The sequence below is a fragment of the Candidatus Ruthia endofausta genome, assembly GCF_013342985.1.
GTDB lineage: Bacteria > Pseudomonadota > Gammaproteobacteria > PS1 > Pseudothioglobaceae > Ruthia > Ruthia endofausta.
The window spans coordinates 286,383-344,053 of sequence record NZ_CP054490.1; the positions used below are offsets into that span (position 1 = coordinate 286,383).

Here is a 57,671-nt window from a genome sequence, read left to right on the forward strand (position 1 = left end):
AGCAATATGAATAGAAAAACGAGAATAGGTTGTATCTCCATACACATTCAAAGCATTATCTAAAAACCTCATTTCCTCTTTCTATCCATCCCTAGTAAATTTTGTATCGTTCTCCTTGTGAAATTCTTTCATCTCATCAATACTCAAACTAGCCGACATATCTAAATAACCTGGATTAACTTCATATTCTTTAAATCTTTTATCACTTATCAAATAGAAACCACTTATCCAGTTTGCATCAATGCGAAATATTACAATCAAAGGTTTCTACTTGAGAAGGAGTAGTCATTTGATTTGGTTGTTTCGGTTTTGATTGATTTCCAGTCGCAGGATGGGCCTGGAAAGGAATTAAAAGGAGAATAGAAAAAGTAAAAACTTATAAAACATATTTATTTTCCATTTAAATAATTAAGCCATCCAGTTAACTCAGCATCAGTATCAATATGCCCATCTGCATCATAACTAGCAACCTGCATGCCTTTATTAAATACGGCTGAATTTCCATTTACCCCCCCCATTTCTTCAAAAATATCTACAGTTTCAAATGTGACTATTTTGTAAATAAACTAATAGAAGAAACAACTAATGAGATTATTATCTTTCAGCCACACTTAACTTGTATATGCGCTTTGCAACAGTGTTTGAAACTTCATATACATAATCCATTGACTACTCATCTAGTAATAAATCACTATCTTCAAATCCATTCAGTTGTTTTCTTACGGAATTTATTAATTTATTCCTTAGATTTGTTTTACTAGGTGGTTTTTGAACTTTAGGTTTTGTTTTGGTTTCTGATACATCGCTCTTATTCTGTATTCTATCCAATTTTCTGTTAAGCTTTTCGATTTTATCCTCAAGAGCTTCTTTATTTTTTCTGTTGGAATACTTCTCACTTTCTCTATCGCTGTTGTTTAATTCTATCTCATTCGATATCCAAATGTAGATAGCTATTACAGCTACTAATTAATATGACGGCATATTTATCCTGCTTAGAAGTTTGTGCTATGATCCACTAAATCAGTTATTTCCAGATGTGTAGAGCACTTCTCATCACTAAGCACAACAAAAGTTTGACTAGTCCTATTCTCAACTCGGGAGATATTTTGCTAAAGTTATCAAATCCTAGAAGATGATACCCATTTGAAATCACCCTTAGTTCCGATGGTTTTGGTTGTGACAACAAAGGTGCTTTATTAGGGTCTATCAATGCCTTAATCATACGACAGGTTGTTGATTTACCAGAACCAGCCATATCCTACAGATAGTAAGGCGTAAACTTCTTTCCCTGCTTGTATCGCCATTCTTATCCACCCTACAAGCAGAGACAGGCTTAGCTCGTCAATATTTAATATGTTTTAACAAGCCTCTAATCTCTCCACCACTTTCTGGAATTGGTAAAGGAGCATATCGTTTGTTCTTGTAAAGAAAATACTGAAGTTACGTGTTAAGCTCCACCCGTGTTTATTGATTTTTATTACATAAGTCAATATATATGGCTTCGTTAATTTAAGCATACATTTTGGTAGGTTTCTATAGTCTCACCTTCAAATTCAGCTACAGCTTCAAGAGTTGAAATTACTGTTTCAAATATATTTTTACTTAATCCCTTTCCTGTCTTCTCATAGTTCCACATACGCACGGTCACCAAAACTTTCAGAATTAACTTGCATTAACTCTTTGTAGCCTTTGGTTTCCACATGTACGAATACCCCTCTATCCTTATTATTAAATAATTTGTATTTTTTCTTTGCAATGTCAATCAATATTGTTGAAGCTTTATCCTTGTCACTAGAATATTTTGTCTTCTTTATAACTCTCTAAGGCATTCAGTTCTATGTGAAGGTTATCCCAAAAATCTTTGATAGCAACATCCTTACAGGACTTAATTTGAACTTAAAAGTATAACAAAAATGTCAGTGGGTAGGAAATACCCATTTAGAGCAACTTACTCTATTTCGATTCTTTAGCTGCTTTAAATAGAAGAGCTCTCTCATCCTTAGAAGTATCCGATACGAGCACTATTCTCTGGTCTAGAGGGTATGCTTTTAACAGGGTTGTCTAATAAATTATAGTATCTACAGGCATATGTGGATACTACTAAAATAGCAGCCTTGTAGTGATTAACAGTAACATTTGATAAGTGAGAAGGGAGGTTGGATAGTGAGCTTGATATGTCCACTTTTCTAACTCCTGAAATTTGCTTTCTCCTTAGTTTGAGACCTCCAATAGTTAAGCCTATATTCCTCTTCTTTAGGTCTTTGACTTTTGTATCCATTAACTAGGTAGTCATCAATTATTTTAGACAGTAGCGTCTTGTGTTTATTCTCTTGAAAGGCTTGTATTTTCCTCTTGTCATCGTCTAGTCTTCTAACAAATCGGACAGCTTCACGTTTAGTAGTAAAGGTTTTGGTTATTGGTTTGAATTCAGGTGGGCGGATATATACACGATAAGTAACACCTTTCTTACGTTGAGCCTTTTGTATGTAAGCCATAGCAATCTCCATAAACTGCACGCAAAGAGGATTTATCGACTTTGAATTTAGTTAAGAAGGGGTTAAACCTTTATAGGATATGGGGCGAGAAACGGGTCTTGAACCCGCGACAACCGGAATCACAATCCGGGGCTCTACCAACTGAGCTATTCCCGCCATAAAAACTACTACCTCAGGTATTTTACCTTGAAGTGGTACGCCCAACACGATTCGAACGTGTGACCTACGGCTTAGAAGGCCGTTGCTCTATCCAGCTGAGCTATGGGCGCATACCAAAAAGGTTATTGTTAAAGCGCTCTAAAATGTAAAGTATTTTTTTTGTTGGTCGGAGTGGAGGGATTTGAACCCCCGACCACCTGGTCCCAAACCAGGTACGCTACCAAACTGCGCTACACTCCGAAAAAACGATAATTATACTTTGTTAAATTGAGATGTAAATAGTTAAATTACTGATGGCTTGCAATTAATCAATCCCTAGTTCATGCCAAATAGCATCAATTTTTTGTACAACGTCTTTATCCATTTCAATCGGCTCTCCCCACTCACGATTAGTTTCGCCAGCCAGTTTATTGGTGGCATCAATGCCCATTTTTGAGCCAAGACCAGAGACTGGTGAAGCAAAATCAAGATAATCAATAGGGGTGTTGTCTATTAAAGTGATATCACGACTTGGGTCAACACGTGTACTTAATGCCCAAATCACTTCTTTCCAATTCTTAACATCAATGTCATCATCAACAACAATCACAAATTTGGTATACATAAATTGACGTAAGAACGACCAAATGCCCATCATTACACGCTTGGCATGCCCTGAGTATTGCTTTTTAATGCTAACAGTTGCCATTCTATATGAGCAAGCTTCAGGTGGTAAGTAAAAATCTATAATCTCTGGAAATTGTTGTTGTAAAAGTGGTACAAACACCTCGTTTAATGCTACACCTAATATAGCAGATTCATCAATGGGCTTGCCTGTATAGGTGGAGTGATAAATGGGATTAATTCTAGTGGTTATTCTTTCTATTGTAAAGACAGGGAACTTTTCTACTTCGTTATAATAACCAGTGTGATCACCAAAAGGACCTTCATTTGCTATCTCATTTGGATGGATAACACCTTCTAGAATAATCTCAGCATTTTCAGGGACTTGTAAATCATTACCTAAACAAGTACAAACCTTGGTTTTTTTGCCTCGTAGAAGTCCAGCAAAGCCGTATTCACTTAATGCATCAGGAATAGGGGTGACTGCTGCCAGTGTTGTGGCGGGGTCAGCCCCAAGTGCCACAGCAATTGGAAAAGGCTCGTTGGGATTTTCTCCACACCAGTCTTTAAAATCGAGCGCACCGCCACGATGCGACAGCCAACGCATAATGAGTTTATTTTTTCCAAGAACTTGCTGGCGATAAATGCCTAAATTTTGCCGTTTTTTATATGGTCCTTTGGTGATGGTTACTCCCCAAGTAAGTAGTGGTGCAGCGTCTTTAGGCCAACAAGTTTGAATGGGTAATTTAGATAAATCAACTTCATCTCCCTCAATAACCACCGCTTGGCACTGGCCTTTTTTAACCAATTTAACAGGCATATTAAGTACTTTTTTTAGCGTGGGTAATTTTTTAATGGCATCTTTAAACCCCTTAGGCGGTTCAGGTTGTTTCAATTTAGCTAGTAGTTTTCCCAATTTTCTTAATGCAGTTAAGTCTTTTTGCCCCATAGCGGCAGCAACACGTTTTGTCGTGCCAAATAAATTTACCAATACTGGCATGTTTGAATTTTTAACATTTTCAAACAAAAGTGCAGGACCTTGTTTATCCAGTGTTCGGCGACAAATCTCAGTAATTTCTAAATGGGCATCAACTTGTATTTGAATGCGTTTGAGCTGCCCTTGTTTTTCTAATTCAGTGATAAATTCTCGTAAATCTTGATATTGCATTGATGATTGCCTTAAATTAGTTAAATTTTTTCAAAGTAATTTGTGTGCGCTGCCAGTTCTTGTTCATTTGCATAAACAACTTTGATTTTGCCAATGGCACGTTCTACTCGAATAATGTTATTAGTACTATTGGCTTGCTCGTTGGCGGTTTCCTCATTGCCAAATAAAGTAGATTGTCCACCAGTCATTGCCAGATAAACTTGTGCTAAAATTTTCGCATCTAGTAGTGCGCCATGTACAGTTCTTGCACTTGAGTCGATTTTAAATCGTCGGCATAAGGAGTCGAGATTGTGCAATGTGCCAGGTCGTTGTTGTTTAGAAAGTTCTAATGAGTCAATAATGCTACATTTATCCTCAATGCGCTCATTAATGTCTATAAGTTTAAGTTCATGGTTTAGAAAAGCAAGGTCAAATGGGGCGTTGTGAATGATGAGTGTTGCACCTTCAATATAAGTTAAAAACGTTTTAACAATAGCTTCAAATTTAGGCTTATCTGTTAAGAATTTATCAGTAATGCCATGAATTCGTACCGAATCGCCAACATTACGACTGGGCTGTATGTACTTATGATATTCATTATTTTCAGTGATTTGTCTGTCTACAATTTCTGTACAACCAATTTCAATGATGCGATGACCTTCAGAAGGTTCAATGCCCGTGGTCTCAGTATCTAGTACAATTACTCTTTCCATCGAATATTCCTTGAACTTATTTTATCGTGTAAAATTATTCGATTTTATCATAAATAAAATTGTAAATATTATGGCAAGAGTAACAGTTGAAGAATGTTTAGAACATGTAGAAAATCGCTTTGAGTTGGTATTGGTTGCGGCAAAGCGTGCACATCAATTAAGTTCTGGTGGTTATAAATCACTATTAGATGCAGGCAAAGACAAGCCAACAGTAGTGGCATTAAGAGAGATTGAGGCAGGGCTTATTGATGCTTCAATTTTAAGTGAAACTTATGAAATAGAAGAGCAATTATCAGCACAGCAAAAAGTAGCGGATAGCGCAAAGATGTCTGAAATTGAAGATGAATTATCAACAACAGTGGTTGATAAAGTTGCTGATAAGATGACAGAAATTAAACAGTAATTAACGTTTAGGATTTTTTTCGTCACTTTATTTTAGATAAAAATGGGCTCAATCATAAAGCATTCAATTTGAAAACAAAAGGCGTTGTGCCGATGATTGATTTTGCTCGGGTTTATGTTTTGTCATCAGCGGTATCTGCAGTTAATACGCAGGATAGGCTTAGAGAACTAATTGACCAAAAAGGCTTGAGTGGTTTAGGCGGTTGAGATTCAATTGAGGCGTATAAATTTATTAATTCTGTACGTATTAAAACACCAGGTACGTCAAAAATTAAAGAGGGGCGTGATGTGGATAATTATGCACTGCCTGAAGAGATATCTTCACTGGATATAAAGCATTTGAAATATGTCTTCCATATTGTGGGACAAATGCAAAGCGCGATGGTTTCTCAATATAAAACTGCTTTACTATGATTGAAAAGATTCATCGTCTTTTTCCAGAAAGATATCGCCAATATTTGCTCAATAATGATGAATTGCCTAATGCACTAAAACATTATTTGTCTTACCCTCTTATTAGTAAGCAAACACTGATTAAAGATATTGAATTTTTAGTGCTTGATTTCGAAACCACAGGGCTGAGTGCTAAATAAGATAGAATTGTTAGTGGGATATATACACTTTGATTAAGGGTTTGTATTTATCTTTAAAAGACAGTGCTCATGTTTTGGTCAGAGCCTAAACGTTTATTAACGAAGCGTGTTGGCAACTATATCATTTTGACAACTTACCAATGAGAATAGTAGATACTTTAAAAATTAAAACCAGAAAACGTATCATTAATCAAACCCGTATTAATGCCGAGAGTTTAAGATTGTTTTCACCTAGAAATCAATACAACTTGCCTTATTATAAAGCCCATAATACCATGCAAAATACCATTTCAACAGCAGAGTTGTTTTCTAGCCCAAGTGGCTTATATGAGTAATATTGACACCAATTGGGCGAATTGATTATCTAGAGATGATGTGTCTGAACGTAATTCTCTAGGTATGATTAACTTTTTTTATTTCTTAAAGCAACCACTATGTATCCAATTATCAAACCTAGTAAGCCACCCATATGTGATGAAGCAACTTATGAATTAATGTATCAAAATTCAATTGATGATAGTGATTCATTTTGGGCGCAACAAGCCAAAGCATTCCTAGACTGGGATAAGGATTGGACGCAAGTCTCCAATGTTGATTATACAAAAGGTCAAATTGAATGGTTTAAGGGTGGCGAGTTAAATGTTGCTTACAACTGCATTGATAGACACTTACCAAAGCGTGCAAACCAAACAACCATTATTTGGGAAAGTGATGACCCTGAGGTGAGTCAATATATTACTTATCAACAACTTCATGACGAAGTGGCAAAACTTAGCAATGGTCTTAAAGCATTAGGAGTTGAAAAAGGCGATCGAATTTGTATTTATATGCCGATGATTTTACAAACAAGTTACGCTATGTTGGCTTGTGCTCGTATTGGTGCTATTCACTCTGTGGTATTTGCTGGCTTTTCACCAGAAGCATTAAAAGATAGAATTTTAGACTCTGAGTGTAAGATTGTTATCACCGCTGATGAAGGCATGCGCGGCGGTAAAGCCACTGCACTAAAGACAAATGTTGATCAAGCAGTTAGTGAGTGCGATTGTGTTGATAAAGTGATTGTGGTAAAGCGTACAGGTGGTGATGTTAATTGGAACGATAGAGATGTTTGGTACCATGATTTAGTTGCTGATGTTTCAGCCGAATGTCCATGTGAGTCATTTGATGCTGAAACACCGCTGTTCATTCTTTACACTTCTGGTTCCACTGGGAAGCCCAAAGGCGTGTTGCATACCTCAGGTGGTTATTTGCTTTATGCTGCGATGACGTATCAATATGTTTTTGATTATCAAGGAGGTGATGTGTATTGGTGCACAGCAGATGTTGGTTGGATAACAGGGCATTCCTACATTGTTTATGGGCCACTTGCAAATGGCGCAACTACATTAATGTTTGAAGGCATTCCAACCTATCCTGACGCCTCACGTTTTTGGCAAGTTATTGATAAACATCAAGTCAATAGTTTTTACACTGCACCGACAGCAATTCGCGCACTAATGGGTGCTGGTGATAGACATGTTACTAATACCTCACGTTCAAGTTTACGTATTTTGGGTACAGTTGGCGAGCCTATTAATCCTAAAGTGTGGGAGTGGTATTATCACACTATTGGAAAAGGCAAGTGCCCTATTGTTGATACTTGGTGGCAAACAGAAACAGGTGGTCATATGATTACACCTTTGCCTTATGCAACCGCACTTAAGCCTGGGTCAGCCAGCAAGCCATTTTTTGGTATCGAGCCACAAGTTGTGAATGAGAAAGGTGAAATATTAACAGGTGAAGCCGAGGGTATTTTAGTACTAGCAAGGTCTTGGCCAGGGCAAATGCGCACTTTGTATAACAATCATCAGCGTTTTATGGAGGCTTATTTTTTCACTTTCCCAGGCAAGTACTTTGCAGGTGATGGTGTTAGGCGCGATGCTGATGGTTATTATTGGATTACTGGACGCGTAGATGATGTACTTAATATTTCCGGACATCGCCTAGGTACAGCAGAGATTGAATCTGCACTGGTTTTACATGATGGTGTTTCAGAGGCTGCAGTGGTAGGCTATCCTCACGATATTAAAGGCCAGGGTATTTATGCTTATGTATCAATTATGAATGACGTTGAACTAACAGATGAGTTTAAAGCTGAATTGGTCAAATTAGTACGCCGTGAAATTGGACCTATTGCTACGGTGGATAAAATTCAATTTGCATCAGGTTTGCCAAAAACGCGCAGTGGTAAAATTATGCGTAGAATTTTAAGAAAAATTGCACAAAATGATTATGATAATTTGGGCGATATTTCAACCTTGACAGAACCAAAAGTTGTTGAAGATTTGATTAAAAATAGAGTCATTTAAGGTTTAAAAATAACAACACTAAGTTATTAGTGCTACTTAGTGTTGTTATTTTTTTATGAATGGCATTACTTAGCAGTTAATACTTCCTGAAAACCTTGCTTAATTTTATCTTTAAGACTTAACATGCATTGTTGATGATAACTCGTTTGCATATTGTTATCTAATGAAATAACTTTGCCAAATACTTTGTATTCTAAGTCTATGATATTTTTAATATTATCACAGTAGTTTTGTATTTCTTCAGCAGTGTAAGAGATTAAGGTTGCCACACCAATAGCAGGCACAATAAGCCCTGTTATAGCAATGCCTGCTGAGGTTTCTTTTAATTTTTTAATGCGGGTAATGTTTTTTGTGACTGTGTTTTTATTTTGCTCTTCAAAGATATTTTTTAAATATTTAAGCCTTTCATCAGAGATTCGTAATTTTTCTTGAGTTGAAGTTAGTGAACTTTTTAAGGTTTTTACCTTGCTTCTTGTATCATTTATTTGTAAAATTTCATCATTTAAAACATGGCCTTTACTGGTTGCTAATGCAAGTTTATCTTGTATTTTTTTTAATTCTGAACGCGTTTTGATTAGTTGGTTATTGAGACTTTCCAGTGCATCTGTACTACCTGTGGTGGTAAAAGATTCTACAACTTGCTTAGTATTGTTAGGTTGAAGTGCTGTCAGTTTGGTGTTGTATTCTTGTACAAGATTGCTGATTTCATTGTTAAGTTTAATAACTTGGTTATTGTGAATAAAATAACCAACAAGTAGAGCGATTGTTAAAAAAATTGAGCTAAATAATGATTTATTTTCCATAATAACTTCTCAAAAAATTAAGGCATGTAAATATTCTTACTTTAGCCACTTAGCAGCTTGCTTGGCATAATAAGTTAAAATACCATCAGCGCCAGCACGCTTGAACGCCAACAAAGTTTCTAATACCACTTGTTCTTCCTTGAGCCAATTGTTTTGTACAGCCGCTTTTAACATAGCATATTCACCACTCACATGATAAGCAAAGGTGGGCATGCCAAAGGTTTGCTTGACTCGATAAATAATATCCAAGTAGGGCAATCCAGGTTTAATCATGACCATATCCGCACCTTCATCAATATCTAAACCCACTTCACGAATAGCTTCATTAGAATTAGCAGGATCCATTTGGTAAGTTTCTTTGTTAGATGCACCTAAATTAGCCAGAGAGCCAACGACGTCCCTAAATGGAGCATAATAATGGGAGGCATATTTTGCAGAATAAGCCAAAATATTCGTATGAATAAACCCATTGTCTTCAAGTGCTTTGCGAATGGCACCTATGCGCCCATCCATCATGTCACTTGGTGCCACGATATCACTACCAGCTTGTGTATGGGATAAGGCTTGTCTTACTAAGACTTCAATGGTTTCATCGTTAAGCACGTAGCCATCATTATTAGTCAAGCCATCTTGACCATGCGTGGTAAATGGATCAAGTGCTATATCAGTAATCACCGCTAAGTTTGAATATTTTTGTTTGATGGCGCGTATAGCGCGTTGTGCCAAACCGTCTGAATTAAATGCTTCTTGTGCATCTAATGATTTTTTTTCTGTCGAAACAACAGGGAAAAGTGCGATGGCTTGAATGCCCAATTCAATCAATTCAGCCGCTTCAATTAATAATTGATCAATGCTCAAACGTTCAATATCTGGCATTGAATCAATACTTTGTCGTTTATTTTTACCTTCAATGATAAAAATTGGAAAGATCAAATCACTGCTTGTTAGGCTGTTTTCACGCATTAATTTACGGGTATGTGCGTGTTTTCTCATACGGCGCGGTCTATGGGTTAAAATTGTCATTTTTGAATTTCAATTTATAATATTTCCATCAATTATACCTCAATGAGCCAATCAAGCAAAACCTTAAAAAATATGTCAAACGTTAATGAAGCGTTTATCAAGCCATTTCCTAACTCCAATAAGATTTATGTGCAAGGATCGCGCAAAGATATTCAAGTGTCTATGCGTGAAATTATACTCACAGATACCATTGGCGAGTTGGCAGAAAAGAATGCCCCCATTCATGTTTATGACACCTCAGGTGTTTACACCGACCCTAATGTTAAAATTAATTTGCGCAAAGGTCTTGGTAATATTAGAGCTACTTGGATTGAACAGCGAAACGACACTGAAATATTAACCAAATTGAGCTCTAATTTTTCTAATGAACGCCGAGAGGATGCACAATTAGATGTGTTACGCTTCGAGCACCTGCAAGTGCCACGTCGCGCTAAAAATACTAAAAACGTATCACAAATGCGTTATGCTAAACAAGGTATTATCACCCCTGAAATGGAATACATTGCCATTCGTGAAAATTGTAAATGGCAAGAATACAAAGATCAAATTGGCCAGCACGAAGGTGAGAGTTTTGGTGCTAATATTCCTGATGTAATCACACCTGGGTTTGTGCGCGATGAAGTCGCCAGAGGACGTGCGGTAATTCCTGCTAATATCAATCATCCAGAAACAGAGCCGATGATTATTGGTCGTAATTTTATGGTTAAAATTAATGGTAATATCGGCAATTCTGCACTGGGTTCAAGTATTGAACAAGAAGTTGATAAAATGGTGTGGGGTATTCGTTGGGGTGCAGATACCATTATGGACCTCTCAACTGGTAAAAATATCCATGAAACTCGTGAATGGATTATTCGAAATTCACCTGTACCTATCGGCACTGTGCCTATTTATCAAGCATTAGAAAAAGTTAATGGTATCGCTGAGGATTTAACTTGGGAAGTGTTTCGTGACACCTTAATTGAGCAAGCTGAGCAGGGGGTAGATTATTTCACCATTCATGCAGGCGTGCGCTTGCAACATGTGCCACTGACTATTAATCGTATCACAGGTATTGTATCTCGTGGTGGCTCAATTATGGCAAAGTGGTGTTTAGCACACCACACAGAGAATTTCATTTATACACATTTTGAAGATATTTGTGAGATTATGAAACAATACGATGTTACTTTTTCATTAGGCGATGGTCTGCGTCCAGGTTGTATTGCTGATGCCAATGATGCGGCTCAATTCGGTGAGTTAGAAACCTTAGGGGAGCTTACCAAGATTGCTTGGAAGCACGATGTACAAACTTTTATTGAGGGTCCTGGCCACGTACCAATGCAAATGATTAAAAATAATATGGATAAACAATTGCATGAGTGTAGTGAAGCACCATTTTATACACTTGGCCCACTAACAACTGATATTGCACCAGGTTATGATCACATTACCAGTGCCATAGGTGCGGCACAAATTGGTTGGTATGGCTGTGCCATGTTATGCTACGTTACCCCAAAAGAACATTTGGGCTTGCCCAATCAAGACGATGTTAAACAAGGCATTATCGCTTACAAAATTGCAGCCCATGCGGCTGATTTAGCTAAAGGGCATCCAGGTGCACAAATTCGCGATAATGCCCTTTCTAAAGCACGTTTTGAATTCAGATGGGAAGATCAGTTTAATTTAGGTCTAGATCCAGATACAGCGCGTAAATACCATGATGAAACCATGCCCAAACAAGCAGCAAAAACTTCACATTTTTGTTCTATGTGTGGTCCTAAATTCTGCTCCATGAAAATTACTCAAGAGATTAAAACCATGGACGTAGAAGAAATTGCTAAGATTAATGCCATTCAAGTAGAAATGGATAAAAAATCGGTAGAATTTTTAAATAACGACAGTGAAATTTATATGAAAAAAGGTGCTTAAATTTTTTGTCAATTTAATTAAAAAGTGACTCTTAATTTGTTTGAATGCTGTTTAAAAGATTTTAAGATTTAAAACAGCATTAGCCTTAAGAATTTAGGTTTTTGCAATGACAGCGGTTGTGCTTAGTTTGAAACACAAAAAATCCTTTTAAGACATTTGCTTTTCCTTGTTTTATAGCTTGTATGTAGGCACTTTCAGTAATGTTAAAAATAGTAACATTACTGCTTTTCACTGTCTTCGGTATTGTAACAACTTATTTTTTATATTGTAAATTTAAAATCACAAGGTAAAAGGTTTCTTGATTAATTGCAATGTGTTTTCAACTGCACCCTGCTTACTATAAAGGTATTGTTGAGCGTTGTTGCCCAATACTTTGCATTGTTTTTTATCATTTAATAGCGCCATTATTTTTTTAAATAAACCCTCTACATTTTGAATTTGAATAGCAGCGTTTTGTTTTAATAAATCTGATGATATTTCGGTAAAGTTAAATACATTAGGACCAAATATAATAGGCTTGGCAAAGGCAGCGGGTTCAAGCATATTATGTCCACCAGTATTGCTTAAACTGCCCCCCATGAAAACAATATCAGCAATATCAAAGTAAGACATCATTTCACCCATAGAATCGCCTAAAAGAATTTGAGCATTTTGGGCAAGTTGGTTTTCTGAGCGACGAACAACATTGAGATTGGCGTTCTTAGCTGATTTATAAACTGCATTGAAACGTTCTGGATGCCTTGGAATAATAACAAGCAAGGCATCAATAGTGTGCTTATGTTTTGAATATTCATTAATAATTTGCGCCTCTTCATTTTCATGAGTGCTGGCAAAAATAACAATTTTACGTCTACCAATTATCGCTTGTAATGCATTACTTATTGTTGTGTCGGGCTTTGTATTTTGATCAAATTTAATATTACCAGTTATGATTACATTATTATTCTTGGCGCCTAATTCAATAAAACGATTAGCAGAATTTTGATTTTGAGCAACAATCAAAGTGAGCTTGTTTAAGGTTGGTTTAATTAAATTGGCGGTAAATCTTTGATATTTTTCTTTTGATTGTTGTGATAATCTGGCATTGATAAGCAGTGTTGGAATGTTATTTTTGTTGAGTTCATGAATTAGATTAGGCCAAATTTCTGTTTCTAGTAATAGGCATATTTTTGGGTTAATTTTTTTAATATAATATTTAACAATTAGTGGTAGGTCATAAGGAAAATAAAGGTGAAATACCTTATTTTGATAATGACTAATCACTGCATCAGAGCCTGTAGGTGTGGTTGTGGTAATTAATAATCGATGATTAGGGTATTGTTTAATAAGTTGGTCGATAATAACAATGGCTGCTTTAAATTCACCCATGGAAACACAATGTACCCAAATAACAGGTACTTGGATTTTAGCAATTAAGCCGAGTCGCTCGTTAATCCTTTGCCTAAATTTAGGTGTTCTTATGCCTTTAATCATTAACCTTAAAATTATAAAGGGCAATAAAAGATATCCTATGATGTTGTAGAAGCTTTGGTTCATTTTGGCAGTGGTATAATACAGTCCATTGTATTTTAGCGGTTTTGAAGTCCTTTATGAAATTTGTTGATTCTGCCAGTATTCGTATTGAGGCTGGCAAAGGTGGGGCGGGGTGTTTGGGCTTTCGTAGAGAGAAATATATTCCTGATGGTGGTCCTGACGGCGGTGACGGCGGTGACGGTGGCCATGTGTATTTTCAAGGAGAAGAAGGGTTAAACACGCTTAGTGAATTTCGTTTTAAGCGTTTATTTAGGGCGAAAAATGGACAATCTGGGTCGGGTCAAAACAAGCGTGGAAAGTCAGCACAACATCTAACAGTTGAAATTCCATTGGGCACTAAAGTTTATGACCTTGAAACCGATGAGTTAATTGGTGAGATGGTTGAACATGAGCAAATCATGCTAGTTGCTAAAGGCGGCTTTCATGGTTTGGGCAATGCACGGTTTAAATCTAGCATTAATCGTGCACCACGTAAAACCACATCAGGTTCGCCAGGTGAAGTGCGTGAGATTGGCTTAGAATTAAGCATCATGGCTGATATTGGTCTTTTGGGTATGCCTAATGCGGGTAAATCAAGTCTAATTAGGCAAATTTCAAGTGCAAGGCCTAAGGTGGCTGATTATCCATTTACCACGTTACATCCTTCGCTAGGTGTGGTGTCTTATTGTAATGAGCATATTGTCATGGCAGACATTCCAGGGCTGATTGAAAATGCCAGCGAGGGTCTGGGTTTGGGGTTTAAATTTTTAAAGCACTTATCGCGTGCAAAAGTATTGTTGCATGTTGTGGATATCTTGCCAGCTGATGGGTCTGATCCAGTTGAGAATTTTTTAACCATTGAAAAAGAGTTAAAAAAATATGATCAAGGACTGTCCAGCAAGCCAAGATTATTAGCGATTAACAAAATGGATTTGTTGCCAGAGGGGGATAGAGATACTATGGTTCAAAGTTTATTAAAGAGCACTCGTCACAAGGGAAAGGTTTATGGCATCTCAGCTTTAAACGGCTTGGGTTGTAAAGATTTAGTAGTTGGATTGTTTAAATTGGTGAAAGAAAAATGAGTAAGCAGAGGTGGATAATTAAAATTGGGTCTGCGCTTTTAACCAATAATGGTACAGGTTTAGATAAAGTTTTTATTGCTTCCTGGGTAAAGCAAATCAAAGAATTAGCCCAACAAAAAATTGATATTATTTTGGTTTCAAGTGGTGCAATTGCTGAGGGTATGAAGCGTTTAGGTTGGAATAAACGTCCTGAAAATATACACAAATTACAAGCAGCGGCGGCGGTAGGTCAGATGGGCTTAGTACAAACTTATGAAACTTTATTTGCCCAGTATAATATTCATACCGCACAAGTGCTGTTAACACATGACAATTTAGCTAATACTGATCAAAGAGATAATATTTCTGCCACTTTAAACACATTACTAAGTCTTGGCACAGTACCAATTGTAAATGAGAATGACACGGTTGCTACAGATGAAATTAAATTCGGTGATAATGACACTTTAGCGGCATTGATAGCAAACTTGGTAGGTGCAACCCAATTGGTTATTTTGACAGACCAAGGTGGTGTTTATGATGCTGATCCACGCCAAAATACTAATGCCAAGTTGATTGACAAAATCCATGTGAACGACAAAAGATTAACACAAGTCGCCAGTAGGGCAGGTGGCTCGCTGGGTTCTGGTGGTATGTATACCAAAGTATTAGCCTCTAAAACAGCCGCTAAATCAAATGTGACTACTATTATTGCCTCAGGCAGACAAGCCAATGTTTTGTCTAAATTGGGTGCGGGTGAACGTATTGGAACATTGATTCATTGTTAGCATATATTGGATTAGGGTCGAATCTTAACCACCCTAAAAAACAAATTAAAAATGCGCTGATTGCGCTCAATTCTACTAAAGATGTTAAGGTGGTGAGTTTATCAAGTTTATATCAATCCAAGCCGATTGACAATTCAAAGCAACCTGATTATATTAATGCCATGTGTCAAGTTGATACGTATTTAACTGCATTAGAATTGTTGTATATTTGTCAAGATATTGAGATTAAACAGCATCGCGTACGCGAGAAAAAATGGAGCGCAAGAACGATTGACTTGGATATTATTATTTATGGTGTGCAAGTGATTGCTTCTAAACAATTGATTGTTCCACATCCGCAAATGATGAATAGAGCGTTTGTATTAGTGCCACTAGCAGAATTAGAGCCTCATTTGAAGGTGCCAGTTTTAGGAGCTATTCAGGATTTGATTGCTAAACTAGACATCAGTAAATTGGTTAAATTATGAACATTAAAGCGCTAAAGACTTTTAAACAATCTGGCGAGAAAATTGCTTGTTTAACTGCTTATGACGCTTCATTTGCATCAGTTTTTGATATGTGTGGTATTGATATTGTTTTAATAGGAGACTCGCTCGGTAATGTTATCCAAGGTGGTGAAAATACATTAGGTGTAAGTATGGATGACATGATTTACCATACGCAAGCGGTTGCCAAGGGTGCAAAAAATACATTAAGAATTGTAGACATGCCTTATCAAAGCTATACCAATACTAAACAAACCTTAACAAACGCCAAGCGTTTAATAATGGCAGGTGCACAAATGGTAAAACTTGAAGGCGGATGTGAACATGAAGCGTCTTTTAAAATTTTGCAAGATAACGACATTTCTGTTTGTGGGCACTTAGGTTTGCAACCACAATCGGTAATAGAAATGGGTGGCTATAAAGTGCAAGGTAGAGAGAAGCAAAGCGCTGATAAAATTACTAAAGATGCTTTGGCTTTGGCATCTTGGGATGTTAAAGCAATCGTACTAGAATGCATCCCTGCTGAACTGGCTAAACAAGTGTCACAATCTTTAAGTATTCCTACTATTGGTATTGGTGCTGGTGTAAATTGTGATGGGCAAGTATTGGTGAGCCATGATATGTTGGGTATTCATGTAGGACACGTGCCAAAATTTGTTAAAAATTTCTTGACTAATAATGATGATGTAAAGTCTGCTGTGAGTGCTTTTATCAAGGCGGTAAAAGACAAGTCCTTTCCAAGTAGACAACACAGTTATTAATGCAACTGTGTCATCAAAATACTCAAATAACTGAACTAGTTAACGACTGGCACGCGCAAGGGAGAGTTGTTGCATTTGTTCCTACGATGGGCGGTTTGCACCAAGGGCATTTATCATTAATTGATATTGCTAAACAAAAAGCAGATAAAGTTATTGTTAGTATTTTTGTTAATCCAGCCCAATTTGGTAAGAATGAAGATTTAGATAGTTATCCACGCACGCTTAATACTGATTTAGTAGTATTAGAGACAAATGTTGATGGTATTTTTATTCCAGATGTTAAACAAATTTATCCCAATGGCATCGGTAAACATATTGATGTTGGTAAGATTGGAAAAATTTTATGTGGTAAAACACGCCCGCATTTTTTTAATGGGGTGGCGCAGGTTGTGGAAATATTATTTGGGATTGTACGCCCTGATGTTGCAGTCTTTGGTCAAAAAGATTATCAGCAGTTATTGGTCATTAAACAAATGGTCAAGAGTTTGTCATTGGATATATGTATAAAATCTGGTGAAATTATTAGAGAAAAAAGCGGCTTGGCAATGAGTACTCGAAATCAATATTTATCTGAAAATGAGGCTAAGATTGCCACTAATTTGTACAAAATTTTATTTTATCTTAAGTGTGAAATTTTACAAAATAAAAAAATTGATGCGTTAAAGCAATTGGCAGAATTTGACTTAAAGAAACACTTTAAATTGGACTATCTTGAGGTGTTAGATGCAAATACCCTTAGGCAAATTACTGATAATACACATCAAATTATTATATTATCTGCAGTGTTGTTAGGTTCTGTGCGACTCATTGACAATATAATTTTTAAAAAAGGATAACCATGTTTAGTATTACCGACGAAGCAAAAGTTTATGTGGCTGATTTATTTGCCCAACAAGATGAAAAAGACCTTGGCTTAAAGGTGGATGTTGAAAAAGCTGGCACATCTACCGCCGCCGTCACTTTTAATTTTTGCTTTCCTAAAGAGTTAAGTAAAACGTATCAAAAATTTGAATATGAAGGATTTTATGCTTATATTGATGAGCTAAATTTTGAATATTTGAAAGACTCAGAAGTGGCATTAAAAGATGCAGGCACTGGCAAGAAATTAACAATCACTGCGCCTAATGCTAAAGGTGAAGAGCCAAAAGAAGACGCGCCTCTTGAAGAGAAAATCAAATACGTTATTGCTGCTAATATCAGCCCCGGACTTGCCTCTCATGGTGGTTTTGTTGAACTGGTTGAGATTACTAAGCAGATGGATGTTATTCTTAATTTTGGTGGCGGTTGTCGGGGCTGTTCATCGGTTAAATCTACTTTAGAACAAGGTGTTGGAACACAGCTTAAAGCGCGCTTTCCAGAGATTAAATCAGTGCGTGATGTAACAGACCACTCTAATACTGATAACGCTTATATGTAAGTAACACTCTGCTGGGTTTTAGATAATATGGTGTAAACTTAGCGGTTATGATTATTACTATTGATGCTAGCGCTAAAGAGCGTAGAGACGCTAAAGTAGCGCACGAATTGTTCACCATTAATACAGTTATTGTCCATTTGTTTCTTACCTTAGGTTTGATTAAATTGCTAAATACTGATATGAATAGTGCAATTAGTTTGTCTATTTTAATTTCCTTCATAATCATCATCTATACTTATTTTCGGACTAAAAAAGCCAAAAGCAACGACCCGTATCTAGTTTATTTACACTGGCAGCTTTCACTTAATCGTTACAAATTACTGATTGGTGCTTATATTTTTTATTTTTTAGTTACTTCGCTAACGTTGATTATTTTAAACGATGCACCTGCAAGCATGGATGGTACAAGAATTATTGATTCAATTTTGAGTTTGTTAGGTGTGGTGCCATTATTTTTTTGTATTTTAGTATCTGTTGTGTTGGGCTCTGGCTCAATGTTTAATGCGGGTCGTGGTGAAGTTGATCAAAAACTGGCGCAAAAATATCCACAAAGTTAGTGAATGAGTTTTCTTTAATTGAAGCCTATTTTAATTGGGGTGGTTCAAATTTAGCTAATTTGGGTATCGGTGATGATTGTGCCGTTATTAACATAGATGCTAATTACCAATTAGTAACCAGTGTTGATACTTTGATTGAAGGTGTGCATTTTCCTTTAAATACCAGTGCTAGTGATATTGCTTACAAATCCCTAGCAGTTAATTTAAGTGATTTAGCAGCAATGGGTGCACGTGCAAAATACTTCACACTTGCGTTAACATTACCAAATATCAACAAAAAATGGCTTAGTCAGTTCTCTATCTCGCTTAAATCTTTAGCAGATGAATTTGACATTGCACTGATTGGCGGTGATACCACAAAAGGTGCACTTAGCATCACCATCAATGTTACTGGTGTGGTTGAAAAGAACAAAGCTTTATTGCGCTCATCTGCCCAAATGAGGGATTTGATTTTTGTGTCTAATACGATTGGTAACGCAGCTTACGCTTGGAAACAATTAAAAAACAACCAAATACCTTCTGAGTACGTTATTAACCAATTTAATCGACCAAAACCACAACTATTTTTAGGGCAGCAACTATCAGACATTGCCAATGCCTGTATTGATATTTCTGATGGTTTGGAACAAGATTTAACACATATTTTGACTCGTTCTAACGTAGGCGCAAGTATCAATCTTGATGATATTCCATTGATTAATGAAGTTAAAATTTATATTAAAAAGACTAATGATTGGTGTTTGGTACTTGCAGGTGGTGATGATTATGAATTGTGTTTTACCGTGCCAGCTAAAAATATGGATTTATTAAAAGCATTACAAAGTAAAAACGATATTAAAGTTACCCAAATTGGTATTATTAACGACTCTATGGTGTTAACTAAGATTGGATCTTTTGATAAGCAGTGTTGTTCTTATCAACATTTCTAATTGGCAAACAGATATTTTCTGCTCGTGTAATATAGTTTAAACTTCTTTTTTCTCTGCAATGGTTTTGCAATCAATGCATTCGTCAGCAGTAGGGCGCGCCTCTAGTCGTACTAAGGAAATTTCAGCACCACAGGTTTTACAAAAACCATAATCACCCAGTTCAATAATGTGCAAAGTTTTGTCAATCTTGCCAATTAGTTTTCTTTCACGATCGCGTGTTCTTAGCTCTAAAGCAAATTCCTCTTCAAGGGTGGCTCTGTCGTTAATATCAGCAACTTGGTTTGAATCTTCTTGGATATGATTGATGGTTGATTCAGCATCATCAACCAATTGATTTCTCAATGAATTTAATTTTTTTTTAAAATGTTCAAGTTGAGTATCATTCATAAATTCTTCATTTTTTTAAGTTGATAATCAGGAATTTCTTGGTAGGTTGGTTGTGACATAATAACTAGATTAATTTTAAAAAGTATGTTTATACCTAAATTGCCTTAAAATAGCAATTTATTTTTTACATTTTTCAATTATAAATTTTTTATGGCATTAGAAGCATTAATTTTTGACGTTGACGGAACTTTGGCAAATACTGAGCGTGATGGGCATTTAAAGGCCTTTAATTTGGCATTTAAAGAATTGGGTTTAGATTGGCATTGGTCAAACGAGGTTTATCACGAACTACTCAATGTGACAGGAGGACAACTGCGAATTAAATATTATTTTAAAAAACACAACCTAATGTTTGAACATCAATATTTGGATGATTTTGTTGCCTCTATCCATCAGTTAAAAACTAAAATTTATGTGCGTTTGATGGAGGAAGGTGCAGTGCCTTTGCGAATAGGTGTTAAGCGTTTTTTAAATGAGGTAAGACAAGCTAATCTTAGATTGGCAATTGCCACAACAACAACCTCTGCTAATGTTGATGCCTTGATTGCAAATACATTAGGAGCTGAAGCGCTAGACTGGTTTGAAGTAATTGGTGCTGGTAATATTGTGCCAAAGTTAAAGCCAGCTGGTGATATTTATACCTATGTATTAAAGAAAATGAACTTAGATCCCATTAAATGCTTAGCTTTTGAAGATTCACATAATGGTATTATTTCAGCAACACAAGCTGGACTTAAAACTATTATTACGGTTAACGAATATACAGACAAGCATGAATTTGATGGTGCGCTGGTCGTGCTTGACCATTTGGGTGATAAAGACAAGCCTTTTAGTTTAATCAAAGGCAATACAACTAATGCAACTTGTGTTGATGTGGCATATTTACGAGAATTGTATGCAACGTATTGTTGATTTGGCAAACGATACATGTGTTTATGAGGTGGCAAGTATTACGCCATTGTTTTTTGCGCCTCCATTCTCTAAGCGCACTTGTAACAGAATTCATCTTAAAAGAGAAGATAAACTAGCCATTCACATCTTTTAACTTCGAGGCGCGTATCAGAAAATTTCAAACCTGTCGTCTGCCAAGCAAGTCTCTAAAGGAGGTGTTGTAGCGTCGAGTGCAGGTAATCATGCATAAGGTATTGCCCTATCTGCTAAAAAATTAGGCATTAGTGCAATTATTGTTATGCCACTTTCAACGCCTAGGATTGAAGTTAATGCTGTTGAGCCAGAAGATTCACCCACAACTTTGCCAAGCATTAAAAAATAACAAGCGTGTGGTATTAAAAGATGTAGGACGTTTTGCTGATGGTGTAACAGTTGAACAAATCGGTAAGCAAACTTACCCTATTGCCAAGCAAGTGGTTGATGAGGTAATTTTGATTAGTAACGATGAGATTTGCGCTGCCATTAAAGATATTTATGAAGATGTGCGTTTAATTGCTAACCTGCAGGCGCGTTGACAACTACCGGGATGAAAAAAAAATATTGAAAATAACAATATAAAAAATGAGAACATTGTCTCAATCGTATCAGGTGTAAATGTCAATTTTGACCGTTTACGTTATATTTTAGAACGTGCTGATTTGAGTGAGCATAATGAAACCATTATTGCCGTTACTATTGATGAAAAATCAGGGAGTTTTTTAACATTCTGTCAGATGCTAGACAATCACCTAATCACTGAGTTTAATTATTGTTTTGGATCTGATACTCAAGCACGTATTTTTGTTGGCGTGACTTTGAATAAAGGATTAAGCGAAAAGAAAGCCTTATTGACAAGCTATCAAAATCATTTGATGTGTTAGAGATGAGTGATAGTTCAATTGCAAAAAATACACATTCGTTATATGGTAGGAGTCGTGGCACAGAGTCTGCTGTACATTTGGCAATTAATACCACTCAACAACTTAATAGTTTGGTTTTAACCTCAAGCATGTTAGAGCCGAATGATAAAGAAGTACCCGTTCCAGAAATGAAACTTGGAAAAATTACGATATCTACTTTGATTGTGGCTCATAGAAACGATGGTTGTTACGTCACCTTTTCCTAAAAGCGCCAAGGAAATTGTTAAATTATTAACTCATGTAAAAAAGGTTGAAGTGAAAATGTTTAGTGGCAGTGCAGAGAAATCATTTAACCCTTGTCGAGTAAAAATCCATCATGGGTTTTTAGGGATAGAAAGTAAAGTTATTAATTATATTGCTCAATTTATTAAAGCAAATTAGAAGGGGGTGGGAAAATTATCATTGGAAGTTATCTTTTTTAATTGTCGAGATTTAGTAGAATTGCAATAATTGCCAATTAAGTTGTTGGCTTTGTGGTGTATCAAACGACTAATATAGTTGAAATCTTTCGCATTACAACACGCCATGATTTTAAAAACCAAGATGTGGCAACTGCGTTAATTGAAGCTCTAAAACAATTAAATAAATCAATTATTTTAGAGCTTCGAGAGGATAATTTTAAAGCTTTTCAGTTGTATCAAAAAATTTGATTTAAACAAATTTCCAAGCAAGAAAAATACTATTCAAATGGGGAAGATGCTAAAATAATGTAGTTTGTAACTGCAAACTATAAAGTATGAGTTATCAACACATTCAAGTGCCCAAAAATGGTGAAAAAATTAGCTTTGAAAAGGGTGTTATCAAAGTGCCAAATTATCCAATTATTACTTATATTGAAGGGGATGGTATCGGTGTAGATGTGTCGCCAGTGATGAAAAAAGTGATTAATGCTATTGTTGCTAAAGCCTACAATGGTTCAAGAGCAATTCAATGGATGGATGTTTATGCGGGTGAGAGGGCAAATAATATTTATGGCGAATATTTACCACAAGAAACCTTGGATGCCATAGAAGAGTTCTCAGTGTCTATTAAAGGCCCATTAACTACGCCAGTAGGCGGTGGTATGCGTTCTTTGAATGTGGCTATTCGCCAAACGTTGGATTTGTTTATTTGCCAGCGTCCAGTTAAGTATTTTGAAGGCACGCCTTCGCCAGTCAAAGTGCCTGAAAAGATTGATATGGTTATTTTTAGAGAAAATTCTGAAGATATTTATGCAGGCATTGAATATCAGGAAGGCACTGCTGAGGTAAGAAAAATCATTGATTTTTTACGAAATGAAATGGGCACGACAAAAATTCGTTTTCCCGACACTTCAGGAATTGGTATTAAACCAGTATCAAAAGAAGGTACAAATCGTTTGGTACGCGCAGCCATTCAATACGCTATTGATAACGATAAAGATTCAGTAACCTTAGTACATAAAGGTAATATTATGAAATTCACTGAAGGTGGGTTTAGAGATTGGGGCTATCAGTTGGTAAGTGATGAATTTGGCGCAACTATCGTTGATGATGGACCGTGGAAATCATTTAAAAATCCAAATACAGGGAGAATAATTACGATCAAAGATGTCATTGCAGATGCTTTTTTGCAACAAATTCTTTTGCGTCCCGAAGAGTATTCAGTCATTGCTACGCTTAACTTAAATGGTGATTATATTTCGGACGCATTGGCTGCTCAAGTGGGCGGTATTGGTATTGCGCCAGGTGCGAACCTTTCAGATACAACAGCCGTATTTGAAGCAACACATGGTACAGCACCAAAGTATGCAGGACTTAATAAAGTTAATCCAGGTTCAATTATCCTTTCAGCAGAAATGATGCTTAGACACATGGGTTGGCTTGAGGCGGCTGATATGATTCTAGAGGCGATGTCTAATGTTATTCAAAATAAAACTGTCACCTATGATTTAGAAAGACTAATGGATAATGCGACATTACTGTCATGTTCTGAGTTTGGCGATGCAATTATTGATTCTATATTATAAAATTATTGTCTACTAATAGTGTTGCACTCTATCCTCTAGTTGTGTACTATTCATCTGGGTAGATATTAATTTTCTTACTTATACTATATAATTTTAATTAGGAGATAAAATGAAAAACGCAATAAAATTAGTGGCAATTGCTACAGTCGTAGCCACATCATCTGTATCAGCATTTTGGAACAACAACGGCTATGGTAATAATAATAATGGCTGGGGTACTGGTAATGGTGGTTCCAACTGGGGTCCTTTTGACGGTGGTTCTAACTTTGGTCCAATGAATGGCGGTTCTAACTGGGGTCCAATGAATAGCGGTTCTAACTGGGGTCCATTTAACGGTGGTTCAAACATGGGTCCATTTAACGGCGCTAACAACTGGGGTCCTTTTTCAAATAACAACGACATGAACAACGATTCTGACTGGGGTTTCCATTACAACAACAAAAATAAAACTAAGAACGTTTCTAACGCAACTGCTGATGGTAAATATGTAGGCACTGCCGATGCTAATGCTAAAGGCGTTGCTAACGCTTATGCCAAAGGTCAAGCCGATGCATTCGCTAAAGCACAAGCTAACGCTTATGCTAAAGGTTATGCAGATGCTAAAGCTAATGCAATAGTTGACAGTCGTGATCAAGTGATTGCTAAGTAAAGCTTCTCAATTGACTGCTGGGTTAATCTAGCAGTTTAAGGTTAAATAAAAACCACCCCAAAGGGTGGTTTTTATTTATGTTTGAATAAATTTTCGGTAATGCTAATTAAAATATTACTGTATTTTTTTACGAGACTTTTACATAATTATGAAAATATTAGTACAAGCATTAATAATTGTAACAGTAGTTGTAGCAACTTCAGTATCAGCTAACTAGGGTTCTTTTTTCAGATGGTAACAATTAATGGCATGTTCTAATATGGACTCATTTTTAAATAACAACGATATGAATAATGATTCTGATTGGGATCTTTATTACAACAATAAAAATTCTACTAAAAATATTTCTAATACTTCAGGAGGGCTAATGCTTATGCCAAAGGTTATGAGGATGAAAAATCTAATGCTATGCTAGGTTTTAGAGAGTAACATTATGCTTCTCCAGTTTCAACATCTGCGATAAAATAATTATTCATCATGATTAATTAAGAACGCAATTGTGCCTTTTTTTGTTTAATGCAAATTAGCGTATAATGCGTATTAGTGTAGTTTCTGGCATATCTAAAGATATGAGTTTAAAAAAAACAATGATAAGAATATTTTTGAGTTTAATTTTATTGATTTCAACTCTTGTAAATGCCACTTCTTGGACACTTTGGAATGCTGGTAGTAACAGTTCAGCCAACTCTTGGACGCCCTTTAGTTCTGGTTATAATAATAAGAGCTTAAGTGATAATAAGGGCTACGCTAGAGCAAATGGACAATATGCAGGCGAGTTAAGAAAACGCATTATGGGGCGTATGAATGGCTACACTGAGAGCAATGCAAACACTTATTACAAAGGTCAATTTGAGAATTATGGCAAGGCCAGAGGTAAGGGGTATTATGAAAATTATGGCAAAAAGGGCCACTTAGGTTATACCCCTAGCAATAACTTTTTTACTAATTTAAAAAAACTATAAAAATAACTAATTTTTAGATTGCTTTAACATACGTATATCATTATAATTTCACTTTCATTCCTCGATAGCTCAGTTGGTAGAGCAATGGACTGTTAATCCATTTGTCGCTGGTTCGAGCCCAGCTCGAGGAGCCAAGTTTCTAAAACATTAATCTGATCGTCTTTTTGATGAATTCTTAAAAATGTTTTTAGCGATGTTACTACTCATCACCCACTCATCAAATTTATCAGCTGGAATTCTATCAAAATGCTTACCCTTTTTCCCAGATTTTTAAGAACTAAAAATATAATACTTGTAGCATTTTTTCCTCTACCAATTGCGGTTTCAGTTATAATTACCGCGCCACACACTCACTTTAACAATCCGGTAAATAGACATTCGCTTTTTCTTGACAACTGATTGTCATTCGTTTTGGTCTTTTCTCATTTTAATCACTTTGTTAAACTGCTCTTGGGTCACAATAGATTTGTGACTTCTTGTCCTAACCCAATCAGATTCAGGGTTGTGGACCCCCCATTCTATTTTTTCGATTAAATACTGTTACACCAATATAGCTTTCATTTGCAAACAGATATAGTATCGTGCTTTTAGCCTATTTTTTACCTCTATTGGTTAGGCTGATTTCATTAATCAACAACACTCGTCACTCTCAGGGTCGATATCAACTATTACGTAACCATCCTAGTGCCGCATCTTAAGCCTTGCTTTGTACAGTGTTACATCAAGTTTATTGCGTGCAAACCTTGAAGTGGAGCATGTGATAAAAAATCAACATCACTTGCTTCGCACATTGCAGTAGCACGCTGAAAAGTAGGACGTTTATCGCTCTTTTAGGATACACTCCATCTAAAAACTCATCAAGCACTGCAATACCTAGTTTGTCCGCCTTTGCGCGACAAACATCTAACTGGCTTTGAATAGGTAGTTCATCTTCAGCTCGTTAAGCTGAAGAAACTCTACAATAAATTACCGCTAACGATTTTATCGAATTTAAATTACTTAGTTGAAGTGTATCAATAATGTTATACTTTATATATTGCTACACTTAAATATGGTTACGACGCAACAATGGAGCCATTAAAAACTTGTATCTTTCACCTGTCTAAACAAGCACTACTTTGAGTCCATTGTTGAACGCATTAAGGATGACGAAATCAAGTCTCTCCATCCGTATGATTGACTTTATACAACGAAACTTACTCACGCTTGACGAGAGAGACGTATGGGCATGACCTAAAAAGCGCAAGAAAAGATAAGGCTAAGCGGACAGTTAATAGAACAACAACAATTAGGATCGCAGTCTGTTGTCGAATTTCAACAAAAACAACAACCTCAAAACCAACAATTAATCAATCTTATTAACAACGGCAGAGTTAAAAGTCCAGTAATTACTATTGAGGCAGAATAATGACACTTAAACAATGGGTAAAAATCCTTCTAGAAAAAGAAAAACCCACCAGCATTTTAGTTTTTAAAGACGATTTAATGTGCGAATTGCTCATGCCTGGTAGGCGCTTAATGTTGATTTTTGTGAAAAAGCCAAATGTAAAAACCCAGAAATTGAATCATGGCAACATAGTGTTTTTGATTACAACAAGCTTGCTTTATTGTCTGGATTTCCAGTTGGTGAGTGTCGAGCTGGTTTAAAAAGACTATGGGGGTTGCGATTACTTTACCCTGATGGCACAATTAATAAATTCGCAAGCTAATACCTTAATGCCAAGACTAAAAAACTACTAAAGGAGATGAATAAATGATTGAGCAGGTAGCTATATCACAACTCAATGCAGCTAAATATAATTCTCGTAGTATCTTAAACGAGGAATTGGATAAACTAGTCGCAGGGATTAAAGAATTTGGTTTTGTGCAAAATGTTGTTGCTAATCGTCAAGGAAATATTGTTAAACGGTGAACGTGCTGACATGTGTGTTTCACTGACCCGCCTTATCTAATGAGTTTCATAAGTGCTTAAGATGCATGAGATGGATGAGCATACTAACACCATTGATTTTGCCTCCAGGAGAACAGGTAAAATATTTAATAAAAAGATGTGGCTTATGGAGTTTCTTGCGACCAATTTAGATTAGGAGCTAGACAGCGTTGCGCTTAAAGAAGGCCAGGTAATTGTTAATCTTAATTATCATTTGGACGCCATTCGTCGTAGTCCAATCCTAAACGTCTGGCTTAATTATAAATCAGGTCGTAAGCAATTAATCAGATACAAGTTATCAGTCTGTCAACCGCTCTCAAGCCAGCGCTTCCCAAGTGAGTGGTGGTGATTTGACCTGTGTATTGCTTAAGGAGGTAGATGATATGCCGGTAGATTGCCTCTATTCACGCTTTTTACTAATGATGGACTCATCGCCGTAGGTGCTGATTTAGGTGTAAAAAATGACCCACGCATTTTTTGCGCCATAACGGCGGGCGTATTCAAGGGTGCAGATACGCTTACTGACATGCTCGATAGTGGCAAGTATTACTCAGTCGGGTGTTGCCATGGTCAGCGAGAGCTACTGATGAAATCAATCAATTTGTGCTCGAGGAGTAGCTTAATCCGTCGCAAGTAGATATCTCAGGTTACAATTACCCTATACCTATTTTGCTAATGTTGTTAATGGAGTATACTTAATGGTGCCTATATTGAGGATATGCGTGCCCAGCTATCAATTGATGAATATGCACGTCAATTGCTTTGTATTAATACTAATACTAGTACGAGAAATCTTATCTGGGAGAAATGGCTACGCTCAGCCCTTTAACGCGGACTCAAAGCAAACACAGGATGGTTTGAACCAAGCATTGAGCAAACTTATAAAAAGCGAAGATTGTTATCATTCGAATACGACGTATCGGATCATGGTGGAAGTACTAACGCATCGAAGTCAAGCTTGGTAGTTGCTGAAACCATTGGCAACTTCACAGTATTTATCTGGGTAAAGCTCTGGCCTGTAAGCACAGATGAGGTGGTTATCATACGTGATTTGGTTGAGTTTTGGCGTTTTTTCAACCCTGATTATGCTCAAGGTGATGCTTTTGGCATGGCATACTTTTCGCTTTAAATGATCGTCTTTTTAGCGAGAAACTAACGCCAATTAGTAGGCATTTTATCAACGATTGGAAATCTATCCAAAGTGCTTGGAAGTCTTGGGCATTTGCACCAATGCGTATGAGTCATGTGCTTGAAGGGTTGTTTGGTTATGCCGATGGGCTTAGCCGTGATATTTTAGAAGGCCTTAAGCAAAGATTTCTTTGACGAGCTAGATTCACTGCAAGAGATAATAGCTGAAGCTTATCAACAAGCTTTTGCGACCGAATTACTACTTACTGGTATTGATCTCCTGATGCATTTGATTTTCGTGTTATATGCGTGGCATTAATTACGAAAACACTAGGCATGTATTTCGAACCGAGCTTAATTGGTCAAGATATTGCAATTGATGTTGCACACAATCCAGACAATGGTGCTGCCAGCAAAATTGTTAACTTAAACGGTTGTGAGGGTAAGCCGCTTTGCGTGCACTGGTTGAGTGGACAGCTTACGGCACTCAGGCCATTAATGGCAAAGGGTTTAACTACCTTTCAGCCGAATATTCTGAGGATTTCACAGATAACGAACAAAGCAAGGCGCACGGATGTGTGCTGATAAGTGCGGGATTGACTATGCGATCAGTCTAAACACTTAGAGAGGGTTGAATAGTCAACATCAAATGGCGCAGAAGTAAACTTTGCGCTAGAAATTAACTTTTTAAAAAAACTAAAACAGGAAGCAATCCTGAAAAAACATTTAACCAGATTATTAGCGCCTGCATCTTATACATTGTTATTCGAAGCAGTGTAAACCAAAATCAAAATATTAAGCGAAAATATTGGCAGCCAAGTGGTGAAGCTTAGTCTTGATACAATTATTGATAATAATCCCATTAAAAATAAAACACTTAGCGAAGACGACATTGCTAAGATTATTGCTAAACAACTAACGCAAGTCAGTGCAGATAAAGACAAGAAACTGGCTGAATCTAACGCGGCATTGGGCTGGGGGCGGGTACAGGCAACCCTCATGTTAACAATGAGGGCGTACTATCACTAGAAAAAATTATTATCTGAACACCCGTTTGTTCAAGAGGTTCTTAATGTTTTTGATGTACAAAATGCCAGCGCTTTAGAATCTAAGTTTAAACAACTCGCCGAAGGAATAACAACTACGAATACTAACTTACCAGTTGATTCTCAGCGTACAGTTGTTCGTGAAGCATTAAGTGATTTAAATGTATTAATGCTGGTCAATACAATGACTGATGCTAATGGCCACCATGACGGTTGAAATTCCATTTGAGAAAGGTGACTCAATTGATGGTGACGGTCGGATTTTGAAGGTCAAGGCATTGGTAATGCTGGCGTTACTCGAAAAATGGACACAACTTTTTTAGAACTAATCAAATTAGCATTGCAAATTAGCAACGAAGTCATGCATTTCTTTCGCGCGTCCCAAATTAACTGGGATGTGTTGTACGCTCGGAATGTTACCTCGAATGTTCGATTAGTGTGTGTACTTTTTGCATGATGCTTTGGCTCACGAGGGTGAGATTATGCAAGTTTATCAAGATAAGTACATTATTTACCGTGATTATCTACTATGCAAAGAGATAATTAATGAAGTGCGTAGTATTGCTGAGACCTATGCTCAAATTATGGCGCTTGAAAAAGCTTTGCAATTAATCGTGCCACAACTGAGTGACGAGGTGCTAAAAAACTGGGGCAGTTTTATTGTTGAACGCGTAGTTAAACGTCAGCGTGATTGTAGCTCAGACACTTTGGTTGTTCAGCAATTTTGGAATTTTTACGAAAGTTACAACGAGAATGTTATTAATTCTAACAGTATGGTCGAATTTGCCAGATCTAATCTTAATCATTTTACTCTAAAGAGAAGATTGCCATTAATCTCAACTACTTTAAAGACTTTGCTAATAAGCGCAGACAGCAAATAGACATTGTTGCGTTGCAACGAAGTCTACGTGACAGTAAGCGCCATAAGTTTATTGCAATAAAAGAGGTAAATTCAAAAATTGAAAATAAGGTTTTATACTGCTAGGTTTTTGAATTAACACTATTGCATGAGCGGTTACCACAGGCGTTTTTACGTAAAAAATCCACTATTTATTTTGTGAATTCAATGAGTGATCTGTTTTATCCTAATGTGCCGTTTGATTTTATTGAGAAGGTATTTGATATCATGATGGCAGAAACACCACAACATATTTATCAAATTTTAACTAAAAATCACCAAAGAATGTCATCGTTCTTTTTTTAATGTGGCGCGTATTTATCAAACTCAAACAATGTATGAATGGATGTTAGCGTTGAGAGCATTAAACACGGTACTGAAAGAATTGGCTAGCTTGGTGCAATTAAAGATGCTATCTACCAACCAAGATTGTTTTTGTCAATCGAGTCCTTGCTTGAGGATTTGGGCGATATTGCACTTAAATGTAATCATATAGAGTGGGTGATTGTTGGCGGCAAAAGTGGCAAAGTTTTTCTGACGACTGAACTAAGTTTGGTGCTGAGGGCGAAGAGATTAGCGATAGCCAAAGATACAAGTGTTGTGATAATGCGATTATTGTTAATATTGTGGCTGCGATATTCTTACAGCTGTTCAAAAAATTCACTATTTGAACAGATTAACCTTTATATGTTCACAAACATATAAATCTAAACATTAGACACAATATCTAGCTGGTAATCAAACTCCTAAACTAACACTCTATAAAGATAAATCAAGCATTAGTCCGCCGTTAGTATTTACCAAATCTTGAAGCGTGAAAATATTGGCGTTTCTGAGTCTTTTGTTTTTAAATGTGTCAGGGACATAAAAAACTACGGTTCGTAGTAAGAGTAGTTCAGAGAGTCATTAATATAAAAAAATCCTATCTAATATGATAGGATTTTTTTTGAATACTAATATTTTTAGACCTTACTGAGTTTTTCAATAGCTTGCTTTATGTTGTCCATACTTGTGGCAAACGAAAAACGCACATAGTCTGGCGCACCAAAGGCTGAACCTGGGACTAATGCAATGTTTAACACTTCTAGACAGTAAGTAGAGAGTTCAATATCGTTTTTTAAACCAAGGCGACTAATTAATCCTTTAACTCTTGGGAAGGCATAAAAGGCACCTTGTGATTTAGGGCATTCAACGCCATCAATTGCATTTAATGCGTCAACAATAAAGTCATGCCTTTTCTCAAAAGCGCAAACCATTGTGTTGATAATGCTTTGATCGCCATTTAAAGCTTCTAAAGCAGCAGCCTGAGCAATTGAACAAGGGTTGGAGGTGGATTGACCTTGGATTTTTTTCATGGCTTTAATAATGTTTTCTGGACCTGCGCCATAGCCAATGCGCCAACCAGTCATCGCATAAGCTTTGGAGACGCCGTTAAGAATAATAGTGCGGTCTTTCAATGTTTTATCAGCCATCACAATATTAACAAAATCATCATCACCCCAACGAATATGCTCGTAAATGTCATCGGTGATGATTAATATTTTTGGGTGTTTTTTTAATACATTTGCCAGTGCTTGCAACTCGGCTTGAGAATAAACGACACCTGTAGGGTTAGAGGGGCTGTTAATAACAAATAATTTAGTATTACTGGTAATATTTGCCTCTAGTTGCTCTGGCGTAATTTTAAAACCTTGTTCTAATCCTGTTTCAATAATGACTAATGTTGCATCAGCTAAAAGAGCCATATCTGGATAGCTTACCCAAAAAGGTGCGGGAATAATCACTTCATCGTCTTGATTGAGTACAGCTTGGCACAGATTATAAAACACTTGTTTGCCACCTGATGAAACTATCACCTCAGCACTGGTGTAAGTTAAGTTATTTTTTTGTCTAAATTTATCAATAATCGCTTGTTTTAATATAGGCGTGCCATCTACTGCTGTGTAGCGAGTTTGACCGTTTTTAATTGCTTGTATGGCTGCTTTTTGAATATTTTCAGGTGTATCAAAGTCTGGTTCGCCTGAACCCATGGATACAATTTCAACTCCTTGAGATTTTAATTCATTGGCTTTTGCAGTGACTGCAAGTGTGGCTGAAGGCTTAACTTTTTGAACTCTATCGGAAAGATATACTGACATGGTTATTAATAAGGAAATAGATTAAAATTGAGTGTTTATGTTAATGAAAAAATCTTACGTGTGGATAATAAATTTCAATTGATATCGAAATTTTTCCCTAGTGGCGATCAGCCAGAAGCGATTAAAACTTTGGTTGATGGCGTGAATGCTGGTGCTAAGTTTCAAACCTTGCTTGGCGTAACTGGCTCGGGTAAAACCTTTACACTAGCTAATGTTATTCAACAGACCAAACGCCCCAGTTTGATTATGGCACCCAACAAAACATTAGCAGCACAATTGTATAGTGAGATGAAAGAGTTTTTTCCACACAATTCGGTGGAATATTTTGTTTCTTATTATGATTATTACCAACCAGAGGCTTATGTACCTGCGTCTGATACTTATATCGAAAAAGATTCTTCTATTAATGAGCAAATTGAGCAAATGCGCCTATCTGCCACCAAAGCACTATTAGAGCGTGATGATGTTATTATTATTGCCAGTGTATCTGCTATTTATGGCTTGGGTAATCCTGAAAGTTATATGGCTATGTTGCTACATTTAAGCATTGGAGAAGTTACTAATCAGCGTGAGATACTTTCACGCTTGTCACAAATGCAATACTCGCGCAATGATATTACTTTGATGCGTGGCCATTTTCGAGTTAAGGGCGAAGTGATTGATATTTTCCCTGCTGATTCTGAAGAGCAAGCCATACGCATTGAAATGTTTGATGAAGAAATTGAACAACTTTATTGGTTTGATCCTTTAACAGGGGAAAAACTAAAATCTTTACAAAGAGTTACCATCTATCCACAAACGCACTACGTTACCCCAAAATCTAAAATTTTGAATATGTTGGATGATATTAAAGCAGAGCTAAAAGATTGTAGAAGTGAGTTGCTATCCGTTAATAAATTGGTTGAGGAGCAACGTTTAACACAACGCGTACACATGGATATTGAAATGATGCGAGAGTTAGGGTATTGCACAGGTATTGAGAATTACTCACGCTATTTATCCAGTCAAAATCCTGGCGAGCCACCCTCAACATTGTTGGATTATTTGCCAGATAATGCATTGGTAATTCTAGATGAATCACATGTGACTGTTAGCCAAATTGGTAGCATGTATAAAGGCGATAGGGCGCGTAAAAAAACGCTTGTTGAGTTTGGTTTTCGCCTACCAAGTGCTTTGGATAATCGACCGCTTAGATTTTCAGAATTTGAAGACAGAGTTCATCAATGTATTTTGGTATCTGCCACGCCTGCACAATATGAGTTGGAAGTTTCTAGTGTGATTGCTGAACAAGTAGTAAGACCGACAGGATTGTTAGACCCTGAGATTGACATTCGCCCTGTGGATACGCAGGTGGATGATTTACTTAGTGAAATACGAATGCGCGTTAAAGCGAATGAGCGTGTATTGGTGACAACTTTGACTAAAAAAATGAGTGAACAGTTAAGTGATTATTTAAACGACCATCATGTTAAAGTTCGTTACTTACATTCTGATATTGATACGGTTGAAAGGGTGGAAATTATTCGTGATTTGCGCTTAGGTATGTTTGATGTGCTTGTTGGTATCAACCTATTACGCGAAGGTTTGGATATTCCCGAAGTGTCTTTAGTGGCTATTTTAGATGCAGATAAAGAAGGATTTTTACGTTCTGAACGCTCTCTGATTCAAACCATGGGGCGAGCGGCTAGGAATATAAATGGGCACGTAATTTTATACGCTGCTCGCATAACCAAATCGATGCAAAAGGCGATGGATGAAACCAAAAGACGTCGGGTTAAGCAGCAGGCCTATAATCTGAAAAACAATATCACACCCAAAGGTATTGCCAAACCTATTATCAATATCCTTAATACGGATTTAACCAGTAGCCAGACAGAAGAGAATGGTGCTCAGAAAGTGTTTACTCAACTTTCACCAGTACAATTAGCAAAAGAAATTAAGATACTAGAAAAGAAAATGTATAGTTTTGCTAGCGATTTAGCGTTTGAACGTGCAGCAGATATGCGTAATCAGATTAAACAACTCAAGGACACTCAATTTAAAAAAGCATTATGATTAGCGCTAAATTAAATATTAGTGAAATATCCTATCACTTCAGGCGTATTATTTTTTTACCTATATTTGATGATATTATACCAACGTAATTGGCAGATTGGATTTTAGATCAATAACTAAATGTATGAATGCAATTACAATTGCATAAATTGTTTTTGGGTGATGAAAAGGCAAATAATTATTGAGCGGTGTTTGTATTTGGTTCATTCTATAATTGAATTGCCGGAACTCTTGTTCGAAATCGCGTCAAACATTATGATTAAAATCATTACCAAAGAGGTCGTTATTGGCATTAATTGCGCTGGAAATTAGTAATATGGACAATAGTAATTTGTTCATCATTAAGTAATTACTATTAAATGCATTGTACTAATTAATAGCCATGTTTTCAAGACCTAAATTAAGCCAATTTGTCATCAGCAACATGGTATTTTGGATCTTCTAATACGTTAACTTCAACTAAGCCTTTATAAGCAATAATTTACATTTAGCACTTAGGTGTTTTAAATGCAATACTTTTCCTGTTTTTTTTATAGCTATCTGTCAACTTTCAATGGCTTGAATGGCTGACATTAGTACAGCAACGATAACTGCAATAACCAAATCAGGAAAGACTGTAATTACTGCAACAGAAATACCCACAAAGCTATCAGCAAACAGGCACACGAGAAATCAGCCTAAAACTACACCATTGCACAAAACTACCCATGCCACCGAAAAATCCCGTGACTATATTAGCAATACCTTGAGCAACACTTTCTTTATTAGGTTTGCCAGTTGTCTCAGTCAATTCATCAACCAAATTTAAGGTAAGCAAACTTTCAATTAAACCAATGAGTACCAAAATTACGCTATAAGGTAAAACAATGTACAAAGTCTTTAATGTCCATGGCATGTCAGGAATGGAAAAACTGGGCAAACTGCCAGAAATAGACGCTATGTCACCCACTTGTTTTGGTATCAAGATTGAAAATAATCACCATTGCCAAGCTATTGACAAAGCCTAAAAAAACAGGATGTGGCACTAGGCGGATAAATTTACCCAATTTAAATAAACCAAATGCAATTTTCAAAAACTCCATCAATACCACACTTGCAAACAAGTATTGTACACCGTGTTCTATAACTAATGCAAAAGCCACTGTCTCTGGTACTAAGGCAAGTGCGACGGTTAGATCTGATAAAAAATCATTTTTGACATTATTAGGGGCGTATTTATTAATCAATGAAAACATGTAATCCTTATTTTGAGTTTGGGTAAACGAATCTATATTGAGGCTGGAATAATGGGCGTGGTTGATGCAACATTTAAGTTTTGAGCTCGGTGGCGCATAACATGATCCATAATAGTCATTGCCAACATGGCTTCAGCAATAGGTGTTGCACGAATACCTACGCAAGGGTCATGACGACCTTTGCTAACTACTTCAACAGGACTTCCTTCCTTATCAATACTATCAATTGGCAGGCGCAAACTTGAAGTTGGCTTTAGTGCAATAGACACTAAAATATCTTGACCTGAACTAATCCCGCCTAAAACGCCACCAGTATGATTTGACTTAAAACCTGCTGGAGTAATGGCATCACGATGCTCCGTGCCTTTTTGGGTGACTGCTTTAAATCCAGCACCAATTTCAACGCCTTTTACGGCATTAATACTCATCATACCATGAGCAATATCTGCCTCTAATCGGTCAAAAATTGGCTCCCCTAGTCCGACAGGCATGTTATTTGCCATAATGTTAATTCTAGCACCCACCGAATCACCCGATTTTCGCAAGGCATCCATATATTCTTCTAATTCCTCAACTTTACTAGCATCAGGGCAGAAAAATGGGTTGTTGTACACCTCAAGCCAATCAAAATTTTCAGCCTTAATAGGGCCTAGTTGAGATAAATAGCCTTTAATTTCAATGCCGTATTCTTGTTTTAAATATTTTTTAGCAATACCACCACAAGCAACGCGCATGGCAGTTTCTCTAGCGGAGGAGCGTCCACCGCCACGATAATCTCTAAAGCCGTATTTTTGATCATAGGTGTAATCAGCATGACCAGGGCGAAAAGTGTCTTTAATATTGCTATAGTCTTTAGAGCGTTGGTCGGTATTTTGAATGATGAGTGCAATTGGTGTGCCCATTGTTTTGCTTTCAAACGTGCCAGATAATATTTTCACTAAATCCTTTTCACGGCGTTGGGTGGTATGGCGAGAAGTGCCTGGTTTTCTAAGGTCTAAATCACCTTGTAAATCAGCCTCAGTAAGTGCTAATCCTGGCGGGCAACCATCTACAATGCCAATTAATGCTTCGCCATGAGATTCACCTGCTGTGGTGATTGTGAATAATTTTCCAATCGTATTGCCACTCATTTACCATTCCTTATATTGGACAATAGTGTTACAAATATTATCCCAGTTTGCTTTTGAGTCTGTGAAAAATATGTTTTTCAATAGGCTCTTTGATGTCACTTGTAATTGTGCCTAGTCTAATTCTTGTATGGTCCGGATTATTTTTTAGCTTTGTCACAATGGGTGAGTCACAAGTTTTACAAAAAATCGGCTTTTATTGGCATTTTCTTTAAATTCAGTTAAATTATTCTCACCACTTATAAACTCAAAGTTTTCATTTTTTACATTCCATTCCTTGCAAACGCTGTACCTTGAACTTTTCGACATTCAGAACAATGACACATGGTATATCGGTAATTTTTTGATACAAACCCATACAAGCATTGATCCTTGATGCATAATAATCTCAGCAAAAATTCTAATTATACCTGGTCTATTTAGCCAGTTTGTTATACAACCAAGCAATCACAAAGCCAGCAATGGCTGCGTCGAAAAATGTCCAAACCATGCCAATGATAATATCCATAAAGTCCAACCCATAGCCAAGATAAATGCTCATTAAAAATTCAACAACATTATGCAAATAATAATCAGTTAAATTTGCCACAATTGAAACTAATAACAACCCAATGGGCATAGTGCCTAGTGCTATTGCCAGAGCTTTAGTGTTAGTTTTGTTGCATTTTTTATTCCTTTGATGGTGCCCTCGACGCGATTTGAACGCATGACCTGTCGCTTAGGAGGCGGCCGCTCTATCCAGCTGAGCTACGAAGGCAATGTGATTATTATCCACGATATGATTATCTATTGAAATTTTTGCATCATTTTTATCCATACTTGTTAATTATGGATATTTCTTTAGATGGGCTCATGTTTTACAAATTTGTATAATTTAAATCACAGTATAATTTAGGTATTTTTTTACGTCTTATTTATTTCAAAATTACATGAAAGATATTAAAATTAAAGATAGGCTTATTTTTGCCCTAGATGTGCCAGAAGTTGAACAAGCTAAGGACTTAGTCACTCAACTAGATGACAGTGTTAATTTTTATAAAATTGGCATGGAACTATTAATGACAGGACAATACTTTAACCTGCTTGATTGGCTATTAGAAAAAAACAAGAAAGTCTTTGTGGATTTAAAGTTTTTTGATGTACCAGAAACTGTCGGCAGAACCATTAAGCGTTTAAGTCAATATGGTGCTACTTTTGCTACCATCCATGGCAATCAAGCGCTTATGGAAAAAGCCGTTGAAAACAAAGGTAATCTTAAAATTTTAGCAGTAACTGCACTCACTAGTCTTGATAGAGGTGATTTAAATGATTTAGGCTTTGATTGCGATGTGCAAGAGTTGGTCATTTCTCGTGCCAAACGTGCTTTTGAAACAGGTTGTGATGGCGTGGTATCTTCGGGTCTTGAAGTACCATTTTTACGCAAATACGTTGATCATAAATTAATCGCTGTTACCCCAGGTATTCGCCCCGTGTCTAATGATGACGATCAAAAACGCGTGGTTGATGTGGCAACTGCATTTAATTCAGGCTCAGACTATACTGTCGTTGGTCGCCCAATTAAAAATGCCACCAACCCGTACCAAGCAGCACAAGACATTCAAACAATTATCAAAGGTTGTTTTTAAACTACAGTATAATATTCACTTCTTTAGTCGCGTAGCTCAGTTGGTTAGAGCACTACCTTGACATGGTAGGGGTCGGTGATTCGAATTCACTCGCGACTACCATCAAAACTTTTAGTTCTTTAAACATAGGTTTATTAAAACAAGAGCTTCTTTTATGAAAAAGTTCTTTATATCAAAACTAAAAAAACCAAGACCAAGTTAATTTTAAAAAAGATATATTTATCTATGAGTTGAGAAGGTTAAAATAATTTGCATTAGTGATTATTTTTCAACACATTAGGCTAATTGAAAACAATATGAAATTAAAAGTATTTGATATAAATGATAGGAACCATTTACAATACTTATACTCTTTTCTTGTTACAAATAACGTTGATTTGAAACTAGTTTTTGTATTGCTTTTATTGAGCTTTTCTGTATTCTCTAGTAGAGATTTGTATGATAGGGGTATGCAATATTATTATGGCGATGGTGTCGAACAAGATTATACTAAGCGCTTAGTGCGTTTGAGCATGCGTAAAGTTAGAGGATTTAGATGCGCAAACGGCGTTAAGTATTATGTATCAAAGGTGATGGCATTAGTCAAGATGATGCCAAGGGGATTGATTAATTGATTATCTAAAAAAATCAGCCAAGAGTAATCATGCTAAAGGGCAGTATTATTTAGGTGTGGTAGTTGATTATTAAAAATCGCGCGCGCTTTATCAAAGTGCGATTAAACAAGGAAATTTGGATGTATATTTGGATATTTTTAGATATTATGAGCAGGCTCAGCTGTTGATTAAAATTTAAACAAGGCTTATCAATTTGTGCTTACTGCGGCGGCTAGAGAAGGTCGTAAATCTTCTCAATACAAAGTGTCACTTATGTATAAAGAAGGTATCGACACTAAAAAATCTTTACAAAAGGCTAAACCACTGGCTTAATAGACTAATTAAAAGTGGCGATAAGAAAGCAGAAATATTGCTTAAGAGATTACAGAAAAGGTAAAAATCTACCTGTGTTGTTTTTATAGTTTTTGTATTGCTTAAAACGTTTATTAAGCAACCTCTCTTCTAAATTTGATTTAAGTATTAAATCAATAATAAGAATTAGCATCACTAATTGAGAAATTGGGTGGGTATTGCTAAGCATTAAAGCTGAAGATAATAATAACACACTGGTATACATGGGATGGCGAATGAATCGATAAATACCGTGGGTTGTTAGTTTGTGTTGTTTTTTAAGGGCAGGGGTGATATTAAGATTATCTAGACGCATATTAATAAGTGCAAGCAATCCAATAATAAGCGACAAACTCAATAGCAATAAAGGCATAAGACTAAAACCACTCATTTGTGAGTTAATGATTAAATAGATAATACAGCTAAATTGAATAACAACATAAATCATAGTAAGTGCTCATGGTTATAATAAGCCCATTATCTCAAATTTTTGTTGAATGAAAGTTGATATTGTAATTATTGGTGGTGGTCCAGCAGGTTTAAGTTTTGCTAGTGCCATGCTTGGTTCTAATGTTAAAGTGCTATTGATTGAAAGATCAAGCCTTGATTCTATTGCCAATCCTCAAGCAGATGGCAGAGAAATTGCATTAACGCATTTATCATTAAAGATTTTAAAGAAGTTTGGTGTTTGGGATTTAATTAATCAGGAGGAAGTTTCTCCTTTAAAAGAAGCGAAAGTGTTTGATGGCAACTCGCCTTCTTTGTTAAATTTTACAAGCAAGAATACCTCAGTAGATGCTTTGGGTTATTTAGTGCCTAATTATCAAATCAGAAAAGCACTTTATACAAAGGTTAAACAGGCAAAAGATATTGATATTGTCACTGATATGAGCGTTGAAAATGTAGCTCAATTGAATGATTACTCTCAAGTTATTTTATCTAATGGCAATAAGATTGAGGCCAAATTAGTCATTGCTGCTGATAGTCGTTTTTCAGATATTCGTCGAAAAGTTGGCATTCCAGCCTTAATGAAGGATTTTTCTAAGGTTATGATTGTTACTCAAATGAGTCATGAAATATCGCACAACAATGTTGCTTTAGAATGTTTTGATTATGGGCAAACATTGGCATTATTGCCAATGATAGGCAATGTTTCGTCTATTGTGTTAACGGTTAAAACCAACCAATCTCAGGCAATACTTGAGATGAGTGAAGTTGATTTTAATCAAATGATGACACAATCATTTAAAGGTGAGTTGGGGCAGATGATGCAAGTGGGAGAGCGGCACTCTTATCCCTTGGTTGCAACGCATGCGCAAACTTTTATAGCCAAACGTTTTGCGCTGATTGGCGATGCCTCGGTAGGCATGCACCCTGTGACTGCACATGGGTTTAATTTAGGTTTAAGAGGTCAAGACATATTAGCAAAATTAGTTAATGAGGCTCTGGATAATGGCCAAGATATTGGCTCTGAATCTTTACTAAAGTTGTACGAGAAAAAGCATATTAATTTAACTAGATTGATGTTTTTTGGCACTAATGGCATTGTGGCATTATTTACTAACGATGCACCAGTGGTTAAACAAGTAAGGCGATTTGTGCTTAAGTTTGCCGAGCATTTTCCACCCATTAAATACTTAATTTCTCATCATTTAACACAAGATAAAAAGCATAAATTTTTACCCTTTCAATGAAAGTTGATTTAACCAGTCTTAGACATGAATTTACTCAAAGTGGCTTAAATCGAGTTGATTTGAGCGACAATCCTTTTGAGCAATTTAAATTGTGGTTCCAACAAGCTCAAGAAGCAGACCTAGTTGAGCCAAGTGCAATGAGTTTAGCAACAAGTAATGATAATGAAATAAGTATTAGAACCGTGTTACTCAAATATTTTGACAAACACGGTTTTGTATTTTTTACAAACTATAACTCTAAAAAATCCAAACAACTTCAAAGCAATCCAAATGCAGCTTTATTGTTTCCATGGCTAGCTTTAGAAAGACAAGTTAAGATTTCCGGCTATGTAGAAAAACTGACTACGCTTGAATCTTTAAAGTATTTTTCCTCCAGACCAAAAGCATCTCAACTAGGCGCTTGGGCATCACAACAGTCATCAAATTTATCTTCAAGACAGGTGTTATTATCTCAATTTGAATCAATGAGGGCTAAATTTAGTAAAGGCGAGGTGCCGTTGCCTGATTTTTGGGGCGGCTATCGTGTCATACCATTAAAGATTGAATTTTGGCAGGGTAGAGAAAATCGATTACATGATCGATTCATATACCAGCTAAATGAAGACAAGTGGAAAATTGAACGTCTAGCGCCTTAAATTACTTAAAACTTGTTTGGTATTAGGCGTTGCACCTGTCCAAAACTCAAAAGCTGCTGCTGCCTGTTCAACCAACATACCTAAACCGTCGCTAATTATTGAGCCGTGATTGGTTGTTGCCCAATCCATAAATGGCGTTTGTTTGCCATACATTAAATCGTAACAAATTGCATTATTGGCGATGCCAGAGGCGATATCAGGTATTTTTCCATCAAGTGATGCACTAGTGGCATTAATAATAATATCAACAGAGTCATGCTTAATTTTATCCAAACCAAAACCGCAAGTCTTGCCAAATTTAGCAAAGTCTTTAGCCAGTTTAATTGCTTTAGAGGGGGTTCGATTGGCAATCATAATGCGATTAGGTCGCTGCTCTAAAAGAGGCAATAAGATGCCTTGTGTTGCACCGCCTGCACCTAAAATTAGGACAATTTTATCTTTTAATTCAATGCCAAGATTGCGAGTTAAATCGTTAATTAGTCCAATACCATCAGTATTTTCACCAATGATTTTATCTTGTTTTATTTTAATGGTATTAACTGCACCTGCTGTTTGGGCATTTAATGTGAGTTCGCTTGCAAATTTAAACGCATCTAATTTAAAAGGTACGGTAATATTAAAACCATTTGCACCTTGATTGATGAATGCTTGTGCTGAGGATGAAAAATCATCAACGGGTGCTAAGATTTTATCATAGCTAATTTCAAGCCTAGTCTGTTGTGCAAATTGGGTGTGAATATTTGGCGATAAGCTGTGCTTAATCGGATTGCCAAAAACAGCAAATTTACACATCACTAATCTTGTTTTTATTAGTCTCAGTTTATGTATTTTGTTTTTGTTGAGGCTTTGGTTTTTGTTGTTTAGTGCTATTGTTTTGAGTTCTGTTTTTATTACAACTCCTGTTGCGGTTTCTATTATTAGGATTTATTTTACGTTTATTGGGTTGTTCTTTCTTCTTCTCAAACAAAGCATTTTTTATTTTCTCAAACAAGGAAATTTTCTTTTCAGGAACGCGCGTGCTGGGTCTATTCACATTAATAGCAGGAATTTCAGCTTGGTTTGAAAGACCATTTTCAGCTAGCACATGTTGTGGCTTTGAAATGCCTTGATAGCTTTTATGTTGTGACTTTTTATCCCCTTTTTTTTGCTTATTAATGGTGAAATTAGGAAACTGCATATATGGATTAGGCAGTAAGGTAATTTTAATGCCATACTTGTCTTCTAATTTTGTTACTTCTTGACGTTTTTCATTCAAAACATAAGTAATGACTTCCACACTTGATTGAATGGTTAAGCGTGCTGTTTGTTTAGCCGCATTACAATCGTCTTCAAGTTGTCTTAAAATGGTTAATGCTAACGTTGGAATGGTTGGCGTAGTACCACGACCATGACAAGCAGAACAAGGTTTTTCAACCGATTCAGAGACTGAACTCATCAAGCGCTGTCTTGACATTTCGAGCAAGCCAAATTGAGAAATGGTGCCGATTTGGATGCGCGCTCGATCTGCATTGATGGCTTTTTCCATGGCTTTTTCGATTGACACTCTATGCTCTTCAGCAGCCATATCGATAAAATCAATCACGACTAATCCACCAATATCTCTTAATTGTAGTTGTAGGGCAATTTCTTTACTTGCTTCCAAGTTGGTGTTGTAGGCGGTTTCTTCAATGTCAGCGCCTTTAGTAGCGCGAGCAGAGTTGACATCAATGGCAGTAAGTGCTTCAGTTGGGTCAAAGACAATGGTGGCACCTGTTCGTAGTGATACTTTTCGGTTAAATACGCTTTTAACCTGAGTTTCAACGCCCATATGGTTAAATAAAGAATGCTCAGAAACATTAAAAAATTTAATGCGGTCTAAGTAATGTGGCAACACAAAACTGACAAATTCTTTGGCATTTTGAAAAGCTTCTAATTCGTCAATAATAACACTGTCAGTATCAGAGCGAAGATGGTCGCGCAATGTGCGAATAATAATATCACTTTCTTGATAAATTAAGAAAGGTGCACTGCGTGCTAGAGCTGCTGTATTAATTGATTTCCATAAGTCAGAAAGATAGTCTACTTCCCATTGCAACTCTTCAAAGCTTTTGCCAGCACCTGCAGTGCGAATGATTAAGCCTGAATGGTCAGGTAGAATAATTTTGCCAATAATTTCTTTTAAAGATTGTCGGTCTGAAGCGACTATTTGCCTTGATATGCCATGACTTTTCGGATTGTTTGGCATTAAAATCATATAAGCACCAGCAAGGTTGATATAAGTGCTGAGTGCTGCGCCTTTATTACCACGCTCTTCTTTTTCAATTTGGACAATAATTTCTTCTCCTTCTTTTAAAACATCAGAAATGGTTAGTTTTTCGCCCTTAGCTTTGGCATCATTATATAACGTTTCTGCAACTTCTTTAAAAGGTAAAAAACCTTGTTTTTCTTTGCCGTAATCAACAAATGCTGCCTCTAGTGATTGTTCTACTCGAGAGATTTTGCCATGGTAGATATTGCCTTTAGTTTTTTTATTAAGGCTGGTTTCTATATTAAGGCCAATTAGTTTTTTGTTTTTGACAACACCCACTCTGATTTCTTCGGAATGAGTTGCATTGATTAAAATATGATTCATGGCTAAGTCCTAGTGTGAATGGACTTTGTTGCGCACATAAAAGCTCAGCACTGGCGTGTTGATTTGGTATTAAAGTGTGATTTATTCTTATCATAAAATGATTAAAAACTTATTCCTTAAGGGCTCTTAAACCCTTTTTTTATCTAGCCACTCAAAAGTGGTTAAATAATTAATTTACTTTATATGGCAACAAAAAGCCCAAAATATTAATAGTATTTTTTGTGGTATTTATTTCCATCATCTAAAAAGATTTTTCAAATGTTTTTAGATGATGGAAATTTAAACATCAATTCTTCGAATTATATCACAGAAATAGTATGATATTTATCAAAGACCCTTATTGATTAAGTGTGCGACCACCATCAACATTAATAATTTGTCCAGTAATATAGGTAGATTTGGCTAAAAATAAAACAGTATCAGCAATATCTTGCGCACTGCCTTGTTTTTTAAGTACAATTTTTTTAAGCATTTTGTCTTTTTGAGTTTGGTCAGGTTCGGCTGTATCTTTTGGCCACAAAATTGATCCAGGAGATACCCCACAAACACGAACATTGGGTGCTAATTCTTTAGCCAGTGTTTTGGTTGTCATGACAATAGCTGCTTTAGAAATGTTATAAATTGCATGATTTTTTAAAGGGCGCTCGCTGTGAATATCTACAATATTGACAATGCAACCTTGGCTTTGAGCTAATTTGTCACTTAGAGTGCTGGATAAAAATAAAGGAGCCATAACATTGGTATTCATAATGGTTTGATAGTCATGTTGATTTAATTTATTGACGGGTGTTGGATAAAACACTGATGCATTGTTAACTAAAAGATTAAGCGACTTAATGGTATCGCAAAGTTTACTTACTTCTTGAATGTTGGATAATTCAGCTTGTAAGGTACTGGCAGAATTTTGGCGAATACTGTTAAGCTTATTTGCTAGATTTTTTGCAGCTTGGGATGAATTTCTGTAATGAATAACCACATGATAATTATCCTTGTGCAAAGTATGACAAATTTGCGCGCCAATTCTATGCGCCGCGCCTGTAACTAATGCTGTTTTCATATAAAATACATCAAGTGAGTCTTGAACAAATTATTAAAAACACTATTATACAAAATGCTAGCCCTATAGGTTTCGATGAATTTATGGATTTGGCACTTTATCATCCTACATTGGGTTATTATCAATCAGATTTGGAAAAATTTGGCGAAAAGGGCGATTTTATTACCGCACCAGAAACTTCAGATTTATTTGGGTTTTGTTTGGCTCGTCAATGCACACAGGTACTAAATGGCACTAATGATATTTTAGAGTTTGGTGCAGGTAGTGGTGTTCTTGCCACTCAGATACTTTTCGAGTTAGGAAAGTTAAATAGCTTGCCCAAGAAATATTATATTTTAGAGTTAAGTGGCGAGCTTAAACACAGGCAAGCACAAACCATTAACAAGACACTACCAGAATTAATGGATAGGGTGATTTGGCTTGATGAACTGCCAAATTTTTTTTCTGGCGTGGTGATTGCCAATGAAGTTTTGGATGCCATGCCTGCAAAACGTCTTATTTACAAAAACAATCAATTTTATGAATTGGGCGTTGATTTTCGTGGAAATAAATTTTACTGGAAAATATTTGATTTGCCTTATCAAAATGATAAAGCGTTTTTGCCTAATCATGTGACTGAAGATTATAAAACTGAAATTAATCTTCGTGCCACGGCGTGGATTGATTCCTTACACAATGCCACCAATGAGGTTCTAGTATTGTTGATTGATTATGGTATGGGCAGAGATGAATATTTTCATTCACAAAGATTAGACGGCACTTTAAGGTGTTATTATCAACATAAGGCGAGTGAAAACCCGTTTGTAAATATAGGTAAGCAAGATATCACTACATCGGTTAATTTTTCTGATATTGCTGATCAAGCAAGTGTTAGTGGTTTTAAGGTTAGTGGTTATGCGACACAGGCGCTGTTTTTGATTTCATTGGGTATTGATGATTATTTGCTTGAACAGCTAGATGCAGATAAACGTCTCAATTTGGCACAACAAGTTAAACAATTGGTTTTACCCAGTGCGATGGGCGAGAGTTTTAAGGTATTGGCTTTAAGTAAAAAACTATCGGTAGAATTAACAGGATTTGTTGAACAAGATCTGAGCGGTAAATTATAAGAAGTTTTTATATAAGGGCATCTCTAAGAACTCATCACTTTATAATGAATTTAAAAAAACCAGCCAGAACCCTTGATATAACTAATTTTTTAAAATCTATCCTAAAGAAAATATCTATCTTTTCGACAAGTATTTTTGGCTTATTATGAGGTGTGCCCATAAATATGGATATTTTTCAAACAATCGTCTTGGCGTTAATTCAAGGTTTAAGCGAATTTTTACCCATTTCCTCTTCAGCGCACTTAATTTTAGTACCAAAGCTAACCCATTGGACTGACCAAGGCTTGGGGTTTGATGTGGTGGTACATATGGGTACTTTAAGTGCGGTGATATTTTATTATCAAGCAATGATTAAAAGCTTGTCTTTTGATTTTTATCATTCAATCATTAAACGCCAAACTATTGGACAATCAAAGTTAGCATGGGGCGTGTTATTAGGCACTATTCCAGTAGGGCTGGCTGGCGTGTTATTTAAAGATTCTATTGCAAGTGATTTACGTTCAGTAGAGATTATTGCTTATGCAACACTAGTGTTTGGCGTGCTTTTAGGCTTTGCCAGTTGGTTTAATCATAGAAATAAAAGTCCAAGAAGTACAGTCAGTTGGGTAGATATTGCTTTTGTCGGTATGATGCAAACCTTGGCATTAATTCCAGGAAGTTCTAGGTCAGGAATAACAATCACGGCTTGTATGTTGGTGGGTCTATCTAGGAAATTATCAATACAATTTTCATTTTTATTATCCATTCCTGTGATTAGTCTGTCATTAATACTTATATTGATTGATTTGTACCATCAGGCGCAATTGGTTAATGTTAGCTTATTAGCCTTAGGCTTTGTGGTCTCAGCAATTAGTGCTTATGTAACCATTGTTTTTTTTATCAAGTTAATAGATACGGTTGGCATGATGCCGTTTGTTTTCTATAGATTAACTTTAGGCGTATTTTTATTGTTATTAATTTTATGAAGACATATCAATTCCAATCTAAACCTTTTTTTATCCTTAATTTTGCTTCCTTGTTGTTGCTATTTAGTTGGAGCAATGTTATTACTTGAGAATATTTGGACTATATACGCCACTACTTAATTATATTAATAAAACACTTGGTAATGTAGCCTCTAAATTTTTAACAAAATGAACAAGCCACAATCTATTTATCGTAAAGACTACACACCTAGTGAGTATTTAATTCGCACGACAGAGCTTGGGTTTGATTTGGCTGAAACACAAACTATAGTCACTTCTAAAATTAATTTTTATAAAAATCCAAAGTCAACTAAGAAAACTAATACCTTATTTTTAGATGGTGTTGATCTTGAATTGATTTCTATTTTGGTTGATAAAGCCAAGCCCGATTATAAGCTGGTTGAACAGGGGCTTGAGATTAATAGCCTTGCTGATGAGTTTATTTTAGAAATTAAAAATCGCATTCATCCAGAAAAAAATACCAGTCTCAATGGCTTATATCAATCTAGTGGCAATTTTTGTACGCAGTGCGAAGCACATGGCTTTAGGCAAATTACTTATTATTTAGATAAGCCTGATGTGTTAAGTGTGTTTACCACGTACATTAAAGCCGATAAACAAAAATATCCAGTATTGCTTAGTAATGGCAATTTAATTGAGCAGTCAAATGGAGGTGCAACTTGGCATGACCCTATACCAAAGCCTTGTTATTTATTTGCTTTAGTGGCAGGTGATTTTGTATTCAAAAAGGATACTTACACCACATTATCAGGCAATGAAGTAGTATTAAAGATTTATGTTCAAGCGCACAATATCCATAAAACCCAATTTGCCATGGCGGCACTAAAGCGTTCATTTGCTTGGGAAGAGAAACGCTTTGGACTCGAATACGATTTAGACATTTATATGATTGTAGCCGTTGATGATTTCAATATGGGAGCGATGGAAAATAAAGGACTGAATATTTTTAATGCCACTTACGTATTAGCCAGCTTAGACACAGTAACGGATAAAGATTTTATTGATATTGAAGCGATGATTGGTCATGAGTATTTTCATAATTGGACGGGCAATAGAGTTACTTGTAGAGATTGGTTTCAACTTAGCTTAAAAGAAGGCTTAACGGTTTTTAGAGACCAAGAATTTACCTCAGATTTACACGTACGTTCTATCAAGCGCATTGAAGACGTAAAGACTCTACGCACATTGCAATTTGCAGAAGACATGGGTCCAATGCAACATCCAGTCAGGCCAGAGCATTATATCGAGATGAATAATTTTTACACCCTAACTGTTTATGAAAAAGGTGCAGAAATTATTCGTATGGTGCATACATTTCTAGGCGAGGTGGGGTTTCAAAAGGGCATGCAATTATATTTTCAAAGGTTTGATGGTGATGCTGTCACTATCGATGACTTTATTCAAAGTATGAGTGATGCCAATAATTTTGATTTTAGTCAATTTATGCATTGGTATTCGCAATCTGGTACGCCTAAAGTTAGTATTGTTTCTAACTATAATCAAAATGACAAAACTTTTAAAGTCACAATCAAACAACACACACAATGTAATTATTTTTTTCCGCTAAAGTTTGCATTGCTTAGTGATAATGGTACTGAGCTTGAAAGTGGCGTACTAATCATTAAAGACAAGGAACAAATATTTACCTTTAACAATATAGATTCAGAGCCAATACCCTCATGGCTGCGAGGTTTTAGTGCACCCATTAAACTGGAATCTGATTTAACTTTCAAACAAAAGATATTTTTAGTCGGGCATGATTCTGATGCCTTTAATCAGTGGGACAATGCACAGCAATTATGGCTGTCTTTAATCCTAGCACCCTCAAGCATTGACCAAGATTTGTTTTTCGATGCCATTGAAAAATCTTTAAAAAACACCCTCTTAGAGGGTGACTGTGTATCGCTTATACAAGATAAATCCTTAATATGTGAAATTTTAACCCTTCCATCTGAACGATTTTTACATCAGCAACAAGAGGTTATTGACATATTTGAGATTCATGACAAGCGTGAACAAGTCATTAATAAGATTATTCAGCGGTTTAAGTCGTTGTTTGGCAAAATTTATTCAAATCTCGACACTTACCAGCCTTGTGAGCCAACGTCTGAGGCTGTAGGAAATCGAGCATTAAAAAATATTTGCTTATATTATCTAGCAATTAATGGTGAATTTGAGTTAGTCTTTGAGCAATTTAAATCAACCAATTGTATGAGTGATAAAATGGAGAGTTTAAAGGCGTTAATGGTTAGTGATAATCCGTATAAAAACACCGCACTTGATGAGTTTTATCATGAGTTTAAAAATGACACACAAGTTATGGATAAATATTTCTCCATTCAATCGTCTGCACCAACAGCCAATGTTGACAGCATTAAATCCCTCATGCAACACAAACTATTTTCATTTAATACGCCAAACCGTTTGCGTAGTGTGATAGGTAGTTTTTCACAAAATCACGCTAATTTTCACAACCAACAAGGCTATGAACTTTTAACTGACGTTATCATTAAGCTCAACCAATCAAATCCACAAATAGGCGCAAAACTAACTTCAGTTTATAATCATTGGCAGCGATTTAGCCCAGAATTAAAAGCCTTACAAAAACAGCAATTAGAAAAAATTTTAGCCATTGATGATTTATCCAATGACATTTTTGAAATTATTCAAGCAGCACTAAAATGAACACATTGATCACCTTATTAAAACAAAAGTCACTCACTATTGCAGTGGCTGAATCTTGTACAGGCGGTAATCTATCTGCATTACTCACCAGCCAAAGCGGCTCATCAGCCTATTTTGACAGAGGGTTTATCACCTACGCCAACCAAGCCAAAATCGACATGCTAGGTGTTAAGCCCACAACGCTAGACAAATTTGGCGCAGTTAGCGAACAAGTTGCGTTAGAGATGGCACGTGGCGTAATTAAAAACTCATCCGCCAATATTAGCATATCCATCACAGGTATTGCTGGTCCTACTGGTGGCATAAAAAACAAGCCCGTAGGCATGGTTTATTTTGGTTTTTGTACTTTAAAAAGATGTTTTACTAGTATTAAACAGTTTAGCGGTAATCGAGCCGAAGTGGTACGGGCAAGTATTGATTTTGTGATTAAAACGTTAGTTTATGAACTGTCAGAGTAAATTTTCAGTAGCACCAATGATGAATTGGACGAATAGGCATTGTCGATATTTTTATCGGTTGATGTCAAAGAATGTTCAACTTTGGACTGAAATGGTAACGGTTAAAGCGATACTTCATGGGGATAAAAACCGTTTATTGTATTTTGACGCGTGTGAACATCCGTTGGTGTTGCAATTGGGTGGTAGTGAAGTAAAAGAGATGGCACGAGCAGCAAAAATAGCGCAAGATTGGGGTTATGATGAGGTTAATATTAATGTAGGTTGTCCTTCTGACAGAGTGCAATCAGGCAGCTTTGGGGCGTGTTTGATGCAAATACCACAGGTTGTGGCGCAATGCGTTGATGCAATGAAACAAGTGGCAGACGTGCCAATTACGGTTAAGTCACGTATTGGTGTGGATGATATGGATAGCTACGGTGAATTAGTTAATTTTGTTTCAATAGTTGAAAGTTCGGGTTGTGATAATTTTATGATTCATGCAAGAAAGGCCTGGCTAAAAGGTTTGAGTCCTAAGGAAAATCGTAGCGTGCCAAAGCTTAATTATGGCTGGGTGTATCAGATTAAGCGAGACTTTCCTCATCTTCTCATTGGTATAAATGGTGGTATTATGGACATGGAAAGTTCATTACAGCATTTAGAGCACGTGGATAGTGTTATGTTGGGCAGGGCAGTGTATTATCAGCCTTATCTATTAAGCAAAGTTGATGGTTTAATTTACCAGCAAAAATCATCAATATTGAGTCGTGAACAAGTATTATTAGCATTCATTGAATATATGAAAGTTCAGCATGCTAATTCTGTGGCAATTAGATCCATGACACGGCATATTTTGGGCTTGTATCATGGACAAAAAAATGCTAAAAAATTTAAACGTTTGTTAAGTAGCAAAACAGTTGAACTTGAACACTTGTATGAATGGTTAGAATATATGGATAAAAATAATGGCCAGTAGTGATAATTTTTTTGCAAGTGTTGATATAGGTACAAGCAAAATTGCAGTGTTAATTGCTGATGAGGAAGATGGAAAAATAGAAGTATTTGGTCATGGCGTTGGACCATCAGATGGGGTAAAAAATGCGCTGATTGTTGATATTGACAAAGTGGCAAAAGCAATATTAAAGGTAGTGGAAATTGCTTATATTAGTTGCAATACTAGAATTCATAATGTAGCCACTAATATTTGTGATTTACATCTAAGTACGATTAATCAAGATAGGCAAATACCGGTTAACGGTAAAAAAATCACCAAAGAGCATGTTATTGAGGCAATTAAGACGGCATCAGCCACGCCTACGCCTGCTAATAAACAAATGCTAAGTGCGAGCATTAATCGCTTTACCATTGACCAAGATACAATAGCAGTTGAGCAGCCCATTGGACTTGAGGCGACTGTTTTAGGTGCTCAAGTGCATGTGAGCATTGTTTCAAATCAAGCCATAAGTAACATCTATCAAGCAGTTGAAAAAAGTGGCTTAGGGCTTAATGAAATTGTTTTGGATTCTATAGCCAGTAGTAGGGCTTGTATTACTCAGGATGAGAAAGATAGCGGTGTTTGCTTGCTTGATATAGGGGCAGGCGTAAGTAATATTTCTGTGTTTATGGGTGGTGGTATTGCTTATAGTCATGTTTTTAAAATGGGCGGTAATCAAATTACTCAAAATATTGTCAATGCCTTTAATACCTCATTTAAAGAGGCAGAAAGACTCAAAATTGAACATGGTTATGCCCAATTAAAGATAGCACCAGCGGATAAATTAATTCAGTTTAAACAGCTGGATTCTATTGAAAATCGTTATTTATCATTACATAATTTGATTGAAGTTATAGAGAGCTCTTATTTAGATATTTGTCGCTCGATTAAGCAAAATCTAAAAACTAAAAAGTTAGATAGGTCGCTTAAATCAGGATTTATATTAACAGGTGGCGCGTCCTTAATAGAGGGTTGTGAAGGGTTGTTTCTTAATACTTTTAGAATAAGAACCAAGCTGGCTAAAGTTGATATACATAAAATCACAGGTAAAGATATGATTGTTTCTAATCCTATTTATACTTGCGCATTAGGTTTATTGATGCATGCTGATAATAACGCTTATTTAGAAGTGGTGCAAGCGCATCAACACACTAACTTTGTGAGTAAAATAAAATCATTATTGGAATTATAAATATTATGATTAAACAAAGAACTATTAAAAAAGAAGTGAAAGCTAGGGGTGTTGGCATTCATAGTGGTAGTGTTGTAAATATGACTTTAATTCCTGCAAAAGAAGACCATGGTGTGGTGTTTAGGCGTATGGATGTGGGTGGTAAATTGGTGCGTGCGCACAGTGCGTTTGTTAACGAAGTAGTACTTTCTACGGGGCTTGAAAATCAAGGTGTTAAAGTGTCAACGGTTGAACATTTGATGAGTACATTTTCAGCCCTTGGGATTGATAATGTTTTAGTAGAACTTGATTCGTTTGAAGTGCCAATTATGGATGGCTCATCTGCTCCTTTTATTTTTCTAGTTCAATCTGCTGGTATTAAAGAGCAAGATGCCCATAAAAAGTTTTTTGTCATTAAAAATACTATACGGGTAGAAAATGGTGATTCATGGGCACAAGTGTCTAAATATGAGGGTTTTAAGGTGTCACTTGAGATTGATTTTAATCATAAAAAAGTTAAAGAAAGTGGACAAAAGTTGAGTATTAATTTTTCTAAACAGTGTTATTTAAAAGAAATCTCACGTGCTAGAACTTTTGGTTATATGAAAGATGTAGAAATGATGCAAAGGCAAAATTTGGCACTAGGTGCCAGCATGGACAATGCAATTGCTTTGAGTGATGATGACGTTTTAAATGAAGATGGCATGCGTTATCAGAATGAATTTGTTAAGCATAAAATTTTGGACATTGTTGGCGACTTGTACTTATTAGGTGGCAATCTAATTGGGCACTATGAAGGGTACAAAACAGGGCACCTACTTAATGATCAATTATTATCAGCTATTTTAGCAAAACCAGATACATGGTCTATTGAGACATTCGAAAAAGAGAGCCCACCACCTATTCAATTTTATTCTGAAGATTGGAAAAATTTCTTATAATAGAGGGTATAATTAACGGGTTTTTACGCTACACACTGAAAATAGTGAAGTTAAATGGTGCTCAAATATTAATTAACAGTCTTAAAAGTGAAGGGGTTGAGCACATCTTTGGCTATCCTGGTGGTGCAGTTTTACACATTTATGATGCATTAAATATGTGCAATGAGATTAAACACATTCTTGTTCGCCATGAGCAGGGTGCTGTACATGCAGCAGACGGCTATGCACGCACCAGTGGCAAGTGTGGCGTAGCGCTTGTTACTTCGGGACCGGGGCTTACTAATGCAGTAACAGGTATTGCCACAGCCTACATGGATTCTATTTCTATGGTGATCGTTTCAGGTCAAGTCTCTTCTACAGTTATTGGTAATGATGCCTTTCAAGAGGTTGATGCGGTTGGTATTACTCGTTCATGTGTTAAACATAATTTTTTAGTAACAGACATTAATGATTTGGTAAATGTTGTTAAAAAAGCATTTTATATTGCGACTACAGGTCGCCCTGGCCCTGTTCTTATTGATATTACCAAAAACACAACGATTGCTGAGATTGAGTTTGGCGGTTATCCTAAGTCAATTGATATGCGTTCGTATCAGCCTGAGATAAAGATTGAAGCGAATCAAATCATCAAAGCAGTTGCGTTAATCGTTCAAGCAAAAAAACCTATTATTTATTCAGGTGGTGGCAGTGTGATTGGCAATGCTTATAAAATACTACGTATTTTTACTCGTCATACAGGTTTTCCAATCACCCAAACTTTAATGGGATTAGGTGCTTACCCTGCAAGTGATAAACAATCATTGGGAATGTTGGGCATGCACGGTACTTATGAAGCTAATATGGCAATGCACGATTCAGATTGTATTATTGCTGTAGGTGCGCGTTTTGACGACCGTATTACTGGTAACTTAGACAAATTCTGTCCTTATGCAAAAATTATTCACATCGATATTGATCCGTCTTCTGTGGGCAAAACTGTGGGTGTTAATGTATCGATTATCGGACAAGTTAACGACGCTTTGGATGCATTAACACAGGCACTGAAAGATAAGCAATTGGCTGATATTACTCAATGGTGGGTGCAAATTGAGACGTGGCGTGCTGTTAATTCATTGGCATATCAAACCCAAGCGGGTGTGATTAAGCCACAAAGCGTAATTGAAGCCTTATATGACATAACCAAAGGCGAGGCTATTGTTACCAGTGATGTTGGACAGCACCAAATGTGGGTGGCGCAATATTATCCATTTGATAAGCCACGCCGTTGGATTAATTCTGGCGGCTTAGGCACAATGGGCTTTGGATTGCCTGCGGCGATGGGTGCAAAATTAGCAGCACCTGGAATGGATGTCGTTTGCGTAACAGGTGAGGGTAGTATTCAAATGATGTTACAAGAACTTTCCACTATGTTGCAATATAACACTCCAGTAAAGATTATCAATCTGAATAATGGTTATTTGGGTATGGTGCGCCAATGGCAAGAATTTTTTTATGACAAGCGTTATTCAATGTCATACATGGATGCGTTACCTGATTTTGTGAAACTAGCAGAGAGTTATGGGCATATAGGTATTAAAATCGAAAAAGAGCTAGATTTACAGCCAGCATTGATTGAAGCATTCACTCAAAAAGACAGAACAGTATTTTTAGATATTTTAACCGACCCTACAGAGAATGTATTTCCAATGATTCCATCAGGTGCAGGACACCACGAAATGTTGTTAGCAGGTCGTGATAAGATGGCGTCAACTAACGATAAAGGGTTGAATTTAATATGAGATACATTATTTCAGTATTGTTAGAAAATGAAGTAGGGGCTCTTGCTAGAGTAGCAGGGCTGTTTTCTGCTCGTGGGTTTAACATTGAGTCACTTACAGTTGCAGCAACTAACGATTCAACTTTGTCACACATGACTATTGTTAGTATTGGCGATGATGGTATTATTGAACAAATTGTTAAACAACTTAATAAATTGGTTGACGTGGTTAAAGTGACAGATTTAACCGAAACTGAACATGTTGAGCGTGAGTTGTTACTGGTTAAAGTGGATGTCAACCAATAAATACAGGCTGATGTTGAGAAACAAATTGATGTTTTTTCATGCAAATTTTTAGTAGGCTTAGATGTGTCAAAAATTTTAGAGGTTTCTAGAATAGGTATGACTGGCGTTTTCATGAAAAGAATAAGTTAACAAAAGGCGCATTAGGCGTTAAAAAAAATAGAGGAAAAAAAATGAACAGATATTACGATAAAGATGCAGATTTAAACATTATTCAAGGTATGAAAGTTGCCATTGTTGGTTATGGTTCACAAGGTAATGCACACGCAAACAACTTAAAAGATTCTGGCGTTGAAGTGATTGTTGCACTTCGAGCTGGTTCTGTATCTGTTAAAAAAGCATTTGCTTCTGGATTAACTGTTAAATCAATTGAAGAAGCGACAGCTTGGGCAGACTTGGTTATGCTTCTAGCGCCTGATGAATTTCAAGCTCAAATTTATACAGATAGTATTGAACCAAATCTTAAACAAGGTGCAACCTTGGCATTTGCTCATGGTTTTAATATCCATTACAACAGAATTACACCACGTACTGATTTAGATGTTATTATGATTGCTCCAAAAGCACCAGGGCATACAGTGCGTTCAGAATTTATTAAAGGTGGTGGTATTCCAGACCTGATTGCAGTATCTCAAGATGCCTCAGGTAATGCTAAAGCTGTTTCATTATCTTACGCCTGTGCTATTGGCGGTGGTCGTACGGGTATTTTAGAAACTTCATTTAAAGATGAAACTGAAACGGACTTATTTGGCGAACAAGTAGTATTATGTGGTGGTACAACTGCTTTAGTTCAAGCAGGTTTTGAAATCTTGGTAGAAGCTGGTTATGAGCCAGAAATGGCATACTTTGAGTGTCTTCACGAGTTAAAGTTAATTGTTGATTTAATGTATGAAGGTGGTATTGCTAATATGCGTTATTCAATCTCAAATACGGCTGAATATGGTGATGTTACTCGTGGTCCTCGCATTGTGACTGCTGCTACTAAAGTGGAAATGAAAAAGATTTTGAGTGAAATTCAAGACGGTACTTTTGCTAAAGAATTTGTGGCTAATGTGGGCGAGCTTCCAGCACGTCGTGATATCCAGCGTAAGCATCAAATTGAACAAGTAGGCGAGTCACTCCGTTCTATGATGCCTTGGATTAACAAAAATAAGATTGTTGATCAATCCAAAAACTAGTCATTTTTTAATTAATACCTAATTTGATTGGGTGTTTTAGGGAATAACATGTAATGGAAAGAAAAGCAAAAAAAGGTATTTACTTACTGCCTAATATTCTCACGACATTTGGGCTATTCTCTGGTTTTTTTGCTATTATTCTTGCTACTAAAGGTCAGTATACTGCTGCTGCTATTGCAATATTTGTTGCCATGTTATGGGATGGGCTTGATGGTCGCGTAGCTCGCTTAACCAATACTCAAAGTGAATTTGGTGCACAGTATGATTCTATGGCTGATATGATTTCATTTGGCGTGGCACCTGCGCTATTGATGTATTTTTGGCTGTTGTCTGATTTAGGAAAAATTGGCTGGCTGGCTGCTTTTGTCTATGTGGCCGCAGGCGCACTTCGTTTGGCTCGTTTTAATACACAAATTGGTATTGAGGATAAGCGTTATTTCCAAGGATTA

Annotated in this window: 57 protein-coding genes, 6 tRNA genes and 4 pseudogenes (1 of these 67 only partly in view); 46 read left to right on the top strand and 21 right to left on the bottom strand. The window is 36.3% G+C overall.

Annotated features, from left to right (window positions below):
* Nucleotides 1-389: 389 nt before the first annotated feature.
* The 7 genes from HUE58_RS07075 to dnaQ form a co-directional block, all read right to left on the bottom strand.
* Complete coding sequence (locus HUE58_RS07075; RefSeq protein WP_277998011.1) at nt 390-518, bottom strand: hypothetical protein; 129 nt, start codon at nt 516-518, stop codon at nt 390-392.
* 1,668 nt (nt 519-2,186) lie between these two features.
* Nucleotides 2,187-2,495 (bottom strand): hypothetical protein, encoded by a 309-nt coding sequence (locus tag HUE58_RS01505; RefSeq protein ID WP_174605325.1) that lies wholly within the window; start codon nt 2,493-2,495, stop codon nt 2,187-2,189.
* A gap of 80 nt (nt 2,496-2,575) precedes the next feature.
* A tRNA-His gene (locus HUE58_RS01510) sits at nt 2,576-2,651 on the bottom strand.
* Nucleotides 2,652-2,687: 36 nt separating this feature from the next.
* A tRNA-Arg gene (locus HUE58_RS01515) sits at nt 2,688-2,764 on the bottom strand.
* A gap of 53 nt (nt 2,765-2,817) precedes the next feature.
* A tRNA-Pro gene (locus tag HUE58_RS01520) sits at nt 2,818-2,894 on the bottom strand.
* A gap of 64 nt (nt 2,895-2,958) precedes the next feature.
* A complete protein-coding gene (gene ubiD / locus HUE58_RS01525; RefSeq protein WP_174605326.1) occupies nt 2,959-4,425 on the bottom strand; it encodes a 4-hydroxy-3-polyprenylbenzoate decarboxylase in 1,467 nt (488 codons plus the stop codon).
* Nucleotides 4,426-4,445: 20 nt separating this feature from the next.
* Entirely contained in the window at nt 4,446-5,117 is a 672-nt protein-coding gene (gene dnaQ / locus HUE58_RS01530; RefSeq protein ID WP_174605327.1) for a DNA polymerase III subunit epsilon, read from the bottom strand.
* 70 nt (nt 5,118-5,187) lie between these two features.
* On the opposite strand from dnaQ, the gene rpoZ reads away from it, so the two are divergent.
* The 5 genes and pseudogenes from rpoZ (at nt 5,188) to acs (ending at nt 8,460) form a co-directional block, all read left to right on the top strand.
* Complete coding sequence (gene rpoZ, locus HUE58_RS01535) at nt 5,188-5,520, top strand: DNA-directed RNA polymerase subunit omega (protein ID WP_174605328.1); 333 nt, start codon at nt 5,188-5,190, stop codon at nt 5,518-5,520.
* A 68-nt stretch (nt 5,521-5,588) separates the two neighbouring features.
* Nucleotides 5,589-5,933: pseudogene (locus HUE58_RS06755) on the top strand (putative nucleotidyltransferase substrate binding domain-containing protein).
* Nucleotides 5,930-6,112 (top strand): hypothetical protein, encoded by a 183-nt coding sequence (locus HUE58_RS01550; protein WP_174605329.1) that lies wholly within the window; start codon nt 5,930-5,932, stop codon nt 6,110-6,112. Before HUE58_RS06755 ends, HUE58_RS01550 begins: the two are co-directional and overlap by 4 nt.
* 140 nt (nt 6,113-6,252) lie before the next feature.
* Nucleotides 6,253-6,447, top strand: coding sequence for a 3'-5' exonuclease family protein (locus HUE58_RS01555; protein WP_174605330.1), 195 nt, complete (start codon nt 6,253-6,255; stop codon nt 6,445-6,447).
* A 99-nt stretch (nt 6,448-6,546) separates the two neighbouring features.
* The gene (gene acs / locus HUE58_RS01560; protein WP_174605331.1) at nt 6,547-8,460 is read left to right on the top strand and encodes an acetate--CoA ligase; all 1,914 of its coding nucleotides are present in this window, start codon (nt 6,547-6,549) and stop codon (nt 8,458-8,460) included.
* Nucleotides 8,461-8,525: 65 nt separating this feature from the next.
* On the opposite strand, the gene HUE58_RS01565 is transcribed toward acs, so the two are convergent.
* On the bottom strand, nt 8,526-9,263 hold the full coding sequence (locus HUE58_RS01565; protein ID WP_174605332.1) for a hypothetical protein: 738 nt from the start codon (nt 9,261-9,263) through the stop codon (nt 8,526-8,528).
* Nucleotides 9,264-9,299: 36 nt separating this feature from the next.
* Nucleotides 9,300-10,286 carry a porphobilinogen synthase gene (gene hemB / locus HUE58_RS01570; RefSeq protein ID WP_174605333.1) on the bottom strand — a complete coding sequence of 329 codons (987 nt, stop codon included), beginning with the start codon at nt 10,284-10,286 and terminating at the stop codon, nt 9,300-9,302.
* 42 nt (nt 10,287-10,328) lie between these two features.
* On the opposite strand from hemB, the gene thiC reads away from it, so the two are divergent.
* Nucleotides 10,329-12,197, top strand: coding sequence for a phosphomethylpyrimidine synthase ThiC (gene thiC, locus HUE58_RS01575; protein ID WP_277998012.1), 1,869 nt, complete (start codon nt 10,329-10,331; stop codon nt 12,195-12,197).
* A gap of 279 nt (nt 12,198-12,476) precedes the next feature.
* Here the strand turns inward: thiC and waaA are convergent, their stop codons facing one another.
* Entirely contained in the window at nt 12,477-13,733 is a 1,257-nt protein-coding gene (gene waaA, locus HUE58_RS01580; protein WP_174605334.1) for a lipid IV(A) 3-deoxy-D-manno-octulosonic acid transferase, read from the bottom strand.
* A 53-nt stretch (nt 13,734-13,786) separates the two neighbouring features.
* Here waaA and cgtA point away from each other — a divergent pair, with 53 nt between their 5' ends.
* The 8 genes from cgtA to thiL are packed head-to-tail and all read left to right on the top strand — an operon-like array spanning nt 13,787 to nt 19,707.
* Entirely contained in the window at nt 13,787-14,791 is a 1,005-nt protein-coding gene (cgtA, locus tag HUE58_RS01585; RefSeq protein ID WP_174605335.1) for an Obg family GTPase CgtA, read from the top strand.
* Nucleotides 14,788-15,558 (top strand): glutamate 5-kinase, encoded by a 771-nt coding sequence (gene proB, locus HUE58_RS01590; protein WP_174605336.1) that lies wholly within the window; start codon nt 14,788-14,790, stop codon nt 15,556-15,558. The genes cgtA and proB overlap by 4 nt, the downstream gene beginning before the upstream one ends.
* Nucleotides 15,552-16,025 carry a 2-amino-4-hydroxy-6-hydroxymethyldihydropteridine diphosphokinase gene (folK, locus tag HUE58_RS01595; protein WP_174605337.1) on the top strand — a complete coding sequence of 158 codons (474 nt, stop codon included), beginning with the start codon at nt 15,552-15,554 and terminating at the stop codon, nt 16,023-16,025. Before proB ends, folK begins: the two co-directional genes overlap by 7 nt.
* A complete protein-coding gene (gene panB / locus HUE58_RS01600; protein WP_174605338.1) occupies nt 16,022-16,804 on the top strand; it encodes a 3-methyl-2-oxobutanoate hydroxymethyltransferase in 783 nt (260 codons plus the stop codon). Before folK ends, panB begins: the two co-directional genes overlap by 4 nt.
* Complete coding sequence (panC, locus tag HUE58_RS01605; protein WP_174605339.1) at nt 16,804-17,640, top strand: pantoate--beta-alanine ligase; 837 nt, start codon at nt 16,804-16,806, stop codon at nt 17,638-17,640. The genes panB and panC overlap by 1 nt, the downstream gene beginning before the upstream one ends.
* Before the next feature lie 2 nt (nt 17,641-17,642).
* On the top strand, nt 17,643-18,221 hold the full coding sequence (locus HUE58_RS01610; protein ID WP_174605340.1) for an NfuA family Fe-S biogenesis protein: 579 nt from the start codon (nt 17,643-17,645) through the stop codon (nt 18,219-18,221).
* 47 nt (nt 18,222-18,268) lie between these two features.
* Complete coding sequence (locus HUE58_RS01615) at nt 18,269-18,778, top strand: hypothetical protein (RefSeq protein WP_174605341.1); 510 nt, start codon at nt 18,269-18,271, stop codon at nt 18,776-18,778.
* Entirely contained in the window at nt 18,778-19,707 is a 930-nt protein-coding gene (gene thiL / locus HUE58_RS01620; protein ID WP_174605342.1) for a thiamine-phosphate kinase, read from the top strand. The genes HUE58_RS01615 and thiL overlap by 1 nt, the downstream gene beginning before the upstream one ends.
* A 36-nt stretch (nt 19,708-19,743) precedes the next feature.
* On the opposite strand, the pseudogene dksA reads toward thiL, so the two are convergent.
* Nucleotides 19,744-20,103 (bottom strand): annotated as a pseudogene (gene dksA / locus HUE58_RS01625) (RNA polymerase-binding protein DksA); the annotation flags it as partial.
* Nucleotides 20,104-20,244: 141 nt separating this feature from the next.
* Between dksA and HUE58_RS01630 the strand changes: the two are divergent.
* Nucleotides 20,245-21,006 carry an HAD-IA family hydrolase gene (locus HUE58_RS01630; RefSeq protein ID WP_174605343.1) on the top strand — a complete coding sequence of 254 codons (762 nt, stop codon included), beginning with the start codon at nt 20,245-20,247 and terminating at the stop codon, nt 21,004-21,006.
* A gap of 219 nt (nt 21,007-21,225) precedes the next feature.
* Here HUE58_RS01630 and HUE58_RS07080 read toward each other — a convergent pair whose 3' ends face one another.
* Entirely contained in the window at nt 21,226-21,357 is a 132-nt protein-coding gene (locus tag HUE58_RS07080; RefSeq protein ID WP_277998013.1) for a hypothetical protein, read from the bottom strand.
* Between the two features lie 17 nt (nt 21,358-21,374).
* Between HUE58_RS07080 and HUE58_RS06760 the strand changes: the two genes are divergently transcribed.
* The 14 genes from HUE58_RS06760 to HUE58_RS01690 all read left to right on the top strand — a co-directional run bounded on the left by HUE58_RS06760 (nt 21,375) and on the right by HUE58_RS01690 (nt 30,850).
* Nucleotides 21,375-21,560, top strand: coding sequence for a hypothetical protein (locus HUE58_RS06760; protein ID WP_246260829.1), 186 nt, complete (start codon nt 21,375-21,377; stop codon nt 21,558-21,560).
* Nucleotides 21,561-21,683: 123 nt separating this feature from the next.
* Nucleotides 21,684-21,905, top strand: coding sequence for a hypothetical protein (locus HUE58_RS06765; RefSeq protein ID WP_246260830.1), 222 nt, complete (start codon nt 21,684-21,686; stop codon nt 21,903-21,905).
* Nucleotides 21,906-21,907: 2 nt separating this feature from the next.
* Nucleotides 21,908-22,150, top strand: coding sequence for a hypothetical protein (locus HUE58_RS06770; protein ID WP_246260831.1), 243 nt, complete (start codon nt 21,908-21,910; stop codon nt 22,148-22,150).
* Nucleotides 22,151-22,417: 267 nt separating this feature from the next.
* Nucleotides 22,418-22,594 carry an N-acetyltransferase gene (locus tag HUE58_RS01640; RefSeq protein WP_174605344.1) on the top strand — a complete coding sequence of 59 codons (177 nt, stop codon included), beginning with the start codon at nt 22,418-22,420 and terminating at the stop codon, nt 22,592-22,594.
* An 86-nt stretch (nt 22,595-22,680) separates the two neighbouring features.
* Nucleotides 22,681-23,931 (top strand): NADP-dependent isocitrate dehydrogenase, encoded by a 1,251-nt coding sequence (icd, locus tag HUE58_RS01645; RefSeq protein ID WP_174605345.1) that lies wholly within the window; start codon nt 22,681-22,683, stop codon nt 23,929-23,931.
* Nucleotides 23,932-24,040: 109 nt separating this feature from the next.
* Entirely contained in the window at nt 24,041-24,580 is a 540-nt protein-coding gene (locus HUE58_RS01650) for a hypothetical protein (RefSeq protein WP_174605346.1), read from the top strand.
* Between the two features lie 533 nt (nt 24,581-25,113).
* Nucleotides 25,114-25,542 carry a hypothetical protein gene (locus HUE58_RS01655; protein ID WP_174605347.1) on the top strand — a complete coding sequence of 143 codons (429 nt, stop codon included), beginning with the start codon at nt 25,114-25,116 and terminating at the stop codon, nt 25,540-25,542.
* Between the two features lie 58 nt (nt 25,543-25,600).
* Nucleotides 25,601-25,676, top strand: a tRNA-Asn gene (locus tag HUE58_RS01660).
* Between the two features lie 1,273 nt (nt 25,677-26,949).
* Nucleotides 26,950-27,189 carry a hypothetical protein gene (locus HUE58_RS01665; protein ID WP_174605348.1) on the top strand — a complete coding sequence of 80 codons (240 nt, stop codon included), beginning with the start codon at nt 26,950-26,952 and terminating at the stop codon, nt 27,187-27,189.
* Between the two features lie 106 nt (nt 27,190-27,295).
* Entirely contained in the window at nt 27,296-27,454 is a 159-nt protein-coding gene (locus HUE58_RS01670) for a ParB N-terminal domain-containing protein (protein ID WP_174605349.1), read from the top strand.
* Nucleotides 27,455-28,430: 976 nt separating this feature from the next.
* Complete coding sequence (locus HUE58_RS01675; protein ID WP_174605350.1) at nt 28,431-28,601, top strand: hypothetical protein; 171 nt, start codon at nt 28,431-28,433, stop codon at nt 28,599-28,601.
* 818 nt (nt 28,602-29,419) lie between these two features.
* Nucleotides 29,420-29,629 (top strand): hypothetical protein, encoded by a 210-nt coding sequence (locus tag HUE58_RS01680; RefSeq protein ID WP_174605351.1) that lies wholly within the window; start codon nt 29,420-29,422, stop codon nt 29,627-29,629.
* A gap of 499 nt (nt 29,630-30,128) precedes the next feature.
* Nucleotides 30,129-30,527 (top strand): hypothetical protein, encoded by a 399-nt coding sequence (locus HUE58_RS01685; protein WP_174605352.1) that lies wholly within the window; start codon nt 30,129-30,131, stop codon nt 30,525-30,527.
* 122 nt (nt 30,528-30,649) lie between these two features.
* Nucleotides 30,650-30,850 (top strand): DUF5131 family protein, encoded by a 201-nt coding sequence (locus HUE58_RS01690; RefSeq protein ID WP_174605353.1) that lies wholly within the window; start codon nt 30,650-30,652, stop codon nt 30,848-30,850.
* Nucleotides 30,851-31,506: 656 nt separating this feature from the next.
* On the opposite strand, the gene HUE58_RS01695 is transcribed toward HUE58_RS01690, so the two are convergent.
* A complete protein-coding gene (locus HUE58_RS01695; protein WP_174605354.1) occupies nt 31,507-32,682 on the bottom strand; it encodes a pyridoxal phosphate-dependent aminotransferase in 1,176 nt (391 codons plus the stop codon).
* Nucleotides 32,683-32,742: 60 nt separating this feature from the next.
* Between HUE58_RS01695 and uvrB the strand changes: the two genes are divergently transcribed.
* Nucleotides 32,743-34,737: an excinuclease ABC subunit UvrB gene (gene uvrB / locus HUE58_RS01700; protein WP_174606213.1), complete on the top strand. Its 1,995-nt coding sequence runs from the start codon at nt 32,743-32,745 to the stop codon at nt 34,735-34,737.
* A gap of 718 nt (nt 34,738-35,455) precedes the next feature.
* Here the strand turns inward: uvrB and HUE58_RS01705 are convergent.
* The 4 genes and pseudogenes from HUE58_RS01705 to HUE58_RS01720 all read right to left on the bottom strand — a co-directional run.
* Nucleotides 35,456-35,972 (bottom strand): annotated as a pseudogene (locus HUE58_RS01705) (SulP family inorganic anion transporter); the annotation flags it as partial.
* Between the two features lie 32 nt (nt 35,973-36,004).
* Entirely contained in the window at nt 36,005-37,102 is a 1,098-nt protein-coding gene (gene aroC / locus HUE58_RS01710; protein ID WP_174605355.1) for a chorismate synthase, read from the bottom strand.
* Nucleotides 37,103-37,514: 412 nt separating this feature from the next.
* Entirely contained in the window at nt 37,515-37,718 is a 204-nt protein-coding gene (locus HUE58_RS01715; protein ID WP_174605356.1) for a hypothetical protein, read from the bottom strand.
* A 61-nt stretch (nt 37,719-37,779) separates the two neighbouring features.
* Nucleotides 37,780-37,856, bottom strand: a tRNA-Arg gene (locus HUE58_RS01720).
* A 172-nt stretch (nt 37,857-38,028) separates the two neighbouring features.
* Between HUE58_RS01720 and pyrF the strand changes: the two genes are divergently transcribed.
* From pyrF to HUE58_RS01735, 3 genes are all read left to right on the top strand, one after another.
* Nucleotides 38,029-38,724 (top strand): orotidine-5'-phosphate decarboxylase, encoded by a 696-nt coding sequence (gene pyrF, locus HUE58_RS01725; protein ID WP_174605357.1) that lies wholly within the window; start codon nt 38,029-38,031, stop codon nt 38,722-38,724.
* Nucleotides 38,725-38,749: 25 nt separating this feature from the next.
* A tRNA-Val gene (locus HUE58_RS01730) sits at nt 38,750-38,826 on the top strand.
* Between the two features lie 347 nt (nt 38,827-39,173).
* The gene (locus HUE58_RS01735) at nt 39,174-39,338 is read left to right on the top strand and encodes a hypothetical protein (protein WP_174605358.1); all 165 of its coding nucleotides are present in this window, start codon (nt 39,174-39,176) and stop codon (nt 39,336-39,338) included.
* Nucleotides 39,339-39,699: 361 nt separating this feature from the next.
* Here the strand turns inward: HUE58_RS01735 and HUE58_RS01740 are convergent, their stop codons facing one another.
* Entirely contained in the window at nt 39,700-40,116 is a 417-nt protein-coding gene (locus HUE58_RS01740) for a methyltransferase family protein (protein WP_174605359.1), read from the bottom strand.
* Between the two features lie 49 nt (nt 40,117-40,165).
* On the opposite strand from HUE58_RS01740, the gene ubiM reads away from it, so the two are divergent.
* Nucleotides 40,166-41,362: a 5-demethoxyubiquinol-8 5-hydroxylase UbiM gene (gene ubiM, locus HUE58_RS01745; protein WP_174605360.1), complete on the top strand. Its 1,197-nt coding sequence runs from the start codon at nt 40,166-40,168 to the stop codon at nt 41,360-41,362.
* Complete coding sequence (pdxH, locus tag HUE58_RS01750) at nt 41,359-41,997, top strand: pyridoxamine 5'-phosphate oxidase (RefSeq protein WP_174605361.1); 639 nt, start codon at nt 41,359-41,361, stop codon at nt 41,995-41,997. The genes ubiM and pdxH overlap by 4 nt, the downstream gene beginning before the upstream one ends.
* Here the strand turns inward: pdxH and aroE are convergent.
* The 3 genes from aroE to HUE58_RS01765 all read right to left on the bottom strand — a co-directional run bounded on the left by aroE (nt 41,986) and on the right by HUE58_RS01765 (nt 45,665).
* Nucleotides 41,986-42,789 (bottom strand): shikimate dehydrogenase, encoded by an 804-nt coding sequence (gene aroE / locus HUE58_RS01755; RefSeq protein WP_174605362.1) that lies wholly within the window; start codon nt 42,787-42,789, stop codon nt 41,986-41,988. The two genes, pdxH and aroE, sit on opposite strands and share 12 nt — an antisense overlap.
* Before the next feature lie 28 nt (nt 42,790-42,817).
* Complete coding sequence (locus HUE58_RS01760; protein WP_174605363.1) at nt 42,818-44,608, bottom strand: Rne/Rng family ribonuclease; 1,791 nt, start codon at nt 44,606-44,608, stop codon at nt 42,818-42,820.
* A gap of 337 nt (nt 44,609-44,945) precedes the next feature.
* Nucleotides 44,946-45,665: a pteridine reductase gene (locus tag HUE58_RS01765; RefSeq protein WP_174605364.1), complete on the bottom strand. Its 720-nt coding sequence runs from the start codon at nt 45,663-45,665 to the stop codon at nt 44,946-44,948.
* Here HUE58_RS01765 and HUE58_RS01770 point away from each other — a divergent pair.
* The 11 genes and pseudogenes from HUE58_RS01770 to pssA form a co-directional block, all read left to right on the top strand.
* Nucleotides 45,653-46,774, top strand: coding sequence for a class I SAM-dependent methyltransferase (locus tag HUE58_RS01770; RefSeq protein WP_246260832.1), 1,122 nt, complete (start codon nt 45,653-45,655; stop codon nt 46,772-46,774). The two genes, HUE58_RS01765 and HUE58_RS01770, sit on opposite strands and share 13 nt — an antisense overlap.
* Nucleotides 46,775-46,938: 164 nt before the next feature.
* On the top strand, nt 46,939-47,739 hold the full coding sequence (locus HUE58_RS01775) for an undecaprenyl-diphosphate phosphatase (protein ID WP_174605365.1): 801 nt from the start codon (nt 46,939-46,941) through the stop codon (nt 47,737-47,739).
* A 168-nt stretch (nt 47,740-47,907) separates the two neighbouring features.
* Nucleotides 47,908-50,445: an aminopeptidase N gene (pepN, locus tag HUE58_RS01780; protein ID WP_174605366.1), complete on the top strand. Its 2,538-nt coding sequence runs from the start codon at nt 47,908-47,910 to the stop codon at nt 50,443-50,445.
* Complete coding sequence (locus HUE58_RS01785) at nt 50,442-50,903, top strand: CinA family protein (protein ID WP_174605367.1); 462 nt, start codon at nt 50,442-50,444, stop codon at nt 50,901-50,903. The genes pepN and HUE58_RS01785 overlap by 4 nt, the downstream gene beginning before the upstream one ends.
* 19 nt (nt 50,904-50,922) lie before the next feature.
* Nucleotides 50,923-51,855 carry a tRNA dihydrouridine(20/20a) synthase DusA gene (dusA, locus tag HUE58_RS01790; RefSeq protein WP_246260855.1) on the top strand — a complete coding sequence of 311 codons (933 nt, stop codon included), beginning with the start codon at nt 50,923-50,925 and terminating at the stop codon, nt 51,853-51,855.
* Nucleotides 51,845-53,065 carry a cell division protein FtsA gene (ftsA, locus tag HUE58_RS01795; protein ID WP_174605369.1) on the top strand — a complete coding sequence of 407 codons (1,221 nt, stop codon included), beginning with the start codon at nt 51,845-51,847 and terminating at the stop codon, nt 53,063-53,065. The genes dusA and ftsA overlap by 11 nt, the downstream gene beginning before the upstream one ends.
* A gap of 5 nt (nt 53,066-53,070) precedes the next feature.
* Entirely contained in the window at nt 53,071-53,985 is a 915-nt protein-coding gene (gene lpxC, locus HUE58_RS01800) for a UDP-3-O-acyl-N-acetylglucosamine deacetylase (protein WP_174605370.1), read from the top strand.
* 44 nt (nt 53,986-54,029) lie between these two features.
* Nucleotides 54,030-55,763 (top strand): biosynthetic-type acetolactate synthase large subunit, encoded by a 1,734-nt coding sequence (gene ilvB, locus HUE58_RS01805; RefSeq protein ID WP_174605371.1) that lies wholly within the window; start codon nt 54,030-54,032, stop codon nt 55,761-55,763.
* Nucleotides 55,760-56,176, top strand: a pseudogene (ilvN, locus tag HUE58_RS01810) (acetolactate synthase small subunit). The gene ilvB and the pseudogene ilvN overlap by 4 nt, the downstream one beginning before the upstream one ends.
* A 41-nt stretch (nt 56,177-56,217) precedes the next feature.
* Nucleotides 56,218-57,222, top strand: coding sequence for a ketol-acid reductoisomerase (gene ilvC / locus HUE58_RS01815; protein WP_174605372.1), 1,005 nt, complete (start codon nt 56,218-56,220; stop codon nt 57,220-57,222).
* A gap of 53 nt (nt 57,223-57,275) precedes the next feature.
* Nucleotides 57,276-57,671, top strand: partial view of a CDP-diacylglycerol--serine O-phosphatidyltransferase gene (gene pssA / locus HUE58_RS01820; RefSeq protein ID WP_174605373.1) — the 5' portion only. Its footprint extends 351 nt past the window's final position; only the first 396 of its 747 coding nucleotides appear in the window; its start codon is at nt 57,276-57,278; the stop codon falls past the right edge of the window.

Excerpts from the sequence above, each read along its gene's own strand:
- aroC (WP_174605355.1), bottom strand. The coding sequence starts at position 37,102 with ATGAGTGGCAATACGATTGGAAAATTATTCACAATCACCACAGCAGGT.
- HUE58_RS01550 (WP_174605329.1), top strand. The coding sequence starts at position 5,930 with ATGATTGAAAAGATTCATCGTCTTTTTCCAGAAAGATATCGCCAATAT.
- ubiD (WP_174605326.1), bottom strand. The coding sequence starts at position 4,425 with ATGCAATATCAAGATTTACGAGAATTTATCACTGAATTAGAAAAACAA.
- proB (WP_174605336.1), top strand. The coding sequence starts at position 14,788 with ATGAGTAAGCAGAGGTGGATAATTAAAATTGGGTCTGCGCTTTTAACC.
- HUE58_RS01505 (WP_174605325.1), bottom strand. The coding sequence starts at position 2,495 with ATGGCTTACATACAAAAGGCTCAACGTAAGAAAGGTGTTACTTATCGT.
- HUE58_RS01740 (WP_174605359.1), bottom strand. The coding sequence starts at position 40,116 with ATGATTTATGTTGTTATTCAATTTAGCTGTATTATCTATTTAATCATT.
- ilvC (WP_174605372.1), top strand. The coding sequence starts at position 56,218 with ATGAACAGATATTACGATAAAGATGCAGATTTAAACATTATTCAAGGT.
- ubiM (WP_174605360.1), top strand. The coding sequence starts at position 40,166 with ATGAAAGTTGATATTGTAATTATTGGTGGTGGTCCAGCAGGTTTAAGT.
- HUE58_RS01555 (WP_174605330.1), top strand. The coding sequence starts at position 6,253 with ATGAGAATAGTAGATACTTTAAAAATTAAAACCAGAAAACGTATCATT.
- HUE58_RS07080 (WP_277998013.1), bottom strand. The coding sequence starts at position 21,357 with ATGCTTGGCAAAGTTGTGGGTGAATCTTCTGGCTCAACAGCATTAACT.
- lpxC (WP_174605370.1), top strand. The coding sequence starts at position 53,071 with ATGATTAAACAAAGAACTATTAAAAAAGAAGTGAAAGCTAGGGGTGTT.
- HUE58_RS01765 (WP_174605364.1), bottom strand. The coding sequence starts at position 45,665 with ATGAAAACAGCATTAGTTACAGGCGCGGCGCATAGAATTGGCGCGCAA.
- HUE58_RS01735 (WP_174605358.1), top strand. The coding sequence starts at position 39,174 with ATGCAATATTATTATGGCGATGGTGTCGAACAAGATTATACTAAGCGC.
- HUE58_RS01775 (WP_174605365.1), top strand. The coding sequence starts at position 46,939 with ATGGATATTTTTCAAACAATCGTCTTGGCGTTAATTCAAGGTTTAAGC.
- panB (WP_174605338.1), top strand. The coding sequence starts at position 16,022 with ATGAACATTAAAGCGCTAAAGACTTTTAAACAATCTGGCGAGAAAATT.
- HUE58_RS01610 (WP_174605340.1), top strand. The coding sequence starts at position 17,643 with ATGTTTAGTATTACCGACGAAGCAAAAGTTTATGTGGCTGATTTATTT.
- pepN (WP_174605366.1), top strand. The coding sequence starts at position 47,908 with ATGAACAAGCCACAATCTATTTATCGTAAAGACTACACACCTAGTGAG.
- HUE58_RS07075 (WP_277998011.1), bottom strand. The coding sequence starts at position 518 with ATGGGGGGGGTAAATGGAAATTCAGCCGTATTTAATAAAGGCATGCAG.
- HUE58_RS01650 (WP_174605346.1), top strand. The coding sequence starts at position 24,041 with ATGAAAAACGCAATAAAATTAGTGGCAATTGCTACAGTCGTAGCCACA.
- HUE58_RS01715 (WP_174605356.1), bottom strand. The coding sequence starts at position 37,718 with ATGCCCATTGGGTTGTTATTAGTTTCAATTGTGGCAAATTTAACTGAT.
- HUE58_RS01695 (WP_174605354.1), bottom strand. The coding sequence starts at position 32,682 with ATGTCAGTATATCTTTCCGATAGAGTTCAAAAAGTTAAGCCTTCAGCC.
- aroE (WP_174605362.1), bottom strand. The coding sequence starts at position 42,789 with ATGTGTAAATTTGCTGTTTTTGGCAATCCGATTAAGCACAGCTTATCG.
- ftsA (WP_174605369.1), top strand. The coding sequence starts at position 51,845 with ATGGCCAGTAGTGATAATTTTTTTGCAAGTGTTGATATAGGTACAAGC.
- HUE58_RS01670 (WP_174605349.1), top strand. The coding sequence starts at position 27,296 with ATGATTGAGCAGGTAGCTATATCACAACTCAATGCAGCTAAATATAAT.
- HUE58_RS01565 (WP_174605332.1), bottom strand. The coding sequence starts at position 9,263 with ATGGAAAATAAATCATTATTTAGCTCAATTTTTTTAACAATCGCTCTA.
- rpoZ (WP_174605328.1), top strand. The coding sequence starts at position 5,188 with ATGGCAAGAGTAACAGTTGAAGAATGTTTAGAACATGTAGAAAATCGC.
- HUE58_RS06770 (WP_246260831.1), top strand. The coding sequence starts at position 21,908 with ATGAGTGATAGTTCAATTGCAAAAAATACACATTCGTTATATGGTAGG.
- acs (WP_174605331.1), top strand. The coding sequence starts at position 6,547 with ATGTATCCAATTATCAAACCTAGTAAGCCACCCATATGTGATGAAGCA.
- HUE58_RS01785 (WP_174605367.1), top strand. The coding sequence starts at position 50,442 with ATGAACACATTGATCACCTTATTAAAACAAAAGTCACTCACTATTGCA.
- waaA (WP_174605334.1), bottom strand. The coding sequence starts at position 13,733 with ATGAACCAAAGCTTCTACAACATCATAGGATATCTTTTATTGCCCTTT.
- pyrF (WP_174605357.1), top strand. The coding sequence starts at position 38,029 with ATGAAAGATATTAAAATTAAAGATAGGCTTATTTTTGCCCTAGATGTG.
- thiC (WP_277998012.1), top strand. The coding sequence starts at position 10,329 with ATGAGCCAATCAAGCAAAACCTTAAAAAATATGTCAAACGTTAATGAA.
- HUE58_RS01665 (WP_174605348.1), top strand. The coding sequence starts at position 26,950 with ATGACACTTAAACAATGGGTAAAAATCCTTCTAGAAAAAGAAAAACCC.
- icd (WP_174605345.1), top strand. The coding sequence starts at position 22,681 with ATGAGTTATCAACACATTCAAGTGCCCAAAAATGGTGAAAAAATTAGC.
- HUE58_RS01615 (WP_174605341.1), top strand. The coding sequence starts at position 18,269 with ATGATTATTACTATTGATGCTAGCGCTAAAGAGCGTAGAGACGCTAAA.
- HUE58_RS01760 (WP_174605363.1), bottom strand. The coding sequence starts at position 44,608 with ATGAATCATATTTTAATCAATGCAACTCATTCCGAAGAAATCAGAGTG.
- HUE58_RS01630 (WP_174605343.1), top strand. The coding sequence starts at position 20,245 with ATGGCATTAGAAGCATTAATTTTTGACGTTGACGGAACTTTGGCAAAT.
- cgtA (WP_174605335.1), top strand. The coding sequence starts at position 13,787 with ATGAAATTTGTTGATTCTGCCAGTATTCGTATTGAGGCTGGCAAAGGT.
- dusA (WP_246260855.1), top strand. The coding sequence starts at position 50,923 with ATGAATTGGACGAATAGGCATTGTCGATATTTTTATCGGTTGATGTCA.
- HUE58_RS01685 (WP_174605352.1), top strand. The coding sequence starts at position 30,129 with ATGCAAGTTTATCAAGATAAGTACATTATTTACCGTGATTATCTACTA.
- HUE58_RS01655 (WP_174605347.1), top strand. The coding sequence starts at position 25,114 with ATGCGTATTAGTGTAGTTTCTGGCATATCTAAAGATATGAGTTTAAAA.
- HUE58_RS01770 (WP_246260832.1), top strand. The coding sequence starts at position 45,653 with ATGCTGTTTTCATATAAAATACATCAAGTGAGTCTTGAACAAATTATT.
- dnaQ (WP_174605327.1), bottom strand. The coding sequence starts at position 5,117 with ATGGAAAGAGTAATTGTACTAGATACTGAGACCACGGGCATTGAACCT.
- hemB (WP_174605333.1), bottom strand. The coding sequence starts at position 10,286 with ATGACAATTTTAACCCATAGACCGCGCCGTATGAGAAAACACGCACAT.
- pdxH (WP_174605361.1), top strand. The coding sequence starts at position 41,359 with ATGAAAGTTGATTTAACCAGTCTTAGACATGAATTTACTCAAAGTGGC.
- panC (WP_174605339.1), top strand. The coding sequence starts at position 16,804 with ATGCAACTGTGTCATCAAAATACTCAAATAACTGAACTAGTTAACGAC.